This is a genomic window from Acinetobacter sp. MB5, assembly GCF_003261585.1.
Lineage (GTDB): Bacteria > Pseudomonadota > Gammaproteobacteria > Pseudomonadales > Moraxellaceae > Acinetobacter.
Genome location: NZ_POVU01000005.1, coordinates 115,344 through 173,014, shown reverse-complemented (window position 1 = coordinate 173,014; position 57,671 = coordinate 115,344). Strand labels below are relative to the sequence as shown.

Here is a 57,671-nt window from a genome sequence, read left to right as displayed (position 1 = left end):
ATCAAATCTTGCAGAGAGCGCATTGGAATTAATTTTAAATGAGTTGATTCCACTCGGCGTATTGCCATGTGAATCGGTAACTTTGTCCGCAGAGTAATTTTGATAGATCAACATCCCTGTTAATCCCTTTGGAAACATTACACCGCTATAAATTGCATCAATACCGAGTGGATAACCGATGGTTCCGCCTTCCGTGGCGTAAATCGAACCAGAAATTACAGACGTGAGTAGGCCTAAAACCAATCCATGTTTCATTTTATTCATCCTTTAATTTTTTGTTTTTTACTTAAATCATTTAAGTTATTGGCTTAAATTTTTCCTGAGAAAATTTAAAACGGGCTGGCTAACGCTGGTGTCTTCTAATCCGAAACTATAGCCTTGTGAAAAATGATTATGGTCTGGAACAATCAACAGCTCTGGCTGATATCCATGCTGACAGACCAGCTTGGTAAACAGCTCACTGGCTTGAACCTGCATTTGTGGAAGGTCTAATTCCGTAAATGAAACCAGCAATGGAAAGGGTTTCGCATCTATCAAATCAATGGTTGCTGCCCGATCCCATGCCTGTCGATCTGTCCCAAAATAAGATTCATTACGAACATCAGGTTGCAAAATGGACAATTGTCGCGCGGCCAAATGCTCTAGTTTTGGGTTGTATGGCCCTGAGAGCAAAATTGCGCCCGAAATCTGCCAGTCTTTCGGTTGTAAGCGCGTATTTAAAGCAATCGATGCCACATGGGCAGCGCCCGCAGATTCACCCATCAAGAAGATATTTTGGGTATCAAAATGGGTCGCCAATGCTGTTGAGTTCGCATTCGACATCACCCATTGCCAGACCTGAGCAACATCTTCTGCACCGCTTGGCCATTGAACCTCAGGGGCTAAACGGTAATTTGCCAAAATCGTGGCAAATCCCTGTTCAGCCAAAAAACAACCAATATTTTGGCGATGTTTTTTATCTCCTCGAATAAATCCACCACCATGAAAGAAGATCACAACAGGTACAGCTTGATCAGGCTTGATATCGACAGGTAAATAGACATCCAGTACATGTCGCTCATGTGAACCATAGGTAAGTTCAGTCATGATCCGAACGCGATCAGACAGAGACTCACTTGCTTCTTGCTGATATAACACCGCAATTTCAGGCAAGTTGTTCCCAATCTCTCTGATTTTTTCTGCTGTTGCCCGACTCATTTTCTGCATTTTTATTCTCCGAGTTGCTTATAAAAATGCCCATTTTGCATAATCGTGTGAATATTGTTTTTGTTTTGCAGCAAGGTGATGTCTGCCAATGGATCGCCATCAATCACCAGCAAGTCCGCAATATAGCCTGGTTTAATACAACCCAACTCACCCTCATGCCCCATCAACATACCGCCCAACTCAGTTGCAGCATTCAATGCTTCTGCTGGGCTATAACCAAAATGACGAACCCAGAGTTCTAAATCCCATGCATTTTTGCCATTCGGATTAAATGGAAAACCGTAATCTCCTCCTGGAAGCAAACGAAGTCCACGCTGTCTGAGTTTTGGTACAAGTTCTTTGAGCTTATCCAGTACAATTTGCGATTCATTTTTCATATGTGACATGTCCATATGCGGCGGCGGTGTTGCATCTAATGTCGCTTGTACAATGCCAATGGTCGGTGCAATAAAAATCTCGTCTTTCTTCGCTTCCAACAAATCAAGGCATTCATCATCCGCATAAGTACAATGATACAAAATACGAAAACCGCTTTTTACGCCAAGCTTCACCGCTTCGGCTGCATGTGCATGTCCAGTCAGCCAGACATTGTGCTTTTTCGCTTCTTCACCGGCAGCCATCAGTTCTTCTTCGGAATACAACAACTCCAATGAAGCCCCCGGTTTTAAAGCACTTTCTCCAGAAATTAGAAATTTAATCGCCTTCGCGCCCAGTTCAGCACAATCTTGTACAAAATCACGTATCGCATCTGCGCCTTTACCATGTTCTTCAATATGACCTGGGTCTAATTCTGATTCATTTGGTGGTTCACGTTCTACAGAAGATGGAATAAAACGAGGGCCAGGTAATCCACCTGATTTGAAAAACTCATTGAGTGTAATTTCCAGAGTTTTACTCAATGAACCTGCCGAATAAGCACTGGTGAATCCATGATCCAGTAAAATACGCGCATTTCTTGCTGCGGTGAGTGCCAGTTCTTCTGTTGGTAAGTGCATCCCTGGAACAAATTTTTCAACCGAAGTTGGCCAAGTCAGATGTGCATGTGCTTCCACCATGCCTGGCATTAAGGTTTTATTTTCACAATCAATCACGCGAGAAACATCGTTACGGCTAACCTGTGCGGGTGCTGCTGCAACTTCAACAATTCGATCGCCTTCAACACGCACTTCACCTTGAAATGATGTAGATCCTGTTCCATCAAAAATACGGGTATTCGTAAAAACAATACTCATCACTTACTCCTTTTAAATACCATTCATCCTTTGGTTTACTTTTTATTCTTCAATCATGCTGACATGTATGAGGAATGAAACACCTTAAAATTTAAGATGCTTCAGACAAACGAGTGGTTAAACCTAAATCCCGAACGAGCTGCTCAAACTGTGTATATAAGTCTTCAGAATTTTTTGCTGTGGCGTAGACATAATGGTCAGGTCGTACAATCGCAGCATGTACAGCAAACTCTTTAAACCAGTTCGCAACAAGTGGATCTTTTTCTTGCAAATTCTTTTCAATCTGGATCAGTTGAATCGGCAAAATAAAATGATCCAGCACGTCTTCCTTAATTTGTATTTTCGCATCCACAAAGACTTTCCAGCCATTTTGCAAAATACGATCCATCAGGATTTCTTGCTCATTCTGAGCAACTACAGGCTGTGGGAAAATTCGACCACGCCCTTCAGTTTCCGTGACTAATCCTTTTGACAAATACGGTAAAATATCTTGTCTGGCAACGGGTTTAACGACCCCATTATTGTCATCCAAGAGTGTTTTGTCTCTTAGTTTTGCTTGATTGACATCACGTTCGCATATTACTTCGCCAATTTTTTTAATGGTGGTGGTCAGCTGGCAAACGTGTTCTTTACGCTCAAGTCCATAGCTATTTAAAAGTGCCTCACTCGCATTCTGATTCAACTGCTGGGTCAGGACTGTTTTTAATTTCCAAGACAAATTCACGACATCACGGACACCCTGACACATGCCTTGTCCCAAAAAAGGCGGTTGTTGGTGTGCTGCATCACCCGCTAAGAACACACGTCCATCCCGCCACTTTTCAGCAACCAGTGCGTGGAAGTTATAGCTGGCTTGACGCCACAAAGTGGCATCTTCAGGTGTAATCCAACGCTGCAATAGCTTCCATGTGCCTTCAGGCGTTGCCTGATAAACAGGGTCTTCTTCTGGCTTTAGGCTAATTTCCCAACGACGATGGTTCCCTGGCCCAATCACAAAAGTTGCAGGGCGTTCTGGCTCACAGTACTGCACGCTGGTTTTTGGCAGTTTGGCCAAACCTTTTTCATTAACCTGTACATCGACAACCAACCAAGGTTCGTTAAAACCCAAATCTTCGAGTTTAATATCGAGCAATTTTCGAATGGTACTTGAAGCACCATCACAACCAATGACATAACGCGCACGGATCGTTGAATGTTCTCCAGTCGCATGTTCTACAGTCAAATCGGCTGTGTCTGCTTTCTGTTTTAAATCAACTAATCTCGTTTCCAACTGGACGGTAATATTTTTTAAATGACCGACCTTTTCACGAATCACACGCTCTACAGCAGGTTGGGTAAAAACAATCGAAGGAACATAACCTAAAGGGTATGGTTTATCGACCATGGTCAACTGACGAATGAGTTGTCCTTCTGCACCGAAATAACAGGAATCTGTAAATGGCTCACAAAATGGTAAAATATCATCAATAATATCAATATTTTGAAAAACCCTTAAAATTTCATGATCCAGTGCAATCGCTCTTGGCTTGTCATAAACATCTCGATCTTTATCGCAGACATATACCTGAAGACCTGCCTGCCCTAAGATACATGCTGCGATTGCACCAGATGGGCCATAGCCAACAATTGCAACATCATAAATCTGATGATCAGCCATAGGCTTAACCCTCTGCCTGAATTGGATTGGTTAATGTGCCAATTTTCTCAATCACAATTTCAACAGTATCGCCATGTTTCATCCAGACTGGTGGTTGACGAGACTGTCCCACGCCCGCAGGTGTTCCCATCACAATCACATCACCCGCTTCTAAAGTTAAACATTCAGAAAGCAGACTGATCGTTTCAGCAACAGACCAAATCATGTCTGTCGTGGTTGCAGACTGCATGACTTGACCATTCAAAATACATTGAATTTTCAAATCCTTAGCGCCGTGTGGTAACTCATCCGCGGTGACAAGATAAGGCCCAAAACCACCTGTTAAGTCAAAGTTTTTACCAATCGTCCATTGCGGTGTACGTTTCTGATAATCACGCACAGACATATCATTGAAACAGCTATATCCAAAAACATAATCCAACGCATCTTTTTGGCTTACATGTCGTGGTACAGCTTGACCTATCACAACCGCCAGTTCAGCTTCATAATCAAATCGTTCAGAGACTTTCGGTAAAATGGCAGGCTCGTTAGCTGCAACCAATGAGGTTTTACCGCGAAAGAAAAACCATGGATAATCTGGTTTTTCACGCCCACCTTCTTTGGCATGGTCAAAATAGTTCAGACCTAAACAAATCACTTTGCTTGGCGCAGGAATTAATGGCGCAAATTTCAGTTCATTGACAGGAACTCGAATGGTATTTGCCTGTACTGCTTTTTCTGCGGCGGCTGCCAAATCCACCCCGTCCGCGAGCGCACTTAAAAGATCACTTGGAACTTGTGGTTGTGCATCATTAAAATCAATCAGGTTATTTTCAACAACAAGACCAAGACGTGCTTCGTTATTACGGATATAAGTGGCTAATTTCATTCATTCTCTCCCTGAACTGGTATAAAAAAAGTTTTTTTCTGTGCTTCTTTAAGATTTGCTGATGGCTGCTGAGTCATACCCCATTGATCTGTTCGGCCTTTAGGCCATGTCCAGTTTTCTGGATATCCCGTCACATAGGTATCATCAATTTGTTCAACTTCTGCTGTATATTCAATGACTTCACCAAATGGGCCGATAAAGTAGTTAAAAACATTATCGCCTGGACCATGTCGACCAGGCCCCCATTCAACAGCATGGTTTGCATCCTTCATACGTCCTGCACCACGCATTACCGAATCAACATCCTTCATTAAAAAAGCAATATGATTCAATGCATTATTATCTGTATCACCAAAAGCAATACTATGATGGTCACGGTTACAGTTCATGAACGCCATAATTTTGGTACGGTCTGATAATTTAAAATCCAGAACATCTGTAATGAATTGCTGGGCCAAATCCACCTCAGCACTATTTAAAACAACATGCGCTAAACGAATTGGCTGATCAGCAACAGGTTCAGTGATTGGCTTTAACTGATCACCATAAACCAAGCGGTAAATTCGCCCTTGAGGATCTGCAATCACAAGCTGGCTTCCGCCTGCGGGATCTGTCGATTTTTCAACGTCTGTGAGCACCCGACCTTGTGCTTTTTCTGCTAAAACCTGAATCGTTTTAAACGCATCCTGATTTTTTACACGGAGTGTAACGTCCCGAATGGCCAGCTTTTCAGCTTGATACAAGGCCAGTAAATGGTGATCTTGCCCTGAGCCTGTCAGAAATATGGCATGCTCATTTTCATCAATGACATTAAGATTCCAAACCTGTGTATAGAACGTTTTGGCTTTCGCAATATCAGGAACATCGAGCGAAACACTTCGCACACTTTCAATTAATTTTGAACTCACAATCATTCTTCCTAAATTAAATAAAAGCTTTCTTTTAAAAAAAAGATATTTTTATTCAATATCTTATTGAGCATTATTAAATTGCTTTTCTTTCCATTTTTTTTAATTTAGGATGTTTCATGCTATAAAACTAATTTATTTTAATAATTCAATGGATTGATTTTATGAATATCTATAGAGTGGATTTAAATCTCTTTGGTGCATTTCAGGCAATTTTAAAAACTCGGAGTGTTTCTGCTGCGGCAGATCTATATGGTATTACCCAACCTGCAATGAGCAATGCCTTGAGACGCTTAAGAGATTTGTTGGGAGATCCGTTATTTGTTCAGACCAAAACAGGAATGGAGCCAACGCCTTTTGCACTTTCGATTGCTCAAAACATTGACAATATTTTATCTTTATCTAAAGAAGTTATTGAATACAAATCCATTTTTGATCCATTAGAGTCAGATCAAACCTTTAGAATCCACATGTCAGACTTGGGACAATTTACGTTTTTACCCAAATTATTTGAACAGTTAAAAACACAGGGGCCGCATATCAAAATTGAGGCGGTTACATTAAGTTTTGATCAAATTTATTCACAGCTCTCTGATGGACAGCTTGATTTTGCGATAGGAAATCTAAACAAATTAAATGGACAAGGCATTCGTTCAACAAAATTAATCACTGAAAAATTCGCAATCTTGTTAAGAAAAGACCATCCGATTTTAAATGCTGATATAGATCTAAAAACATACTTGCAAGCAGACCATGTTGTGATCTCAACATCTAGCCAAAGCCATAAAACCATTGAAGATTATTTAGAAAAAAATAACGCCAATATTTTACTTAAAACATCAAACATTATTGCATTGCCACATATTCTGGCAAACACCAATATGATTATGACAACACATTTACAAGTCGCTAAGCAGTTGATTCAAAGTCATAATTTGACAACCGCAACTCTGCCAATCCAAGTTCCCGAGGTGGATGTCTCTATTTTTTGGCAGGAAAAAATACATTATGACCCAGCACATATCTGGCTCGCATCTCTGATCAAAAATTTATTTACAGATCTATAAACTTATGTTGATGCAATACTCACGATTGCATCTTTATATTGAATGCTGGTTTTTGTCTGAATCAAAAAATTGTATTCATTTAATCAATGCTTTAAATTATTTAAATAAATTTTATTTATGCAGATGCAAATCATATCTTATGCCGAGAATAGTAAGTGTTTTTTTAAAGCTCGGTGGACTTATGATATTCCATACCCTAATTAAATTTTTCCCAAAGATTCATGTCAGGCATATTTCTTGGATTCTGCCTTTGATCCTATCTGGTCTCATGAGTGGAACACTTTCTTTTTTCAACTTGGCAAGAAGCCAAGGTATACATAATGGCTTCTTACTTAAGTGGCTTTCAAACTGGCCATTATCATGGATGATTGCGTTTCCATTGATTTTGATTTTTGCTCCAATCGTCAGAAAATTTCTATGCTATGTAACTTATGAGTAATCGTTATTATTTCTAATGATTAGATGTATCTTCAGTGTTTTGATTTTATGTTTACTATTAGCAACTAACTTTGTAGTAATTTAGGTGTGTAGCTTTCATCTTTCTAAATTTTCGACCACACACCTGTAATTAGTTAAACAATTTCTAGCTGATTTGCATCTTGAGTGACTTTAATTTTGATATTCTTATACTTACGTTTATTGGGATTCATTGCAGATCCAACCACTTCTTGCATAAATTGACGATCATTCATAAGCTCCGCATACATTTTATATCCAATTAAAATTTTCTCAGGCTTTTTTTGTTTAGTTATACATTCTTCGATTAATTTATTTAAATTTTGAATGTCAGATTTACTATCCATGACGGTTCTCTTTAAAAATGATCGGTATTATGGACTTTGCTATATGAAAGAAAGATGAAACCAAAGTCAATTTCCCCGATATTTCTAAGTGTTAGCATAGATTTTATTCATGAAAACAAGAAATCCCACCTTTTTTTATGGTTATAAAATATGCTAGCCTAAAGCTATGTGCTCTTAGATTAAAAATTCTAGTTTTATAGGACTTAGATATCAAACATAACTAGAAATTCGTACAGATAAGACACTTTGACTTAACAACGAGCAAAATTTAACAAAAGTATCCAGTGTCTAAGGACAGCTTAGGAGTAATTTAAAATGGCTTACCAACATATTTTAGTGCCAGTTGATGGTTCAGAAACTTCGTTAGCAGCAGTTAAACAAGCAGCTTCAATTGCGAAAGCATTCAATAGTAAAGTCACAGCAGTCTGCGTTTTAGCCGTAGATCCTTTCGTGGCTGTTGAGTTTGTGAACACAGATCAATTTATTAATGATTATGTGGTTAAAGCAAAAGAAGAAATTCAGGAAATTCTTGAACAGGCAAAATCACTGTTTGCTCAAGAAGGTGTTACTGCCGATACTCAAATTCTTGAAGGGCAAGCTGTACATAAAGTAATTGTAGAAGCAGTTGGTGAACTTGGTGCAGATCTGATTGTTATTGGTTCACATGGCCGTAAAGGAATTAAAAAACTATTCTTAGGTAGCGTGACTCAAGCAATTTTAAGTGAAGGTACTGTACCTGTACTTGTTGTACACAAGTAAAATTTTCAAAAAAAACCTACGATTTGTATCGTAGGTTTTTTTATGAATTAATGAATCACTTTACAACTGTTATCGCCTTCATCAATCCCACAAATACTTGCAAAACCCGCTGTCTGATTCTGACTACTCGCAACCAGTACTGGCTTGGTTGAAGAATGGGAGTCAACCTGTTTGGTCATTGAAACTTTAGATCCAGCAGATGCGAGGGCTAAAATGTCATTGGCAAGCCTATCCCCCAATTTGGTATAGCCAGAAGCTGAGAAATGCACACCATCTCGTGCCGCATCCCCACGAGCCATCCAGCCTTTCATGCTACAGTTTCCACCCATTGCCTCTTGCCAATCCCAAAATAAAGTATGCGCTTGACTGGCAACTTCACGTTGCATGGCTTGAAAAGCTGTAAGTTGCGATGGACGAACACCGCATTCTCCAGATTTGTCTTTCAAACTTTCAGGTGCTGAAACAATTAAAATTGCACTCGAAGGTGACACTTCCCGAATATCATGAATTCGGCTCAGTAAAATCTGTTTTTCTTGTTCTAGATCATGATAGCTATAAGCTTCATTTGTTCCATAAGCCAAAATGATCAAGTCAAATTTAAGCTTGCCAAGTTGCTTTTTCCAAACAGGATTCCAGTTACTCCAAGACTGTAACTGTGCACCATTAATTCCCAGTGCAGAAACTACCGCACCTGAACCTGTTGCATTTTTTGCCCACCATCCTCCCAGGGCTGATTGAGGATTATGTGGTGCTGTAATGGTAAAAGGTAAACGTGCTTTGAAGGTTTGTAATTGCCAAGTGTTGTCTTTAACAGGCGCACTTAAATGAAAATGCTCTCCGCGACTATCCACACCTTGAAAATCACTATCTTCAGCACCTTGCCGAATGCTCACCGTAATTTCTTGCAGTTGCTCTTGTTGTTTCGCCTTAATGGTTAATGTTGCACCATCCGATTCTGGCCGAGCAATGAGCCCACCCAAAGTGTAATTTTCATTGGCTTGCGTACGAATAGAAATCGGCTGCCAGTTGGTATTGTCATAACCAAAACGTGTTAGGCGCTGACCTGAAAAGTACATCGGCATTCCCCAGCCCATGCCACCATTTCCCAGATTATTTTGTAGTGTCGTTCTGAGCGCATTACTCATATAGTCTGCTGCGGTATGTGAGTCGCCGAATTGAACGACATTAAGCCGATGTTGTTCAATACTTTTGACCAATTGAGATGTATTTGGTTCTTGGAAATTGGAGAGATTGCCTGCAAATGCAGAAATACTGATCATCGATGCAGCCCAAAACAGGCTGCATCGTTTTAATTCTTTCATTTTCATTTAAAAGTCGCTTAATTTGCTAAATGTAAGTACTGCAAAATATTGTGAGCAATGATTTTCTGTCCTTCAACTGTAAAATGTATACCATCTGCACTACGTACCTTCATATTTCCATCGGGGGTATTCATCGTTTCAGCAAAATGATTGTCTTTTCCACCAATCACAGGACGTGAATCCACCACAAATTGATGTGCTTTTTCCACTTCACTACGAATGACTTCATTTAGATAAATCATTTGCTGATTAAGCTGATCTTTATGCATATTCGGAGGAGTCAACCACATCACATTGACATTGTGTTTTTTCGCTTCATTTAAAATGCTATCAATACGCGCACGGTATTCAGCTTCCCATGCAGGCGATTTAAACGTTAACCAATGATGTTTGGTTGAATCGAAAATGTCCCACGGGTCATTTGGCCCTAAAAATACAATCATGACTTTAATATGATGATTACTATTTAAAGTCTCACGAATGGTTTTTGGCCAGTCAAAAAATTTCGGATAGGTCAAACCCGTACTTTGTTTACTCAGATTGACCGTTTGAATGCCTTTATCTTCTAAGTATTTTTGTACATGTGGTGCAACACCCTGCATTAAAGAGTCACCAGCAAAAAAGACCTGATCTTGCCCAGTGAGCATAAAACGCTGATCAAGCTCCTGTTTGCTTCTTTGTTTTTCAAGCAGTGCCAGTTTTGCTTTTTCTTGTTGTATACGACGTGCTTCGACTGCTTTATATTCAGGTGTGTAAGCATAATTCTGGTTAAATTCATCAACCATCTTGTTATTTACAGCATTAACATTTTCATCATATTGTTCATTTTGACCATATAAATAATCACCAATCTCTCCACCGATATGCCAGACTTTAAACTGATCTAGCACCGCAAATGGACTGTCCCGATGATAAGTCTGTTGAAAGTAAGCATTCACAGAATTTTGCATGATCCAAATGGATGTTAATGCAAATGCCACCAATACAAACATGACATATAAAAAGTTATGGCGCTGTTCCAGATGATCCTGTACAAACTCTGGCTGTTGTGGTTGTTCTAATGATGTACTTATAATATCCGTATCAGAAGTTTGCATAGATAAATCCTGGAATACCTGATGGTGCACAAATCAACACAAGTAAGAAGACAATAAATAAAGGGACCGAAACAGCATATTTTGGAATTCGAGTAAAGATTCCAGCCAATTTCTGCGCGTTTTGACGCACAAGTGGATAAACCACCCATGAAATAAGCAATATTCCTAACAGATACAGTGGGTTATTAGACCAAGAGACATTGACTGTATTTTGGAATAAGGCATGAAATACTTGTAAAGCTTCATCCATACTTTTGGCGCGGAAAAAGACGAAACAGAAGCAAACAAAATGAATCGTGATTAATATTCCAATCGCTTTTCCAAACCAGCCTGTTTTAGCTAAGACATCACGAGACTCTTTTGCGTTAACACCACGGACTTTTTCGTAAATCTTATCGCCAATGTTGAGCAAGACAAGACCCAAGCCATTGAGGAATCCCCACACAAAAAAATTCCAGCCTGAACCATGCCATACGCCCGAAAGAACCATCGCAACCAGTAAGTTAACTTGTGTCCGTGTAAACCCGCCTCGACTCCCCCCCAATGGAATGTAAATATAGTCACGAATCCATGTAGAAAGGCTGATATGCCATTTATCCCAAAAGTCACGGATATTATGTGCTAACAATGGCGCACGAAAATTGACAGGTAAACGGAAACCCAGCAATAAACCAAATGCAATCATCATTTCACTGTAACCTGAGAAATCGAGGAACAACTGCAAGGTATAACCGTAAATTGCACAGAGCACTTCTAAAGAGTGATATTGCATTGGATTTTCAAAAACTGGATTGACCCAGTGATCAGCTAACCAGCCTGCAATCCACCACTTTTTAATTAGCGCAAGTAAAATCAAACCAAAAGCCAGACTTGGGTACAAAATCTTACGGGGTTCAGTTTGGCAAATTTGCGCACTCATACCACAGGGCTGATTTTGAATATCTGTTAAACCTTTAGCACTCTTTGCACGTGCAATTGGGCCTGCCGTAATTGTTGCAAAAAATGAAAAATGCAGCAAAAGCTGTGGCAAGTTAAAACGAGGAACTTCTGTTTCATTGTGATAGCGACTGAGCAAATAACTAATCGACTGAAATGAATAATAAGAAATCCCTAAAGGCAATAATAGATTGGACACTAAAAATGAACTATCTAAATGCATTGCGCCAAGAGTTAAGCTCGCTTGTTGGCGAAAGAAATCATAGTATTTAAAAAATGCGAGTTGTATCAGTGTAAGTAGAACTGCTGTCAGAAAGATTTTTTTCTTATGTTGAGTCCAGCGATCCATCGAAACAGAAAGTAAATAAATAATACAGCTATAACTCGCAATCACAGTGACTGCGATCCAGTTAGACATTAAAAAAATGCACACATAACTGGCAATAACAAGCAGAATATTCTGCATCTGAGGCATTTTCCGTAAGCCCCAATACAGGCAAAAGAAGCCTATAAAAGAGAGTGCGAACTCAATTGATAGAAAGGAAAACATGAGTGAAATGGTTGCACATAAAATTTTCACGCATATTATACCAAGTCACTACAAAAAGTTTGATCTCATGGAAAAATCATAAAAATACAATACTGATAGTTTTTTTCTATTACTTACAATTAAATTTCATAACTATATGATATTTTAACAATTAATTTAAATTTAATTTAAAATATTTATTTTTAAACATGAGTCTACTTTTGAACATAAATTGGATTATTTCAGAAAAAATATTATTTAATTTGGTAAATGATATTGAATTTGATCATGTTTCTTATTTTCTTTAGTTACAAATATACGCAAAGAATAACAAAATCCATTTTTTGTACACATCTTTTTTGTATATTTATTAATAAATTATAGCAATCTTATATAAGGGGGAAAAATGAACGAACCACTAGATATTGATGTGATTCGTGAGTTATCCGAAGATATTGTGAGTGTACTCAAGTCACTTGGTAATAAAGATCGCTTGCTTATCCTAAGTCTACTTCTAAATGAAGAACTTAATGTGTCTGAGATTGAAGCTAAAAGTGAAATTTTACAGCCAACGCTTTCTCAGCAACTGATGATTTTGCGTAAAAACAATGTGGTCACAACTCGACGTTCTGGCAAACAAATTTTTTATTCAATTAAAGATCAAAGATTCACAAAAATATTAAATAATATTTATCGTTTCCATTCCGATCACCCAACTGCTGTAACAGCAGAATAAGTTTCATTAAGTTAAACAGTATGTTTTTGCTTGTTTTATCAACAAAGTATAAAACAATCTAAAATTTACTGTTTAACTCAAATTTATTAAAATTCAAAAACTTAATTAAAATAAATATCAATTTAACTCATAAAAAGTCTATTTTTATAGCAGTAAAAATGTAAGATTCTGTATTTTTTCTATAGAATAGCGCGCTTGTTGATTCTGAACCTCAATTGGTTTTTTTAAGGCTTTCTTATGCTTTCAGCTCTTAAACAATCTAGCTTAGTGACGCGGATTGTCATTGCAATTATTTTAGGGGTCGCTGTTGCCCTTCTTTTCCCAAATGCTGCCCCCTACCTGAGCCTTCTCGGTGATATTTTTATTAAGGCTTTAAAATCTGTTGCACCTATTCTTGTATTTGTTTTGGTGATTTCATCTATTGCCAACTTTCAGGCAGAACAAAGTGCAAAAAACTTTAAACCTATTTTGCTAATGTATGTCACAGGGATGCTATTGGCTGCATTTAGTGCTGTGATTGCAGATCGTTTATTCCCAACGACATTGGTGTTGCATCTCGCAGGTGATCAATCTTTACAACCACCAAGCAGTTTAAGTGTCGTATTGAAAAATTTGGTATTAAGTTTTGTATCAAACCCAGTTGTTGCCCTGAGTGAAGCTAACTTTATTGGGATTTTAGCTTGGGCGCTGATTTTGGGTATGGCTTTTCATCATAGCAGTAACTCAACCAAAGCATTTTTGCATGATAGTGCTGAAGCAATTGCAAAAGTCATTAAAGTGGTGATTAGCTTTGCTCCAATCGGGATTTTTGGTTTAGTTGCGGTTACATTTGCAAATTCAGGTATGAGCACCTTAATCAGTTACACGCACTTGCTGGCTGTGTTACTTGGTACAATGTTCTTTGTTGCTTTAGTCATCAACCCGATTCTGGTCGCTCTTGTCATTAAAGGCAATCCATATCCGTTAGTGTTTAAATGTTTACGCGAAAGCGGTATTACTGCATTTTTTACACGTAGCTCAGCAGCAAACATTCCAGTTAACCTAGACCTTGCTCGCCGTTGTGGTGTAGATGAATCAACATCAAACGTTGTTATTCCATTAGGTTCAACCATTAACATGTCTGGTGCAGCCGTAACCATTACCACACTTGCTTTAGCTACTGTAAATACTTTGGGTGTTCAAGCTGACTTAACCACAATGATTATTTTGTGTGTCGTCGCAACGGTATCTGCATGTGGTGCTTCTGGTGTTGCTGGTGGTTCTTTGTTACTGGTTCCTGTTGCATGTGGCTTATTTGGTATTTCTTCAGAAGTTGCCATGCAAGTCGTTGCGATTGGTATGGTGATTAGCGTACTTCAAGATTCAACCGAAACAGCACTTAACTCATCAACAGATGTGTTATTTGTAATTGCAGTCGATCAAGGGTATAAAGATAAATAAATCTTTTACTTACATGATCGTGATATGCCATTTCAAACATTACCTGTTTGGGTTCAGCTCGGTGCATTTTTTCTCGCCTTCAATGCGGGCATGGTCAATGCACTTGGGCTGTTAAGCATTTGGCATCAAACGGTTTCACATATGACAGGCAATGTCAGCATGCTTGCCATTGCCATCATGCATGGGCAATCCATGCAAGCCCTCTACGGCATTTGCGTCATTACCAGTTTTGTGCTCGGCTCTCTGTATAGTGGTTACTTACTTGGTAACAGTCATTTTCGACTTGGCCGTCGCTACGGTATTCCCTTAAGTCTGTCTGGATTATGTATTTTTCTCTGTTGGCTGTTTATTCCCTATTATCCTCGTTACGCTTTGCTTTGGGCTTGCGTTGCGATGGGAATGCAAAATGCTATGGTCAGCCACTATAAAGGTGCAATTATCCGAACCACACATTTAACAGGTTTACTCACAGATTTAGGGTTAAATTTAGGTTATCTACTACGTGGATTAGCTGTAGAAAAACGCCGCATTCTCTTACTTGTTGTCATTTTACTTGGATTTTTATGTGGTGGGATTCTTGTCGCTTGGCTGTATCCTTATTTAAACTTACATACTTTCCTAATTCCAGTGTTTATGAGTTTGGCAATGAGCCTGACATATTGGGCACTGTATATTCGTAAACAGTTACATCACTAATTTTGTTGGATTTATCTTATGGTTAAAAATGCTTTACAGGCTCAGCTTTTAAAAGCAGGTCTCGTTGATAATAAAAAAGCAAAGAAATTGAGCAAACAGGCACAGCACGAACAGCGCACAGGTGTAAGTAACGAAGCTGAGCTGAAAGCGAAAATTGCCCAAGATCAGCAACAAAAACAGGAAAAAGATCAGGCACTCAATTCTGAAAAACAGCGTCAACTTGAGGAAAAAACCTTAAAAGGCAATATTGTGCAAATGATTGGTCAGCACAAAATTAAAGACACTGATGGTGATATTAGCTACCAGTTTATAGATGAAAATAAAATCAAGAAAGTTTATATCCATCAGCAAATTTACAATGCCTTGGTTTCAGGAAGTTTGGTAATTGCCAAAGAAAATGACCGTTATGCGTTCCTACCACAAGCATTAGCAGAGCGTATTGACCAAAAAATGGAAGGTTTTATTTTATGGAAAAAAGAAGATACTAATCAACAAACCACAGATGAAGAAGACCCATACGCAGCATATGTCATTCCAGATGATCTGATGTGGTAAGTCTGTAATTCAATCATAATAAAACGTTTATTTATTTAAACTTGCCTAAGTCTATATTAAAAAAAACCGTACAATATGGGTTAGTTTTGGTATAAGGCTTAGGTATTTTGTTTAATTTTTCCCAATATATTCAGGATCTCCAGACTTGGGCAAATAAGTTCCCATGGTTAGAAATGCTCAGTGGTTTAGGCATCCTGATTTTTTCTGCATTTGTTGCTAATTTTATTGCCAAACAAATCGTTGTTCGCGGCATTCGTAAAATTTTGCTCAAGATGACATTTGCAACGAACTCCATTCTTGCCGAACACAGTGTCATTCAGCGTTTCTCGAATATTGTTCCTGCACTTATTATTATGAATGGGATAGACACTGTTCCACATCTATCTGCAAAACTGGTATATCTGGTTCAAATGCTGTGTCAGGCATTTATTTTCCTGAGTATTGCTCGCACCATTAGCGAAATTCTGAATGTCTTTAATGCGATCTACCAACGTAATCCTAACTCGCGAAACAAGCCAATTAAGGGTTATCTGCAACTCGTCAAATTAATGCTGTTTATCATTTGTGGGTTAATGATCTTAGGAACATTCCTGAAAAAAGATGTCTTTACCCTACTGGCTGGTTTCGGTGCAATGGCAACGGTACTGATGTTAGTGTTTCAAAATACCATTTTGTCTCTGGTTGCCAGTGTGCAAATTTCTTCTTATGACATGATCCGTATTGGGGACTGGATTGAAATGTCATCACTCAATGCAGATGGCGATGTCATTGATATGTCATTACATACCATTACCGTGCAAAATTTTGATAAAACCATCACCACAATTCCTACCAATAAATTGGTCACCGATACATTCCGTAACTGGCGTGGTATGACCCAATCTGGCGTACGCCGTATGAAGCGAGCGCTTTATATCGATCAAAGCAGCGTACACTTCATGACTTTTGAAGAACATCAACGGTTAAAAGACTTCTTGTTGCTCAACAATTATCTCAACTCAAAAGAAAATGAATTAGAAGAATTCAATAATCAACTCTCCAATCAGTCTGAATATAATCAGCGCCGTCTAACCAACTTGGGCACTTTCCGAGCTTATGTGAATTTCTATTTACGTCAACACGAAGGCATTGCACAAGACCAAACGCTCATTGTTCGTCAACTTCAACCAACTAGCATGGGCTTGCCTATCGAAATTTATGCTTTTATTAGCACAACAGTCTGGATTGATTATGAAAATATCCAATCCGATATTTTTGATCATCTAATCTCTATTCTGCCTGAATTTGGTTTAAGAATTTATCAGTCAGCCTCACAAATTGATTTGCAGAGTTTAGCCACAAAATAATTTTTAATTGCAGAATTTTGCATATTACATTTTCTTCAAAGGCGCTTTTCGGTTTTAATACACCTACAGCTTTGGAGAAAATGTATGTTATTAAAATGGTTTGAACGACGAGTAGATCCCTATCCTTCCGAAAACTTAAACAAACCATTGCCTAAAGATTTTTTCCCATTTGTTTGGCAATGTGCCGCTGGTCTAAAACATTATCTGATTATATTAGTGCTTCTTACTGCGGCTACAGCAAGTTTTGAAGCGCTATTCTTCTCACAAATTGGACATTTGGTAGACTGGTTAAGTCAAAGTCATCCGAACAGCTTCATTCAAGAGCATGCTCGACAGTTACTCATGCTGGTTGGCATATTGGCTGCAAATATAGTGTTTGCAACGATGCAGTCTATTATTCGCCATCAAATTTTATTTAGCTCTTTCCCAATGCGTCTCAGATGGCGTTTTCATAATTTAATGATGCAGCAAAGTCTGGATTTCTTCTCTAATGAGTTTTCAGGTCGATTAGCTGCCAAAATTATGCAAACGGCACTTGCTGTACGCGAATTTTGGGTTATTTTGGGCGATATTCTAGCGTATGTGATCATCTATTTTATTTCTGTCAGCCTGATGCTTGGAAATGTCGCACCAAGTTTATTAATTCCACTTTTTGTATGGCTAGGATTATTTGTATTGGCTGCAACATTCTTTGTGCCACGCATGATCCAAATCTCAAAAAAACAAGCCGATGCACGCGCCGTGATGACAGGCCGTATTACCGATGCATATACCAACATCCAAACCGTTAAACTTTTCGCTCATACGCAACGCGAAAGCCAATTTGCAAAGACATCCATGCAAGAATTTATGGTCACTGTCTATAAACAGATGCGTCTCGCAACCTTGTTCGAGCTGAGCCTAAAACTCCTCAGTGCAGTTCTATTTATCGGTGTATTGGGTACCGCTGTTTATTTATGGACACTTGGACAAGTTGAACTCGGGATTATTGCGGCAACAACCGCCATGATTTTAAAGCTCAATAGCCTCAGTGAGTTTGTCATGTGGCAAATCTCAATGTTGTTTGAAAATATTGGGACGATTCAAGATGGTAAAAATACCCTCGCTCAACCTGTTTCAATCGTAGATATAGAAAATGCTCAACCCCTACAATTAAAACAAGGCGGTCATATTGAGTTTAAAGATGTCTGCTTTTCTTATAACCAGAACCGTAATGTCATTGATCACTTTAATTTAAATATTCAACCTGGTGAGAAAATTGGGATTGTTGGTCGTTCAGGCGCAGGTAAATCCACGCTCATTCAATTGTTGCTGCATTTTTATGATATCCAAAAAGGGACAATTGAAATTGATGGGCAAAACATCGCTGAAGTTACCCAAGACAGTCTAAGACAGCACATTGCATTAGTTACTCAAGATACTTCTTTATTACACCGCACCGTCTCTGACAATATTCGTTATGGACGTAATGATGCGACGAATGAAGAATTTGACTATGCAATTGAAAAAGCCAAAGTTAAAGAATTTATTGAAAACTTGTCCGATGTACGCGGCAACAAAGGTCTCGATGCTTATGTTGGTGAACGAGGTGTTAAGCTTTCCGGTGGACAACGCCAACGTATTGCCATCGCCCGCGTCTTTTTAAAAGATGCTCCTATTTTGATTTTAGATGAAGCAACAAGTGCACTAGACTCAGAAGTTGAAGCTGCAATCCAATCCAGTCTAAATGACTTAATGGCAGGTAAAACGGTAATTGCAATTGCCCATCGATTATCTACAATTGCAAAAATGGATCGAATTGTGGTGCTGGATCAAGGTAAAATCGTTGAGCAAGGCTCTCACACCGAGCTGCTTGAGCTACATGGAATCTACGCTCAGTTATGGCAAAGACAAACTGGTGGTTTCTTAGTAGATTGAATATTTTTAACTTTTGTTTTTGAATAAAAACAGGTATAAATCACTGCAATTACTGATTTTAATTATGGAGTTGTTATGAACCATCCAAATGATTTGAAATACGCAGCAACACATGAATGGGCGCGCATTGAAGGTGATTTTGTGGTTACAGGAATCACTGACCATGCTCAAGATGCTCTAGGTGACTTGGTTTATATTGAAGTTCCTGAACTTGATCGTCATTTAGATGCTGCTGAACAATCTGGTGTTGTTGAATCTGTTAAAACAGCTTCAGACATTTATTCTCCGATTGCAGGCATCGTTGTTGAAGTTAATGCTGCTTTAGAAGACGAACCTGAGCTTGTGAATAATGATCCATATGGCGCTGGCTGGATGTATAAAATCAAACCAGACAATATGGCAGATGTAGAAAAACTACTTTCTGCTGAAGAGTACGAAGCAACTATGTAATTTGCTTCTCTCTTTTTATAAAAGGCACAGAAAAATCTGTGCTTTTTTTTATTTTACGGATTTTTGTTTGTGATTATTTTAATTAGATTTACTTAGGCTATTTTACAAGAATATTATTTATTAATTAGGCTATTTCCTAGTTAAAGTAAAATTTTAAATGAGATGATTTTTTAAAAATTGCAACTGTGTTTGAATGGCTTGCTCAAATATGTCGCTTTGTTTATGCACAACATCGAAATGTGTCATTTCCCATTCAAAATACTGAATATTTTTGATTTTTTTTGCTGCTTTTTGAGTTGCAGCAATTGGAATAAGCTGATCATCATGTGCCGCAATCAATAAAGTTGGACAAGCGATTTTTTTAGCAATACGTGTAGGTCGATACGTATTAATTTCTAATAAAATTCTCGCAGGAATATGGCCTACCCATGTTGAGTTTTCAGGCACACTTTCCATGAAAGCATCGTAACACCCCTCGCATGCCAAGCAACTAATTCCCTGCTTCGCAACAACAGGAACGCTGACCGTTTGCCCAGTGCGCGCTGCCCACAAATCCTGAATTGCTAATTTAAATGCTTGAGGTAAAAATTTTTTCGGGTATCGCAAGGCACTTGCTAAACCATCAACATGTGGAACAAGTGCAATTATAGCTTTAATGTCATGAACCTCAGATGCAAGTGTCATCACATGACCACCACTAAATGAGACACCCCACAGGAACAGTTGTTTCTGATTTACATGAGACCAAGTTTTAACTTGATCAATCACGTTTTTCCAGTCTTGCAAATGGTGCTTAGCTGAAACTAATTCTCTTGGCCGCCCTGTGCTTTCACCAAACCCTCGATAATCAAACAATATAACCACAAAACCTTGTTCTGCAAAACGCTCTGCAACATCAGGCAAGCTGAATTTCCGTTCACAAGCGAAACCATTTGCCATCACAATGACAGGTGGTAAAGTCACCTGTGTTGGCCAATAAAGATCAGCTGCAAGCTGCTCACCACAACTTAAAAAAGAAGCAGGCTTAACTTCGTATTGCATTACTTGATCTCACAAATTAAATGGCAGGATAAGTGCCTGTACCTTCTGGCCATGGTGTTAACAGTTCAAAACCATCATCTGTAACCGCAATCATATGTTCCCATTGGGCAGATAATGAATGATCTTTGGTAATCACTGTCCAACCATCCGAGAGTTCTTTCACTTGTGGTTTACCCATGTTGACCATCGGCTCAATGGTGAACACCATGCCTTTTTTCAACTTCATGCCCTGCCCACGTTGGCCATAATGCAAAACATTCGGCTGCTCGTGGTAAACACGGCCAATACCATGTCCGCAGTATTCCCGAACAATGCTATACCCTTCTTTTTCAGCCACAGCTTGAATTGCATGTCCAATATCACCCAATGTTGCATCTGGATGCACAGCATGGATTCCTGCAACCATTGCAGCATATGTAGTTTCAACGAGTTTTTTAGCTTGAGGTACAACCTCACCAACATAGTACATTCGGCTGGTATCACCATAAAAACCATCTTTGATGATCGCAACGTCAATATTGATGATATCCCCTTCTTTTAAAGTAATATTTTTAGAAGGTATACCATGACAGACAACTTCATTTGGAGAGATACAAGTTGTTTTGGTGTAGCCATAATAGCCAATATTTGCAGGAACCACTTTTAATGTGTTCACAATAAAGTCATGACATAAATCATCCAAATATTCAGTTGTTACGCCTGGTTTTACATGTTCAGCAATCATGGCTAAAACTTCTGCTGCCAGCCGCCCAGAAACTTTGAGTTTTTCGATTTCTTGTTCAGTTTTTATCACGACTTTGTTGGCACGCATGAATGCTTATCCTTATTTCGTTGGAAATATTAAAATAAAATGTAGATTTACTTAGGCTATTTCTACAGAGGCAATATAAGAAAAATAATCCTGATTGTTAAAAACTTCAAGCATTTAAATAGAAAATATACTTTTTGATATTTTTAAATATATGATAAATATATTTAATTTTTAATATTTTTCAAAAAAAATAATCTTTCAAATTTTCTAGACTTCAATTCAATTGAATATTCACATTTCTATCATAGAATTTATAAAAAATAATCATGCCTTAATTAGATGCAAAAGGATGTTAAAAAGATTTATTTTGCACTAGAATCTACCGCTTTGTTTCAACACTCTCCCTGTTTTTATGAATAAGCTCAATATACGAGATATTATTGCTTTAGGTTTTATGACCTTTGCGCTCTTTATTGGTGCAGGCAATATTATTTTTCCTCCTATTGTTGCACAGCAAGCTGGTGAACATGTCTGGCTTGCCGCAGCAGGCTTTTTGATTACTGCAGTAGGGTTACCTGTTTTAACTATTATGGCGCTTTCTCGTGTAGAAGGATCTATTGAAACGCTTAGTGCTCCTTTAGGTCGTTTTGCAAGTTTATTGCTTACCATTGTTTGTTATTTGGCAGTAGGCCCGCTGTTTGCAACGCCACGTACCGCAACTGTTTCTTATGAAATCGGTTTTTCGCCTTACTTCGGTGATTCTTCAAGCCATCTATTTATTTATAGTTGTGTTTATTTCACCATTGTTGGCATTATCTCTTTGTATCCAAACAAGTTGCTCGACACGATTGGTCATGTATTAGCACCTCTCAAAATCGTGGCTTTAGCAATTTTGTGTATTGCTACGGTAGTTTTCCCAATTTTGGTTACACCTCCAGCCGTCCATAATTATATTCAACAACCTGTTTCCGAAGGTCTGGTGAATGGCTATCTCACCATGGATACTCTGGGTGCACTGGTATTTGGTATTGTAATTGTACAAGCAATTCACTCTCGCGGCGTTTCTGACAAGAAACTCATCATGCGTTATGCAATCATTGCAAGCCTAATGGCGGGTGTTGGATTAACCATCTTGTATCTCTGCTTATTCCGTCTTGGATTGCAAAGTTATGCATTTATGACAACAGCAACTAACGGCGCAGAAATCCTACATGCTTATGTACAACATACTTTTGGTGATTTAGGCTCTTTATTCCTGACTGTGCTGATTTTCCTTGCATGTACAGTCACAGCGATTGGTCTAACTTGTTCATGTGCTGAATATTTCCATGAATTAACTAAAATTTCATACAAACTTTTAGTTTTTATCTTGGTTATTTTTGCCTTGATCATTTCAAACCTTGGTTTAACCAAACTGATTGCATTCTCAGTCCCTGTTTTAACCGCAATTTACCCGCCAGCAATTGTGGTCATTGTGCTCAGCTTCTTATGGAAGTTCTTTAATCGACCATCTTTGATTGTGATTCCAGTCACTACGATTGCATTGGTATTTGGTATTTTTGAAGGTCTAAAAGCCTCAAGCTTAAGCAATCTGGTTCCAAGCTTTTTGTCACAATTACCATTAGATGCACAAAATCTAGCATGGCTCATTCCATCTGTTGTGATTTTTGTATTCTTTTTTGTGATTGATAAATTCCTTGGTCTTGCCCAAAGCACAGCGGTTAAAGATAATTAAATTTCATATATTTAATTATTCAATTCAAATGCCTGACTCGTTCAGGCATTTTTTTTGCTTATTAAATTACTGTGGTTTACATAGTTGCTCTTTAGCTTCACAAATTATGACTAAGCATTAACTTTGCACCACCATTGTCATAATAGTTTAACAAAAAAATGGTAGCAGCTATTGAACTCAGATTAAATTCAAAGTAAAACAGTAAGAATTGACTAAAACAATGTAATCGTCGTGAACGACAAGAGGAGTGGAGATGATTTCGATGAAAATGAACAAACTGATCTTCATTAACAACGCTGCAAAACATAGTCAGGAAATTATGACCTATTGTTTTACAACGCTAGCACTCATGTTGACACTAGCTTTTGAAGGAGTCATCACAGGCAACCTAAAACCTGAATACTTTATCTATGCCCTTGTCGTTTCACTGGCATTTGCATTGTGGGCTGTCATCGATCATAAATTCCGTAAGGAATGACCAACTAAAAACTGGATATGATCCAGTTTTTTTACATCCCCAAAAAATATAAACACTAAAAATAATTTAATTTTTGAACAGAAAACCCCACAATTAACCAAATTAAATAAAAATCCACATTCAATACATTATTTAACCCATGAAATTAAGTATTATTAATGTTAGGTGATATTACCTAGCTTGATCATGAAAAGGCTTAATGATGAAAAAAATTCTAACTTCTGCTGTTGCTTTAACTTTCGCTGTTTTAAGTGCAAGCGCTATGGCTTGCCCTAAGGGTACAACTTTACAAGGTGGTACAGGTCCTAAACATAAAGGTGGTAAATGTGTATTAGTGCATAAAGCGCCTGCTAAAAAAGTAGTTCATAAAGCGACTGAAAAGAAAATGCAAGAACATAAAGCTGCGCCTGTTGCAAACAAACCTAAAGCCTAATTTAGGATTTAAAAAAAGCGGTTTAAACCGCTTTTTTTATTTTCAGATTTTTTAATTTGCTGGTGTATTACCTAAATTTGGATGATCAATTGCATTTTTACATAATGCTTTATCACGACTGTATTCTGCATGAGCATCTTGAATACCAGAATCCTGATTCAGTGTAGCTGTTGCCCAAGAATCTAAACTCGTTAACGCTTTTCGGCACAATGCATACTGACCTTCAGTGACAGAATCTGTCATTTTTACATTGACTCGCCACTGAATACCTAATTCACGTAGTGGTTTACGAACATCAGGTTCAATTTTCGCAAGTTGTTTTTCTGCAACAATCGGTTCAACCTGATTGATTAATACCCATGCTTTCTGTGCATAAGCAGTTGCATCATTGGTTAGTTTTGGTGCAGGTTTAATGACGACTTTCTTTTCTGAAGAAGATTTATCACAACCTTGCAGGCCTAAACATAAACATGCCGCTAACAGATAAACGACTTGATGTTTTTTCAACAACATAAGGTTGCCTCACTCAAATTATTTCAGCACTGTACTGCGTGATTTCATTTACAATAACGTTTTGCGAATTCTAGTAGATATTTTGGTGCATTGCACCCCAGATTAAAAATATGTCCCAATCTCATGCAAGTTTTTGGCACGGCGTCAAAGACAGCCAAGCCATTATGCTAACTTATTTGCCTGTATCCTTTGCCTTTGGTGTTTCAGCAACTAAATTTGGATTTTCGGCTTTTGAAGCCTTATTTCTGTCTTGCACCATGTATGCAGGTGCCAGCCAGTTTCTGGTTGTTGCACTATTGGCAAGTGGCTCTTCTATTTGGCTTGCAGCCATTACAGTCATAGCTTTAGATATTCGCCACGTATTATACGGACCTGCATTACATCATCTCATTCAACAAAAGCTCAATCTGAAGAAAACTGCAATTTGGGGCTGGGGACTGACCGATGAAGTTTTTGCACGCGGCATGATTCAACTTTCCCAACGTCGCCAAGACTGGAGTGAGTCATGGATGCTGGGTCTAAGTTTATCAAGCTGGTTTTCTTGGGCACTCGGAAGCTTCTTAGGCGGCTTGTTTGCCAATCAAATGCACCTGCTTCCAAAGTTTATTCAAGCCTCTCTCGATTTCTTACTTCCTGCCCTATTTTTAAGCTTCTTACTCGCAGCTTTCGAAAAACGTCACAGCTTAGTTGTTGGCGTCACTTTGGTTGTTGCAGGGTTAGCATGCTATTTCATTAATCTTTCAGCAGCAATTTTCTTAGGCATTTTAGCAGGCATTGGGGCTGGACTATTTAAACACTATATTTTAAAACAGCAGGATGAACATCATTTATGAATTTATCCATTCTTCTCATCGGCATTATTGTCGGAATTGCCAATTTTAGTTCGCGCTTTCTACCATTGTGGTTTATTCAAAAGCGCCATCAAAATCAGCAAAAGCGTGGAGCAATCTGGCTACGAATCGCGCTGAGCTGTATTGGTATTTCTGCAATCAGTGCAATGTTGATGGTTGCCACATTACCACCACTGATTGCAGCACCCAATAAAATCCTTGCCATGAGTTTGGGATTTTTCACACTCACAGTTTTATATTTAAAAACTCGACGTATGGTGCTTTCAACCTTGCTCGCTGCACTGATTTATGGCGTAATTTACACATATTTCCCTGTTATATTGTAAATAAATAGTTTCCATTTACTTATTTTTTAATAAAATTTGATTTTTACTTTAATACAGGCATGACAGTTATTCTAGTTCTGTTATGCTAAAAGTCCACCTGAACAAGGATGAATTGCATGCGCGTTTCTATTGGTACTCCCCTTCAATCTTCAGCATTTAAAGTATTACTTTTAGGCTCTGGTGAACTTGGAAAAGAAGTCGTCATTTCTTTACAGCGCCTTGGTGTCGAAGTTCATGCTGCTGACCGATATGATCATGCACCAGCCATGCAAGTTGCCCATTACGCATACACACTCAATATGGCAGATGCCAACGAATTAAACCGTTTAATTGACCAAGTTCAACCCCATTTAATCGTTCCTGAAATTGAAGCAATTGCGACTGAAGTTTTGGTTGCTATTGAACAAAAACAACAAACCACAATTATTCCTTCTGCGAAAGCCGTCAATTTAACCATGAACCGCGAAGGAATTCGTCGTTTAGCGGCTGAAGAACTCGGCTTACCAACATCGACGTACCGTTTTGCTGACTCATTAGACAGTTTCCGCTCAGCTTGTGATGATATTGGTTACCCAAATTTCGTAAAACCTGTCATGTCTTCTTCAGGAAAGGGACAGTCTCGTGTAAAAAGCTTTGCTGAAGTCGATGCTGCATGGGAATATGCCATGCAGGCAGGTCGTGTCAACCAAGGTAAAGTGATTGTTGAATCACAAATTGATTTTGATTTTGAAATCACCTTATTAACCGTTCGTGCAAAAAATCCTGAAACTGGCGCGATTGAAACGCATTTCTGTGATCCGATTGGCCACCGTCAAGACGCTGGTGACTATGTGGAAAGCTGGCAGCCACAACCGATGTCTGCTATTGCCTTAGAAACATCTCAACAAATTGCAGATAAAGTCACAACAGCTTTAGGTGGCTGTGGTATTTTTGGTGTCGAACTCTTTGTTAAAGGTGACCAAGTTTGGTTTAGCGAAGTCTCTCCTCGTCCACATGACACTGGCTTAGTTACTTTAGCTTCTCAGTTCCAAAGTGAATTCGAACTTCATGCACGTGCAATTTTAGGGCTGCCAGTCAACACGGCACGCCATAGTGTGGCAGCAAGTGCTGTGATTTATGCTGGTGTTGATGACACCAATCTCTCATTCGGCAACTTAGAAGAAGTCTTAGCACAACCAAATACAGATTTACGTCTATTTGGCAAACCAGAAGGTTTTAAACGCCGTCGCATGGGTGTAGTGACTGCACGTGCAGTGACAACAAATGAAGCTCGTGATATTGCTCAGCGTGCTGCGCAAAGTGTCACTATCGAACAAAACCACTAAGATAAACTTGACACATAGGCCAAAAAACCATGATTGAAACCTTGCCCCTGTTGGATTATGTGAAAGATGATCAAGACATTCGTGCTATTAATCAATGGCGCAATGAGGTTGAACAGCAACTCGAACAATATCTTGAAGATGACCATAGTATTCGCCAGATTGTGCTTGCCCGTTCAAATATGATTGATGAAGCGCTCACCTTTTTATGGAAACATGCAGGTTTAGAACAGAGTGAGATCAGTCTGTTTGCTGTAGGTGGTTATGGTCGCCGTGAAATGCTGCCATATTCTGATGTTGACATCATGATTCTGTCAGAGCATGACTTGACTGAAGATCTTGAAAAACAGGTGTCTAGTTTTATCGCATCACTTTGGGATGTCGGTAATTTCAAACCAGGGGTAAGTGTCCGCTCGATTGCCAGTTGTATTGATCAGGCACGTCAAGATTTAACAATTGCAACAACCTTAATTGAAGCTCGCATGCTGATTGGTAATGTGCAACTCAGCAAATGGCCACGTCGTATCGTTGCTGAAACTTGGACAGACCAAACTTTTTTTGATGCAAAAATGCAGGAGCAAGCCAAACGCTATGCTCAGCACAACAACACTGAAAGTAATTTAGAACCCGATATTAAAAATGCACCCGGTGGCATTCGCGACATGAACCAGATTGGCTGGATTGCAAAACGCCACTTTCGGGTCAATCGTGTCTATGACTTGGTACATTTAGGCTTTATTTCAGAGTTTGAACTAAAAGTTTTAGAAGAAGCTGAAAGTTTTTACTGGGAAATCCGCCATCATTTACACCGCCTGACCAAGCGTGATGAAAACCGTTTGCTTTTTGACTATCAACGCGAAATTGCAGCTAAATTTGGCTATGAGCGTGAAGAAGGAAAATCGCCAAACTATCCAATTGAACAATTCATGAAGCGTTATTATCGAACTGCTCAGCAAGTTTCAACGCTCAATGAAATTCTATTGGCATACTTCAACGAGTCCGTAATTACACCTAGATTGCCAAACTATGAACGTGAAATTTTACAAATTAATGCCAATTTCAAATTAGTCGATCATAAAATTGCGGTACAACACCATAAAGTTTTCGCAGAAAACCCAAGTGCCATTTTAGAAATTTTCTATCTACTGGCTACTCGTCCTGAAATTGAAGGTATTCGTGCCCGTACACTCCGTTTATTAACGCTTGCGGCAAAAGGGATTGATCAAAATTTCCGTGAGAAACCTGAACATCAGGCACTTTTTATGGAAATTATTCGTACCTCAGGGCGTTTGTACGAAACACTTTCTGCAATGAAACGCTATGGCATTTTAGGAAACTATTTGCCCGCGTTTGGGCAAATTATGGGACTCATGCAGTATGACTTGTTCCATATCTATACAGTCGATCAACACACTTTATTGCTCTTACGTAATCTAAATCGCTTTAAAGAACCCGAATTTGCTAAACAGTTCCCTGTAGTGAGTTCAGTCTATCAGCGCTTACAGCGCCGTGATATCGTGATGATTGCCGCATTATTCCATGATATTGCTAAAGGTCGTGGTGGTGATCATAGTGAATTGGGTGCCGAAGATGCCATTGAGTTCTGCCGTATGCATGGTTTTACTGAACGCGAAGGCAAGCTAATTTCTTGGCTCATCCAAAATCACCTACTCATGTCGCTTACAGCACAGAAAAAAGATATTTCTGATCCAACAGTCATCAAAGATTTTGCTGAAAAACTCGGTGACATGGAACATCTGGATTATCTTTATACACTGACCGTTGCCGACATTAATGCAACCAATCCAAATTTATGGAATACATGGCGCTCATCACTGATGCGTCAATTGTATACACAAGCACGTGACGTGATTCGCTTAGGACTAGATCGTCCTGTAGACTATCAAATGCTGATTGAAGACACCAAATTTGCGGCAAGCGAACTCTTAGTCCATGAGTTTTCTTTGGCAGATGTAGAACAAGTGTGGCAAGAACTCGGTGATGATTACTTCTTGAAAGAGTCTGCTGAAGATATTGCATGGCATACCCGCGCAATTTTAGAGCATGGAGATAATCCTGCACCACTCGTGAAATTACGAGCACACCGTAAATCTGCACCCGATGCGATTCAAATCTTTATCTACACTCAAGACAAGCCAAATCTATTTGCGACAACGGTAGCCATTCTCGACCGAATGAATCTTGACGTTCAGGACGCACGAATTATTACTGCGACCAAAGCCTTTAGCTTAGATACGTATATTGTACTTGATCGTTTTGGAACACTCCTGACTGACCCTGAACGTGAACATACCGTAAAAGATGCGTTGGTGCAGGCACTCAGTCATTCAGACAAATACCCTGGACTCATGCAACGACGTATTCCACGTCAATTGCGTCACTTTGATATTGAAAATACCGTTGCAATTAGCCTCAACCCTGTGCTCAATCAAAATATGGTCGAAATTTCAACACTTGACCAACCAGGTCTACTCGCACGGGTCGGTGGTTTATTTATGATGCAGGGCTTGGACATTCACTCCGCGAAAATTGCCACGTTAGGTGAACGTGCCGAGGATATTTTCTTTGTCACAAAGAAAAATAATATCCCGATGTCAGATACAGAAGCTTCAACCTTAGCACAACAACTCAAAGCGGCTTTAGATGAAGCCTCTAGTCAAGTGATTGTGCAACATTAATTTTGGTAGTTAATCCAATGAATTCGAGTTTATCTCTTTTACATCCTTACCCTTTTGAAAAACTGAATCGTCTTTTCCAAGACGTTCAGCCTGCTGATTTACCACTGATTCCACTTTCAATTGGTGAACCAAAGCACCCTGCTCCTGAGTTTGTCAAACAAGCGATTATTGACAACTTTGGGCATTTGTCGACTTATCCAAACAGTAAAGGTGTTCCTGAATTACGTCACAGCATTGCAAATTGGTTAACTCAACGTTTTAATCTTCAGCAAATCAGTCCTGAACATGAGATTTTACCTGTTTCAGGAACCCGTGAAGCACTGTTCAGTTTTGTGCAAGCTTTGGTTTGCCGTGAAGATGCACCTTATGTGGTGATGCCAAACCCGTTCTATCAGATCTATGAAGGTGCAGCCATCCTTGCAGGTGCAAAACCATACTTCATTAACTGCACTGAAGAAAATGGCTATTTAGGCGATTTCGATACTGTTCCTGCTGAAGTTTGGGAAAAAACCGCTTTACTGTTTGTATGTACACCAGGCAATCCAACAGGTGCGGTACTTTCTAAAGAGAAATTTAAGCAGCTGATTGCACTTTCAGATCAATATGGTTTTGTCATTGCTTCTGACGAATGCTATTCAGAGTTATGGTTTGATCAAGCGCCAACGGGTTTACTCGAAGTTTGTGCTGAAATCGGTCGTCATGACTATAAAAACTGTGTCGTTTTCCATTCATTGTCTAAACGCTCGAACTTACCAGGCATGCGCTCAGGATTTGTCGCTGGCGATGCAAACTTGCTCAAGCCATATTTGCAATACCGTACTTATCATGGTGCGGCAATGCCTGTACAACATCAAATCGCGTCGATCTCTGCTTGGAATGATGAACAGCACGTTGAAGAAAACCGTAGACTTTATCGTGCCAAATTTGAATTATTCCAATCTGAGCTTGGACATCTATTACCATTACAAAAACCTGATGCAGGTTTTTATTACTGGTTAAAAGTCGATAATGACGAAAAATTCGCACGTATGCTCATGGAAAAAGCACATATTAAAGTTTTACCAGGTCGCTATTTATCTCGTGAAACAGAACAAGGTAATCCTGGTGAAAACCATGTGCGTATGGCACTCGTTGCAGATATTGCACAATGTGAACAAGTAATTGAACGTTTAAAGCGTATTCTTTAAACTTTAAACCATTAAAAAAAGGTGCTGATTGTGAATTTATCAGCACCTTTTCTATTAGAATTCTTTCATAAGTTCCCTTTTATTTTCTTTCGCTTTGTATATATTTTTACTTTACACAAGGAGAAAATAAATCGAGTGAAATTAATCTATGAATGAAATCTATTTTATTTCTTGAGATGTTTAAAATGTTCAAAAACAAATTGGGTTAATGGATTATTATTGAGTTTACTTTTATAAATAAAAATGCTTTGATTTACTGCATATTTTGAGGCAGATAGTTCAACCAGTTTATTTTGTGCCAACTCATCCATAATTGTAATTCTAGGTAACCAAGCCACCCCGACACCCTGCAATACCAATTGCTTTAAATTTTCTGCATTATCAGTCTCATACAAAATATGACAATCTAAATTATTGGTTTGAATCACTTGATCAACCAAGTTTCTTAAATAGGCATTTTTACTATAAGTTAATAATGGAAAATGTTGGTTCAAATCATATTTTTTATTCTTAGCCGCATTTTGTGCATAAACAGGGATAATCTCTGTTTCACCAATACGAACTGAAGATAAACTATCAGCTTTTCCCTGATTCATTTCATGCTTAGATGCATAAGAAACTAAAAAGTCGATTTTCCCTTCTTTTAAAAGTTTTAATCCTTCGCCTGTATTAATCGCCATAATTTCAAATTTAATGGCTTGGTCATCTACAGGAATAGAACCTAAATAATCTGCAAAGAAACTGTTCACGAGAGAATGAACAACTGCAAATCTTAAGGTATTATCTTTGGTGTTTTTTATCTCATAAATGAGCTGCATACTTTCATTTAATTGCGCTTGTAGCGTATTTGCCGTAGATAATAAAACCTGTCCTAATTCTGTAAAGCTTACTTCCTTGCTATTTCGATCAATAATCGAAAAACCCACTGTTTCTTCGAGATGCTGTAGCCTTCGACTAAACGCAGATTGTGAAATATATCTTTTTTGTGCAGCTTTTGAAATTGAACGTTCTTGATCGAGGGTAATCAGATCAAGAGCCCAACGAATTTCAAGATTCATAGATCACTTTGATTGGTGGTTTGATTAAAGCGCTGAATTATACGCATACCTTATGAGGAAAATACATATCCATTTTTCTATCTTTTACATGCAAAAAATGCATATCTCAAGAATTTTATGCATTATCAATTTGGCTTTTTTGTTCTTATGATTTGGTTATCTCCTCTTGATTGTTACCAAATATGAATACTAATGTTTCAGTTCGCTCAGAAAAAGATCTTTTAGGTTATCGTGATATTCCTAATCAATTTTACTTTGGTGTTCAGACACTTAGAGCTATTGAAAACTTTAACCTAACTCATAGCAAAATTAGTAATCATCCAAATTTCATCATCGCACTTGCGATGGTTAAACAAGCTTGTGCTGAAGCAAACCACAAACTTGGCAAACTCAGCGAAGAAAAATATCAAGCGATTGAGTTTGCATGCAAACAGTTGATCAACGGCCAATACCACGACCAATTCCCAATCGACATGCTTCAAGGCGGTGCTGGTACTTCAACCAACATGAACGCAAATGAAGTGATTGCAAATGTTGCGTTAGAGCACATGGGCTTTGCAAAAGGTGAATACAAAAATCTTCACCCGAATAACGATGTCAACATGTCTCAATCAACCAATGACGTTTACCCAACAGCGATTCGTGTTGGTCTGTTGTTAAGTTTGAAAGGCTTACAAACTGCATTTGCAACTTTGATTCAAGCATTTTCAAACAAAGCTGTTGAATTTAAAGATGTCTTGAAAATGGGTCGTACTCAGCTACAAGATGCTGTACCAATGACTTTGGGTCAAGAGTTTGCTGCATTTGCAACAACTTTGCAAAAAGACCTCGACAAAATCAACGCAATTGCACCAGAGATGTTGGGTTATGTGAACCTTGGTGGTACAGCAATTGGTACAGGTATTAACACTGAAGCGGCTTATGCACCTTATGCAATTTCTGCATTGGCTGAAATTACCAAAGAAAATATCCAAGCTGCGCCTGACTTTGTTGAAGCAACTTCAGACATGGGTGATTTCGTTTTATTCTCTGGCTTGCTTAAACGTACTGCGACTAAATTGTCAAAGATTTCAAATGACTTACGTTTACTTTCAAGTGGCCCACGTACTGGTTTAGGCGAAATCAACCTTGAACCACGCCAACCAGGCAGCTCAATCATGCCAGGTAAAGTGAACCCAGTAATTCCTGAAGCTGTTAACTTGGCTTCTTTCCAAGTGATGGCAAACGATTTGGCAGTGACTTTGGCGGCAGATGCGGGTCAGCTTCAACTTAACGCAATGGAACCATTAATTGCATTCAAATTGTTTGAATCAATCGATCTACTTGCTAAAGCAATGTTGATGTTTACTGATAAATGTATCAACACAGTGACTGCAAACCCTGAGCATTGCAAAAACTTGGTAGAAAATTCAATCGGTATCGTGACTGCATTGAACCCGTACTTAGGTTATGAAAATACAACACGTATTGCAAAAACTGCAAACGTTGAAAACCGCAATGTCTTGGATTTGATTCGCGCAGAAAACTTGTTATCTGAAGAACAACTTTCTGAAATCCTTGCAATTGAAAACATGATTAAACCTAAAGCTTCAGCGTAACTCTCCCGCGCTTTTACAGGTCAATCACCTTAGTGTGATTGGCCTTTTTTTTATTTTAAATCGGCACATTTCTCTCAAACACATTTTAGTACAGGCTTTTCTTTGGCTTTTTTTATAGACTATTCCATAAAACATCGAAACTAAAAAATGGAATTCTCATGCCAAATCAACTTCAACATATTTATGTGATTGGCTTAGGCGCTATGGGCGCACTTTATGCGTCTAAACTCTATGACTTTGACCCTTCACGCATTCATATCATTTTGGATGAACAGCGTAAACAACGTTATGAACATGATGGTTTTTGGGTGAATCATAAAAAGTATGACTTTAATTACATAACCCCAGAACAATGCAGCGATGCACCTAAAGCAGACTTGATTATTATTGGAGTTAAAGCAACTCAACTCCATGAAGCGATTGAATTGTCTCGCACTATTCTTCAACCTCAAACCCGTATTATTTCACTACTCAATGGTATTAGTAGCGAAACTTTAATTGCTGAACGTCTTGGCGAATATCACCCATTTTACGCTTATGGTGTTGCGATGGATGCAACTCGGCAAGGGACTCAAGTAAATTACAGCAAAGCAGGTTTTTTGGTCTTTGGCGAACAAAATAACGCAACACTAAGTGATGATGTCATACAGGTACAGCAGTTGTTTGAACAGGCACAGATTCCCTATCAAACGCCTGTTGATATGCGCCTTGCACTTTGGAAGAAATTTATGCTAAATGTCGCTGCCAATCAGGTCACCGCGATTTTAAAAATTCCGTATGGTGAAGTGAAACATAATCCTGATGTTCAAGCCCTGTTATTTTCAGCAGCGCGTGAGGTGTTAAATCTTTCAGAAGCAGCAGAGATTGGCCTAACTGAACAAGATCTACAAGGCATTATTAGCCCCATGCTGCAACTCAATGATCAAGCCTACACCTCAATGTGTCAGGATATTTTAGCCAAGCGTAAAACCGAAGTGGCAATTTTTGGGGAAACGGTGATTGAGCTTGGCAAGCAATACCATGTCGCAACCCCTGTGAATCAAGTTTTAGTCAATATGATTCACGCGATTGAAGCAGGTTTCTAATTTAGATTCATCAAGCGAATGTTGAGCCTCAAATACGGCTCAACATATTATAGCAATTAAAAACATCATATTTTTTAATCACAAAGCTCGAATGCAGCGCGACCACATTCTCAATGTTGGCAATACGGCGTAGCAAAATTTCACTGTAGTCTTCCATATTTTTAGCGACTAATTCCACAATAAAATCAGCGCTTTGCCCTGTCACCAGATAAGCGTTAATCACTTCTGGAATTTCTTCAATTTTTTCAAGGAAGCTGTCAAATGTTGCACGGTCATGCTTGTTTAAAGACACTTGCAGCAAAATATGCAAGGTAAAGCCCAATTTGGCGTAATTAATTTCACGCTTCAAATTGGTCATGATATTAGATTCAATCAGGTGCTTGATACGGCGATGTACTGAACTGACAGAAAGATTAATACGCTCAGATAACTCATTGAGGTTTAAATCTTCATGCGTCAAAATTTCTAAAATCTGTTTGTCGTAACGGTCTAATTGCATGGTGTTTTTCCCATATTTAAAACTTGGAAAAACAATAAGAAAGGGGTTTTAGTATAGTGAAATAGAATTTTTAAGGGTCAAGGGAAAACTGCTGTTTACTTTTGACAACTTAATGATGATAACATTAAGCACTTGCAAGCAACTTTTGGTTGTTGTGTCTAAAAGCCGAGTCGATACTTTTTGAGCAAGGTTAGCGCTTATCTCCCAATGTTGACTAACCAATCTTCTCGATCCCCATCACACCCTGATTCATACTATAGCAACGGCCATTTCGAATTATTTTCCTGAATAACGTTAATTTAACATCATTTTGGTATTTTTTTTCACATTATCACCATAGAAACTAATTTTTTTCTTTCATGTGTTTTTTAAACCATTTTTATTGTCTTATTTATGAGATTTAAGAGAATTTTTTATAACTAAACTTCATCCTTTATCTTTCATATATAGCCATAGTACTTCACTCAAACTCGATGAAATAAAAAACCTCAGCGATTGCTGAGGTCTTCTTTTGATATCGGACTTATGCTTTCAAAGCATCATCGACTCAAAATCTTATTTCTTTTCAGGCTTAAAGCTGTCTTTTAAGTCCAAAATACGGTTAAACACTGGTTTTTCAGCATGATGATCATAACGATCCGCCACAAAATAACCTTCACGTTCGAACTGGAAGCGATCTTCTGGGTTTGCTTGTGCCAAAGCAGGTTCAATCACCGCTTGAACGACCGTCAATGAATTTGGATTTAAGTTATCCAAAAAGTCTTCACCTTGTTCAGGATCAGCCACACTGAATAAACGGTCATAGATACGTACTTCAGCAGGAATACCTTGAGTTGCAGATACCCAGTGAATCACGCCTTTTACTTTACGACCTTCAGGGTTTTTACCTAAAGTTTCAGGGTCAATCGAACACTTCAGCTCAATCACTTCACCATTTTCATCTTTAATCACTTCATCACACTTGATTACGTAAGCATGACGTAAACGCACTTCACCTTCAGGCACTAAACGTTTAAAGCCTTTTGGTGGCATTTCTTCAAAGTCTTTACGATCAATGTAAATTTCTTTGCTCAGTGGAATGATACGCTCACCCATATCGACGTTTGGATGACGTGCATGCGTTAAATCCAAATCTTCAGGCAAGTTGGTTAAAGTTACTTTAAGAGGGTTCAATACCGCCATACCACGCGCTGCGCTATTTTCAAGCGACTGACGGATACAGAATTCCAGCATCGCTACATCAACGATACCATCAGTTTTTGATACACCAACGCGTTTACAGAAATCACGTAAGCCCTCAGCCGTAAAACCACGGCGGCGCATACCGACAACGGTTGGCATACGTGGATCGTCCCAACCATTAACAAAGTTACCTTCTACTAAACGGCGTAGTTTACGTTTAGAAGTAATGGTGTAATCAATGTTTAAACGAGAAGATTCATACTGACGTGGTACAGCGACTGAGTGAACTTTCTCAATGACCCAGTCATAGAATGCACGGTGGTCTTGGAATTCTAAAGTACAGAGTGAATGCGTAACGGCTTCAATGGCATCTGACAATGGATGTGCATAGTCATACATTGGATAGATTTTCCAAGTATCGCCCGTTTGGTGATGCTCAGAATGTAAAATGCGGTACAAAATCGGATCACGCATGTGAACATTTGGGCTTGCCATATCAATTTTAGCACGTAATACCGCCTGACCTTCGGCAAAAGTACCATCTTTCATTTTTTCAAAGCGTTCAAGATTTTCTTGTACAGTTGCATCACGGTAAGGTGAATTTTTACCAAGTTCAACAAAGTTACCACGATTCAGTTTAATTTCTTCAGGGCTTTGCAAATCAACATAAGCATCGCCTTGTTCAATCAGTTGAACAGCCCATGCATATAACTGATCAAAATAACTTGATGCATAGCATGGCTCGCCTTTCCAGTTAAATCCGAGCCATTTCACATCATTGGCAATACCATCAACATATTCTTGTTCTTCTGCATCTGGATTCGTATCATCGAAACGCAAGTTGCAGTAACCACCAAATTCTTCAGCAACACCAAAGTTTAAGCAAATGGCTTTCACGTGACCAATATGCAAATAACCATTTGGTTCTGGTGGGAAACGAGTGACAACAGTTTGAGTGCGTCCTGCTGCAACATCTTCTGTAATGACTTGACGGATAAAGTCTAAGCCGGGCTGTTGTTCTTGCTGCGCAGCATCGACAGTGGCTTGGGTATTCGGTGTCGGTATATTTGGCAGATTTGAAACAGCATCATTCGGCTTCATAATGGGTAAATCACTTCTTGGTTAAAAAATTAGGATAATTTAAACGCTATCAGGCTCTTTTCTCAAACAAAATAACGTTTATACTTGCTAACTAGTTTACAGTTTGCTTATGCTTCTCTCAACAAAAAAACCCATGGCTTTTTGTGCCATGCTCAGGAGATTATGTAATGAGTTTTCCTCAAGTCGAATTAAACACCAATAAAGGTCGTATTGTTCTTGAGCTTAACAGCGAAAAAGCGCCTAAAACAGTGGCAAACTTTTTAGAATATGTGCGTGATGGTTTCTATGATGGTGTAATTTTCCACCGTGTAATCGATGGTTTCATGATCCAAGGTGGCGGTTTCGACGAAAACTTCAAAGAAAAATCAACTCGTGATTCAATTGAAAACGAAGCTGACAACGGTTTAAGCAACGATGCTGGTACTATCGCAATGGCACGTACTCAAGCACCTCACTCTGCTTCTGCACAGTTCTTCATCAACGTAAAAAGCAACTCTTTCTTGAACCACTCTGGCAAAACAACTCAAGGTTGGGGTTATGCCGTGTTTGGTAAAGTGGTTGAAGGTATGGACGTTGTTGAACAAATCAAAGGTGTTCGTACAGGCAACCGTGGTTACCATGCTGACGTTCCTCTTGAAAATGTTGTGATCGAAACTGCGAAAATTATCGCTGAATAATCAATCTCCCTAAATCCCTCTTTACGAAAGAGGGACTTCCTCCCTTTTCAAAGGGAGGCTAGGAGGGATTATTAAAAAAGGATACCTTGTGACCTACCTGTTTATCTCTGATTTACATTTGTCACCTAATCACCCTCGACTCGTTCGGGGGTTTTTAGCTTTATTACACGACTATCAACAAAAACAGACCCAACTTTATATTCTGGGTGACTGGTTCAATGCATGGATTGGGGATGACAACCGATCTGCATGGCTCGATGAAATCATAGCAGCGCTTCAGAAATTTACTTCACAAGGCAATCAGGTTTATTTCCAAGTTGGAAATCGTGATTTTGCGTTAAGCCAAAAGTTTCTCAATCTATTTTCAGGTCGACTCTTGCCTGATATAACGACATTGAACATTCATGGTCGTACTTACCGCCTTGAACATGGCGATGCGCTATGTACCGATGATGTCGCCTATCAACGCTTTAAAAAGATTATTCGTAATCCTGTACTTGTGTTTATTTTGCGACGAACACCACTCAGTTTCCGTAAAAAACTGGCTGAGGGCTTTCGACAAAAAAGTCATGAATCCAAACAAGAAAAGCATTACGAAATTATGGATGTCAATCAACAAGCCGTTGATGCTGCGCTCAAAGATGTTGATGTTCTCATTCATGGACACACCCACCGCCCGATGATTCATCACGAAATCAATGATAAACAACGTATTGTGCTCGGTGACTGGCGTGAAAAAACGGGTGAAGCCATGATTTTAGAGATTGATGCTCAAGGCCAGCAACAATTTAAACATTATACTTTTTAATCGATCTCTCATTCTGAAAGACTAAAACGATGCAAGTTTTCCAAACTCAAACAGGCTTTCACCGTACTTTTTAAATCGCTTGATCAAAAAGCAAGTCAACTTGTGCTTTATCTGCCAAATCTTGCATATAGTTATTTACTTTATTGCCAAATTGCAAACCTTTGACAATAGAAAGTGAACGCAACAATGGGAAAAGTTTAAAGTCGATTAAATACACTTCTTCACGTGTATCCACTAAGTCTTCAAGCTCTAAAAGTTTTTGATTAATCTTTGAGACATATTCATCACTATTAGCAATCAAGCTATCTAAATCACCAAAAACCTTGGTTTCGCGTGCTACAAATGCAGCACGTGCTTTATCGGTTTCAACTTCTTTAAACTGTCCTTTGGTGAAGCGCGGTACAGCCAATTTGTAAATCGCATCAGCGCTGTCTTTACACCATTGTTCAAGCTTAGGAGCATCTACTTCCTGCACATAAGAAGGCTCCGCCAATTGGTCTAGGTGCCGAACGATATCCAGACTTTCTGTCATATGGGTACCATCTTGCTTTTGTAAAATTGGAACAACTTTTTTGCCAACCAAACGTGTTGGCGTTTCTGCATCCCCTTCCATAATCACTTCATACTGCATATCAAGTTGCTTTAAACCGCTAATCATGCGGGTTCTCAAGCAAAATGGGCAGTGTTCGTAAATATAAAGTTTCATGCGATTCCCTCTCATTGTTATTCAACATTGATGTACTGAATATGGTTATTTTTCACTAAAAATACAATTTTAAATAAGAAGTTTATCGTTAAAAAATGCTGTCAAATTACCCGAAAAGTCTTATAAAGCATAACAAAATCTATCTTCTTATAATTTATGGCTTCATCAATGACCCTCGTTACATTACAATGCTGGAGCAACTTGTAAGCTTTCGAGCAAACAGTGCAACTGACAAAGCAATAAGACACTGCATATGACTCAGCATGACCCACAAGGGCTGGATTCCCATCTAAAATCTTGGCTATATGCCTCAGGCTCACTCACTCAACAGCTCACCCAACTTGCAGGTGGCTCATTTCGAGTTGAACCACTTCAAGAATCTTTTCAACGTATGCAACGCCAAGACAGTTTATGGTTAGGCATGCCTCAGCAACATACTTCATGGGTTCGAGAAGTCTATTTATATGGCTGTGAAGCTGAACCTTGGGTACGAGCTAAAAGCATTTTTCCAATTTTAAGTTTGCAAGGTAAAGCTCGCTGCTTTCGGCATTTGGGACAACGTCCAATTGGGTATTATTTATTTCAACGTACCACGCCCAAATGCGAACGGCGTGTGCTGCATTTGAGTGAAGGTTGGACTCGGCAAAGTTGTTATACTTGGCATGGTTGTAAATTCATTGTCCAAGAAACTTTTTTACCTGCATTTGAACGCTTTATACAAACATTGTAATAAGGACTGCTATGGCAACGGTACAACACACCAGCTGGCAACAGCGCTTACAAGCCTATTATTATCTGTGTCGTTTTGACAAACCAATTGGCACTGAACTGGTTTTATGGCCAACCATGTGGGCGCTTTGGGTTGCAGCAAAAGGGATTCCTGACTTTAAAACCCTGTTTGTGATGTTTCTTGGTGTGGTCTTTATGCGCGCAGCAGGTTGTGCCATCAATGACTTTGCTGACCGTAAGGTCGATGGGCATGTAGCGCGTACCAAGCAACGCCCTTTGGCAACAGGCGTGATTCAACCGATTGAAGCCGTGATGGTTTTCTTGGCTCTGGTTGCTGCCAGTGCTTGTCTGCTGTTCTTTCTACCAATTGCCACATTTTACTGCTCTTTTGGAGCATTAATTCTGGCGTTCATTTATCCGTTCATGAAACGCTATACCCATTTGCCACAAGTATTTTTGGGTGCTGCATTTTCTTGGGCGATTCCCATGGCATTTACCGCAATGGGACGTCCACTGGATTTAACCTGTTGGTTGCTTTACTTCGGCAATTTGGCTTGGACGGTTGCTTACGACACTCAGTATGCAATTACTGACCGTGAATATGATTTAAAAATTGGTGTGAAATCTACCGCGATTTTATTTGGTCGTTACGATATTCCGATTATTAACCTGTTACAGGCAGCCAGTGTCATTCTGATTGGTGCAGCTTTATATCGTGAAGATATCCTGCATCCTTATGGAACAATTGCTTTGTGTATCGTGATTGCAGACTATATTTATCAATGGACACAAACCCATAAGCGTGAACCTCAACGTTGTTTTAAAACTTTTTTGCATAACCGTTGGGTGGGTATGATTATTTTTGCAGGAATTTTTATCGCACTACTTTAAAAAATTTCATGTCACTCAGAAACAAAAAGCCCAATCTACTGACTGGGCTTTTTTATTGCTCTGTTGAGATGCCGAAACATCTCAAACCAAGCCAACTAGAACTTAAAGCTGTACCAATTCTTGAATGAATTGAACCGCAGCATCAAAATCAGTTTGAGTCACTCTTGAGTCTGCTTGTTCAGCATCATCAACAATCACAACCACACCTGTTTCACGAAGTAAGCTGATTTGTTCAGCAGTGAAACCTGATTTCGCAACGGCAACCACACCAGTTTCAAGTAACGCGCGTTCAAGCTGTTGCGCTTGAGCAAACACTTCCGCAGTCACCGCCAATACCGCAGGTTTTTGACCTAAACGTGCAGCACGTTCTTCAGCAGTCACTGGGCTTGTATGCGCAGTCCATTCTACAGACTCTTCAACCATACCCGCGCCAACAGTCACGTTGTTTAAACGGTCGATGAAGATAAATGAACCTGTGTAACGGCTGTCTTGATAACGGTCAAAGACCACTGGTGCATCAAATTCGATGGTCACATTGGCAATTGCATTTAACTCAAGTGCTTCAACCTGAACATGCTCAAGCGTATTCACATTGGTACGGAAGTTAATTGCTGTAACTTTTGCAGGAACAGTTTGCGTACCCACTTTCAAGTTATACAACTTACCAACCACCAATGGATGATCTGCCATCCACACCACAGTTGCTTTTACAGAACGTGAAATGGTTGGAGCATCTTGATCGGCACGAACCAACATGTTGCCACGTGATACGTCAATCTCATCATTCAAGGTCAATGTTACCGCTTGACCTGCAAATGCATACTCAAGATTGCCATCAAATGTCACGATTTCTTTGACAGTTGAAGACTTACCTGATGGTAAAGCCACAACTTTATCGCCTACATGGATTTCACCCAGTGCAATCGTCCCTGCAAAACCACGGAAGTCAAGGTTAGGGCGGTTGACGTACTGTACAGGGAAACGGAAATCATGTTTCGCAGTATTACGACTGATTTCAACAGATTCCAAAGTACCCATCAACGTTTCGCCTGTGTACCATGGAGTATTTGGTGATTTGTTGACAACGTTATCGCCATTCAATGCTGAAATCGGTGTAAATACGATGTTACTTGGCTGACGGTCACCCAACTGGCTTACGAAGTTTGCATAGTCAACTTGGATTTCATTGAAGCGTGCTTCAGAGAATTCCACCAAGTCCATTTTGTTGATCGCAACAATAATGTTCTTGATACCCAATAGGCTCGCAATATAGGTGTGACGACGAGTCTGAGTTTGCACACCATAACGCGCATCAATCAAGATGATCGCTAGGTCACAGGTCGATGCACCTGTTGCCATGTTACGTGTGTACTGCTCATGCCCTGGAGTATCAGCAATAATGAACTTACGTTTTTCAGTTGAGAAATAACGATAAGCTACATCAATGGTAATCCCCTGCTCACGTTCTGCTTGCAGACCATCAACAAGGAGCGCCAAGTCAGGTGCATCACCTGTTGTACCCACTTTCTTACTGTCACGGGTGACTGCTTGTAATTGATCTTCATAGATCAATTTTGAATCATACAGTAAACGACCAATTAAGGTACTTTTACCATCATCGACGTTACCGCAAGTTAAAAAACGCAGTAAGTCTTTATTTTCATGTTGTTTTAAATACGCCAAAATATCTTGGCTAATTAAATCTGATTGATGCGACATCGCTCAAACTCCACAAATTCGTTGAAATCAGTTGCTAATCTTTAAATCCTCCTAAATCCTCCTTTGATAAAGGAGGACTTTCCTCCATTTTTTTCGGGAGTTCTCCCCTCTTTCTCAAAGAGGGGTTAGGGGGAGATTTTAGAAATAGCCTTCTTGCTTTTTCTTTTCCATCGAGCCTGCTTCATCATGGTCAATCATACGACCTTGACGTTCAGAACTTGTGGCTAAAAGCATTTCTTGGATAATTTCCGGCAAAGTATCGGCAGTTGATTCAACCGCACCAGTTAACGGATAACAGCCAAGGGTACGGAAACGTACCGATTTCATTTGTGGAACTTCGCCTTCACGTAATGGGAAACGTTCGTCATCGATCATGATCAATGTACCATCACGTTCAACGACAGGGCGCTCAGCCGCCAAATACAACGGAACCAATGGAATACTTTCCAAATAGATGTATTGCCAGATGTCTAGCTCAGTCCAGTTCGACAATGGGAAAACACGAATGCTCTCGCCTTTGTTCACTTTACCGTTGTAGATATTCCAAAGCTCAGGGCGTTGGTTTTTCGGATCCCAGCGGTGTTTGCTGTCACGGAATGAATATACACGTTCTTTGGCACGTGATTTTTCTTCGTCACGGCGCGCACCACCAAATGCTGCATCAAATTGATATTTATCCAGCGCTTGCTTTAAGGCTTGCGTTTTCATGATGTCAGTATATTTTGAGCTGCCATGATCGAACGGGTTAATGTTCTGTGCCATACCCTCAAGATTTTTATGTTCGATCAATTCAAGACCAAGTCGTTTGACCATGTCATCACGGAAAGTGATCATGTCCTTGAATTTCCACCCAGTATTCACATGCAATAATGGAAATGGCAATTTTGCAGGATAAAAAGCCTTCATTGCCAAATGCAACATTACTGCTGAGTCTTTACCAATCGAGTACAGCATGACGGGATTTTCGAATTCCGCAGCGACTTCTCGAATAATATGAATACTTTCAGCTTCAAGCTGTTTAAGGTGAGTTAATCTTTCCTCAGTCATTGATATACCCAGCTACACGGAAATTTTGCGCTTTATGTTAGCATGTCTAGCGCACAATAGTGTGACTCTAAATCATTATGATTTCTGAATACCTAAATCATTTTTTCTGCTTTAGAAGTTTTATTTTTCAAAGGTTTGCTGATTAAGCATTTCGCTCATTTGCAGTTTTATTCATAAGCTATGCATTATATTTTATATAGACCAACCACACTAAAACACCATCTATTTTTACATCAAAGAATCTTCTTCTACCGCATGGATTAAACTTTAATTTAAAACTGTCACTAAGCTAACTGATCGTTACTTCTAAAAGGAATTTAAAAATATTGGAATGGTTAAAATATCTCATTAAAATTTGGTGAGATTTTGGATATTTGACAGATTACAACTTTTCTCCCTATGATCAGAACAAATCATCATAAAAATGAATCCAATAAACAATGCCGATCAACAATAAATATCTACCCCTCTATCATTTTATAGAAACTCATTCGATAAAAATCGCAGCATCTCAAGCAGATGTGATGCATGCTGTGCTCAATTATCGGGGTGATAATGACGCTTTTTTCAAATTGGCGATTGGCTTAAGAGAGCTACCGATCCGGCTTCTTGACAAAATCACGGGGCAACAACGCATTTCTAAACAAGCCTTCGGTTTAGATAATTTCACACGATTAGAACACATCGAACAGCAAGAATTGATGATGGGCTTGACAGGAAAATTCTGGCAGCTTAATTATGGACAAGTGCCAATTCTTGACGCAGCATCTTTTTTAGCATTTTCAGAATCAGGCTCAGCCAAACTGACCTTGCATTTTGTCGCGGAAAAGATCAGTGATACGCACACACAACTCACAACTGAAACACGTGTTTTTTGTGTTGATCAAAAAGCATTGTCTAGCTTTCGACCCTATTGGTATCTGATTCGACCTGTGAGTGGTTTGATTCGCAAGCGTATGTTGTCGAGCATTCAAAAAAATATACAACTTCAGCATGCTTAAGCAATCTTTCTATACATCACTCCTATAAATTTTAAATCTGCATTTAGATTCTATTAAAAAGAGATATTTCACACAATTTCACGCATTCTCTTACGGTAAATTTGTTGTGTTTTGAGAGAATGTCCACATATTATCGAATGATGAGTTAAAACCGAATTATTACCGAATCAGGATAGCATATGGATCTTCTCAATCTCACCCAGCAACGCTACACCACGAAAGCGTATGACCCAGATAAGAAAATTCCGCAAGATCAAATCGATTTATTACTTGAAGTGTTACGCCTCGCACCATCATCCATCAATATCCAGCCATGGCATTTTATCGTTGCACAAAGCCCTGAAGCCAAACAGCGTATTGCGAAGTGCATGACGGGCAAATATGCCTATAACGCACCTAAAGTTCTCGACTCATCCCATACGATTGTGCTGTGTACCCGTACTGATGTAACGGAAGAATATTTGGAACATTTAGTCACACAGGATGATGTTGCAGGTCGTTTTAAAGATGAAGCGACCAAACAAGCACAACGCGAAACCCGTGCAGGCTATATCGACTATTATCGCAATGAAAAAGGCAATATTAAGCACTGGATGGAAACCCAGACCTTTATTGCACTGGGTGAATTACTGTTGGCTGCACCGATTTTAGGTATTGATGCTACACCGATCGGTGGTTTTGATGATGCTGCGGTCAATCAGGAGTTTGATTTGGTGAATCAAGGTTTCCATAGTTCTGTAGTGCTCACTCTAGGTTATCGCAGTGAAAAAGACTTTAATGCCAAATTGCCAAAATCACGTTTAAGTAAAGAAGAGTTGTTTACGATTCTTTAAGTCAAACGTATGACTTAGGCTATTTTTAGCTTAAGTCATACTCATGGCCAAGCAACCTACACCGATTAAACTGAGTAGTAATCCAATAATCGTCATCTTATTTGGCTTTTCTTTAAAATAAATCAAACCACTCAAAACACCTAAAGTCACAACACTAACATTCATCACCACAAAAACCACCGCTGGCGCATCTTTCAGTAATTGATGGGCTTGGACATAAAAAGCGATATTGGCAAAGTTTAGGACACCGAGTAAAACCCCCGCAGGAAAATTCTTCACTTGCCACTGCTCTAGTTTAGACAGACTGACAAAAATTGCAGATGCAACACCTGCCACCATAAACATCAAATTCAGGCTCAAAGCAAATTGTTGACCTAAGCTACTGTTGTATTTCAATAAAATATCCACCAGTGCATAACCTGCCCAAACACTTGCCAAGAACCATCCCGCCTTGCTGCTTTGTGTTTGAGTAGTCGCTTGTGTTTTGGCAACAATCAGGCTCAATACCGCACCAATACCCAGTGCTACACCCAATAATTTGAGACTCGAAAATTGTTCATGAAACACAAAATAGGCTGCAAGTAGTGACAAAACTACGGATAGGCGCTGAGCAACTTCGGTTTTAATAATACCCGCATGTTGTAAAGATTTAGCTAAACAAAAGAAAATACTAGGTAGCAACACACCGAGCACACCAATCAACCACCACGGCGTATCCTGAATACTTAAATGAGCAAAATCGGGTTTAAACCACAACCAGCACAAAATACTGGCCGTAACATAGTTCCAGACAATCATTTGCAAAGCTGAATAATCACGTTGTTTAAATTGTTTCAAAACAATCGACACTGCAACACTGCATAGTGCCGCGAAGAAAATGAGAGTCATATATCAATATCCACTTTTTCATCATGAGAGAATATGATGGAGAAAGAACAAATCCTTAAAGATCTTCTGCAAAAAACTTAAAAAGATCATCATGACTATAAAATTAAATCAATTATAAACTGTCAAATATGCAATCACAGCCAACAAATAATAAATATACGATTCAATTACTTTTCAATCAGTCTTGCAAAACTACAAATAGTTTATTCTCTGTTAATTATGTCAATCAATTTACTTTCTAAAAGTTCCTGATATTCAATTTGAGCTTGTAGAAACTCAATTCTGTCTAGCAATTGTTCATCACTCAATTTAATATTTTTCTTTTTAATAACAGCACGTAAAGACTGAATTTTATTACCTCGTTGAATAACGACTTTTCTAAGAAAATTAAGTTTTCTATCTAATAATTGGCGTTGAAAATCCTTGTCAATCACCTGATCGAATCCAGCATTCATAAATTATAATTACGTTCATATATGATTTAGCGCAGAGGATAGCACCCTCTTTTCACTTAGAATATATTCAGACAATACTTTTTTAAGCAATTATTTATCGTTCGGAAAAAAAATAAGCAATAACTACCTCTAGTTACTGCTTATAAAAACATATTATAAATAATTAAATTAATTAAATTTTTTATTTAATTCAGCGAAGATATGCCCTATAGCAATTTTTAAACCTTTCGCATTATTTAAAGTTTCCTTCCAAAAACTGTTTTAGACGCTCACTTTTCGGATGAGTCAGGACTTCTTTCGGATCACCCTGCTCTTCGATCTTCCCTTGATGCAAAAAGATCACCTGATTTGACACATGACGTGCAAAGCCCATTTCATGCGTCACCACAATCATGGTTCTCCCTTCTTCTGCCAAACCTTGCATCACTTTAAGGACTTCCCCCACCAGTTCAGGGTCTAAAGCACTGGTCGGTTCATCGAAAAGCATCACCTCTGGTTCCATCGCCAAAGCGCGGGCAATCGCAACCCGTTGTTGTTGCCCACCCGACAAGAATGCAGGATATTTATTTTCCACACTTTCGTTTAAACCCACTTTGCGTAAATATTTACGCGCACGTTCTTCTGCTTCCGCACGTTTCACGCCCAGTACATGAATCGGGCCTTCAATCACATTTTGTAAAACTGTCATATGTGACCATAAATTAAAATGCTGAAACACCATCATGAGCTGGGTACGCATTTTTTGCAGTTGTTTGGGATTGGTCGCTTTCAGGTTGCCATGCTTGTCAAAAACAGTTTGTAGCTTCTCACCATTGAGTTTGATTGAGCCATTACTCGGCTGTTCCAGAAAATTAATACAGCGTAAAAATGTACTTTTTCCCGAACCCGATGAGCCGATAATACTAATCACATCGCCTGCTTTGGCATCGAGTGAGACGCCTTTGAGTACTTCATTGTCCCCGAAGGTTTTACATAAATCTCGAATCACCAGTTTTGCTGAATCTTCCATCTGTATTCTCCTAATGATCCGATGGTTTTAAAAATGCCAACCAGCGTTTTTCCAGTTTGCGGAATATGCCAATCAAGATAAAAGCCAAGCAGGCATACAGCACTGCGGCAATCCCAAAAGCATTAAAGGTTTCATAAGTTGCCGCATTGACATCACGCGCAACTTTTAAAATATCAGGTACGGTCGCCGTAAACGCGATGGTGGTTGCATGCAACATCAAAATGACTTCATTGCCATAAAATGGCAAGGCACGACGTAACATTGAAGGAATAATAATGCGGGTATAGCGTTTCCACGGTGACATACCAAAAGCCTGCGCAGCCTCAATCTCACCGTAAGGAATAGAACGGATTGCCCCTGCAAAAATTTCAGTGGTATAAGCACCTGTGTTCAGTGCAAATGCCAAAATCGTACATTTTAAGCCACTTTGAAAAAAATCATTTAAGATTTGATGATCATGAATGAAATCAAAGCTATAAATCCCCGAATAAATAATTAGTAGCTGTACATACAATGGCGTGCCACGAAATACATAGGTAAATAGCCATACTGGGCCACGAATCAATGGATTACTCGATACCCGTGCAATCGACAGTGGAACAGACAATACAAAACCAATCGCAATTGACAGTACCAACAGCCATGAAGTCATGGCAACGCCAGTCATTTGAAAACCATCTGTCCACAGGTATTGCTGCCAATATTGTTGAATAATTTCAATCATAGTTGCCCCTTTTTGACACCAGCAGAGTAACGGCGCTCAAGCCACATCAAAACGAGATTGGAAACCGTGGTAATCGCAAGATAAATTGCCGCAGCAAGTACACTAAAATAAAACACTTGCATGGTGCTACGACCTGCATCTTGGGTAATTTTGACAATGTCTGTCAGACCAATCAACGAAACCAAAGCCGTCGCTTTAATTAAAACCTGCCAGTTATTGCCAATCCCAGGCAATGCAAAACGCATCATTTGCGGAAATAATACCCGTCGAAAGACTTGAAATGGCGTCATGCCATAAGCATAAGCGGCTTCAATTTGCCCTTTGGGTACAGACTGAAACGCCCCACGAAAAGTTTCGGTAAAATACGCCCCATAAATAAATGCCAGTGTAATGACACCAGCCGCGAATGGATCAATATCGATTTGGTCCATTTGCAAAGAGTCAGTAATTGAATTGAGTCCAAGCTGAAGGCTATAGAATAGAAGCAGCATAATGACCAAATCTGGAACACTACGAATCAGGGTGGTATACACTGTCGCGACATATCGCACCATTTTAATGCGAGATAGCTTACAAACTGCGCCAATTAAGCCAATAATCACCGAGAGTAAGAGCGATAACAGTGCAAGTTTTATGGTCATCCAAGTGCCATCCCATAGCACAGAACCATAACCAGACAAAAACATACTCATCTTCTCCAAGTAAAAACAATCGATCTGATAGTGATGAGAGTAAAGCTCATAGAAAAAGTGTCGGTACTAGACCGACACTTTTCTCTGAATTAATAAATACTGAAAGGGAAATATTTTTTCTCTAATTTTTTATATGTTCCATCAGCAATAATTTGTGCTAAAGCTTTGTTAATGTCATTTTTCAGGTCTACATCTTCCTTACGTAAACCAATTGCTGCACCTACACCTAAAGTTTTGGCATCCACCACATTGCCACCTGCAAAGCCAAAGTTTTTGCCTTTCGGTGATTTCAAGAAGCCCGCATCAACCATCAGTGCATCTTGTAAAGAGGCATCTAAACGACCTGACATCATGTCTTGGTACAGAATGTCTTGGTTTGGATATGGAATAACATTCACACCTTTGGTTGCCCAGTACGCTTTTGCATAGCTTTCTTGCATCGTACCTTGTTGAACACCGACGCGTTTACCTCTTAAAGACGCTGCTGTTGGTAGCAATGGAGAACCTTTTTTCGCGATCATACGCGTTGGCGTGTTATAAATTTTATTACTAAACGCGATTTGCTTAGAACGATCAGCGGTTACTGTCATTGATGAAAGAATACCATCGAATTTTTTAGCTTTCAGCGCTGGAATCATGCCATCAAAAGAGTTTTCAACCCATACACATTTTGCTTTCAATTTAGCACAAATGGCGTTACCCAAATCGACATCGAAGCCTACCAGTTTGTTACCTGGTGCTTTATATTCGAATGGCGCATAAGAAGACTCTGTACCAAAACGAATAACTTTCCAATCCTTTGCTTGAACATTTGTACCGAATGCAGTCAACAAGAGTGTGGTTGATACCAATACTTTGTTTTTCCAGCTTTTCATCATCAAAATTTCCCCTGATAAATCAATTTACTGAAGATAATGCAAGAATTTACACACTTACCCATCTTCCCTGATGTACGAAAAAGCAATTTATATGCCAAGAAAAATCAAAATTGATGATCTTTCCGCCAAAGAACATATCCTGTTATAAGAGATATAAAATTATTTCAATATATTGATTTATATCAATATTAATAAAATTTTATCGATTCCATTCCATGTTACAGTCAATTCTAAAAATTGCTTATTCCCCAAAAACTGTATCTTATTTTTAATCAAAACTGTATCTGTTTTACAACTTTTAAATTCTCTATCTTGAACTGCAAAGTACAGTTGACTTAGCCCATCAAGCCCACCCGATGGACTCAATAGAGGATATAAACATGTTAGCGATCGTTACTGGTGCTTCATCAGGCTTTGGATATCACATTGCGAAAAAGCTGGTTGAGTCAGGTTATAAAGTGATTGGGGTTGCACGGCGTATAGAAAATCTAAATCAGCTCCATACCGAACTTGGACAATCCTTCTATCCGTTGGCCTTAGACTTGACGAACTCCGCTGAAAAATTAAAAGAAGCCTTGGCTGCTGTGCCACAAGCTTTTCAAATCAGTCAAATTGATTTACTGGTCAATAACGCAGGTTTGGCGCTCGGCTTAGAGTCCGCAGATAAAGCAGACCTAGAAGATTGGTACAGTATGGTCGATACCAATATTAAAGGACTGATCACCATGACGCACTTGGTTTTACCCTATATGGTGGAGAAAAAATCAGGCTTAGTCATCAATATCGGCTCTATTGCAGGTTCATACCCTTATCCAGGGGGCAATGTCTACGGTGCAACTAAAGCCTTTGTGAAACAATTCAGTTTAAACCTTCGTGCAGATCTCTCTGGTACAGGTGTACGCGTTTGTAATATTGAACCTGGGCTATGTGGTGGAACTGAGTTTTCTCTGGTGCGCTTCAAAGGAGATGCAGAAAAAGTCAAAGATTTATACGACCACAAAAATCCGATCTTGCCTGAAGATATTGCCAATACAGTGGCATGGGTCGCAGCTCAGCCTGTGCATATCAACATCAACCGTATTGAAATGATGCCAACCTCGCAGTCTTTTAATCCATTAAAAGTGGTTGAAATGAACTGACTTTAAATATCGAATGTTTCATTTAAATTATGGCAATAAAACCAAAAAAGTTAAGGAGCTATCACGAGCTCCTTAACTGATCTATCTAACACTAGGGTCAGATAAATTGAATTGGGTCAAAGACTCAATTAATAACGTTCAACCATTTTCTCTAAAGAAATTGGACGAATCTTGTCAGCATTACCTGAAGTACCAAATGCTTCGTAACGGTCGATACAGACTTGTTTCATTGCATCAACAGTTTTCGCGAAGTATTTACGTGGGTCAAACTCAGCAGGGTTTTCTGCCAAGAAGCGACGAATCGCACCAGTAGAAGCCAAACGTAAGTCAGTGTCGATGTTGATTTTACGAACACCGTGTTTGATTGCTTCAACCAACTGCTCAACTGGCACACCGTAAGTTTCGCCAATGTTACCACCAAATTCGTTGATCACTTTCAACCATTCTTGTGGAACAGAGCTTGAACCGTGCATTACAAGGTGAGTGTTTGGTAATGCCGCATGAATTTCTTTAATGCGGTCAATTGCCAAAATGTCGCCTGTAGGTGGACGGGTAAATTTGTATGCACCGTGTGAAGTACCTACAGCAATTGCCAAGGCATCAACATTGGTATCTGCAACGAATTGAGTTGCTTCTTCAACTGAAGTTAACAATTGAGAATGGTCAAGTACGCCTTCTGCGCCTACGCCATCTTCTTCGCCTGCCATGCCTGTTTCAAGGCTACCTAAACAACCGATTTCACCTTCGACAGAAACGCCACACGCATGTGCCATTGCAACAACACGACGTGTTACGTCAACATTGTAGTCATAGCTTGTTGGTGTTTTACCATCAGTTCCCAAAGAACCATCCATCATCACTGAGCTAAAGCCCAACTGGATTGAACGTTGACATACGTCAGGACTCGTTCCGTGGTCTTGGTGCATTACCACTGGAATATGTGGCCATTCTTCAACTGCTGCCAAAATCAGGTGACGCAAGAATGGTGCGCCTGCATATTTACGAGCACCCGCAGATGCTTGAACAATAACAGGTGAGTTAGTTGCATCTGCAGCCAACATGATTGCACGCATTTGTTCTAGATTGTTTACGTTAAATGCTGGTACGCCGTAGTTGTGTTCTGCAGCGTGATCCAAGAGCTGGCGCAACGAAATAAGAGCCATAGTATCCTCCCAGGTAGTGGGCCTTATTCTACATGCTGCTCGATTGCAATTCAGCATCAAAAAACATCATTTAAAAAAAAATCCCTGCATCGGCAGGGATTTTAATTAAAAAATCAACAAATCATTGCACTTTCACTTCAGAAGCATGAGCATTTGCTTTTTTAACATCTGTATTTTTTTCATCAAGTACAGGTTTGTCTAAAGCATCAATTTTTGCCTGCTGTTCTGGAGATGTCGGCTGGTCATCCGATGCTACTGCTGATTGCTCAGTATTAGCATCTTCTGATTTTTTTGAACACGCAGTGAATGCAAGCGGTGCAAGGCATGCCAATGCAATGATCAATTGTTTTTTCATGAAACGCTCCTAAGAAGACTTAGGCACGCTCAAGTAAAACCGCAACTGCAGGCAAAGTTTTACCTTCTACAAATTCTAAAAACGCACCGCCGCCTGTTGAAATATAGCTGATTTGAGATGCAACATCATATTTATCAATCGCAGCCAATGTGTCACCACCACCTGCAATCGAGAAACCTTCGCTTTCTGCAATCGCCAATGACAATGCTTTTGTGCCTTCGCCAAATTGATCGACTTCAAACACCCCAACTGGGCCATTCCATAGAATAGTCTTGGATTGTTTCAATAATGTTGCAAAAGTCGCTGCTGTTTCAGGACCAACATCTAGAATCATGTCGTTTTCTGCAACATCTTCAACTTTTTTCACAATTGCAGGTGTGTTGGCTAAAGAACCCAAGAAATCTTCAAAGTTGATTTGTGTTGCATCAGCAACCACAACATCTGTTGGTAAAGGAACAGATACTTTTGCTGCAATCGCTTTTGCAGTGTCGATCAGGTCAGCTTCATACAGTGATTTACCAACATTGAAGCCTGCTGCCGCCAAGAATGTATTCGCAATACCACCACCCACAATAATCTGGTCACAAATCGTTGAAAGTGAAGTTAAAACATCGAGCTTCGTTGAAACTTTAGAACCTGCAACAATCGCAACCATTGGTTTCGCTGGAGTTTGTAAGGCACGGCCTAGAGCATCAAGCTCAGCTGCAAGCAATGGGCCTGCTGCTGCAACTGGCGCAAAACGTGCCACACCTTCAGTTGATGCTTCTGCACGGTGTGCTGTACCAAAGGCATCCATCACAAATACATCACACAGTGCTGCATATTTTTGTGCAAGTTCAGAATTGTTTTTCTTTTCACCGTGATTAAAACGCACATTTTCAAGCAACACCACCTGACCTGCTTGAACTTCAACACCCTCTAAATAGTCAGTGATCAGTTGTACATTTTGCCCCAATGCTTCAGTTAAGTAAGCAGCAACAGGTGCTAAAGATTGTTCTGGTTTTGGCTCGCCTTCCACTGGTCGACCAAGGTGTGAAAACACCATAACTGCTGCGCCTTTCTCAAGAGCTGCTTTAATTGTTGGAAGTGCAGCACGCAAACGTGCATCACTGGTAATCACACCATTTTTAACAGGCACGTTCAAATCTTCACGAATAAGGACGCGTTTCCCTGTTAAATCAAGGTCTGTCATGCGCTGAAAATTCATGGAATGCTCTCTTTCTGGTTTGCTGAAATTTAAAATCGCGACATTTTAAATGATTATGCAAAAAAAAATTAGCTTCTTTAGTAGAAAAGCTGTAGAAAAATGTGGTTTTGATTATGATAAGACATCTTTTAAAAATATTATTTTGTATGTCTATTCATCCAGATCCAAAAATCAACCGCCTGAATGTGTTTGGTGAAGCGCTGGCAAGCTGTTGTTTTGACCCGATTACAGGCTACTTTCGTAATGGTTTTTGCCATACTGCAACCACAGACTTAGGCCAACATACCGTTTGCGCCAGAATGACCGCTGATTTTTTAAATTTTTCACAAAAAATTGGCAATGACCTGATTACGCCCCTACCTGAAATTGGTTTTCCTGGACTCAAACCAGGTGATTTTTGGTGTATCTGTGTTAATCGTTGGGTGGAAGCTTATGAAGCAGGTCATGCACCCAAGCTGAAACTGCATGCTTGTCACCAGTCGGTGCTGAGCTATGTACCGATGGATGTATTGATGGACTTTGCTGTCTAATGAAACAACCGCAGATTATTTTGGCATCGAGTAGTCAAACCCGAAAAGCCCTGATGGACCGTTTAGGTTTAGAGTATTTGGCGATTGCGCCTGATATCGATGAGTCAACGCAAAATGAAATCCATGCGGATGATTTGGCAAAACGTCTGGCATTTGAAAAAGCCCGCGTGATTGCTGAACAATATCCCGATGCTATTGTGATTGGCTCAGATCAGGTGGCATGGCGTGAAACTGCACCACAGGACTTTATGGGTAAACCGTTGACTGTTGAAAATGCTATTCAGCAATTACAACTCAACTCAGGAAAAACAGTTTATTTCAGCACAGGTTTAAGCGTGCAACATCTGGCTTCAGGTTTTGAGCAGACTTTGGTTGAACGCTACCAAGTCAAATTCCGTGAACTCAGCTTGACAGAAATTCAGCGCTATATTGAAAAAGATCAACCACTCCACTGCGCAGGCAGTTTTAAATGCGAAAGTCTAGGAATTAGCCTATTTGCCAGCATGACTGGACAAGATCAGACCACATTGATGGGGCTACCGATGATTCAACTGTGTACACTACTGCGCCAACTACAGATTCAAATTCCTTAATCTTTTAAAGGTACTCGCATGTCTCAACCTTTAACCATTTTAGGCGGTATCACCGCAGAACAATTCCTCAATGAATACTGGCAGAAAAAACCACTGCTGGTTCGTCGGGCACTTCCTGAAATTGCCAACATTTTAGAACCCAAAGATGTGATGGAACTGGCGCTTGAAGACAATGTCAGCGCACGTTTGATCAAGCAGAAAGATCGTGATCCAAACCAGTGGTCAGTGAAATCGTCACCTTTAGCCAAAAGTGATTTCCAGAAAATGCCAAAATTATGGACGCTTCTGGTTCAAGCTGTTGACCATTATTCAATGGATTTGGCGGAACTTTGGCAACAGTTCAGCTTTATTCCACAATGGCGCCGCGATGACATTATGGTGTCTTATGCACCAAAAGGCGGTTCAGTGGGTCAACACTTTGACTTTTATGATGTGTTCTTGGTTCAAGGCTATGGTCATCGCCGCTGGCAGCTTGGTCAAATGTGCGATGCAGACACCGCATTTGTGCCAAATCAACCACTAAAACTCTTGCCTGAAATGGACATCAATTTTGATGAAGTGCTTGCACCAGGTGACTTGTTGTATGTCCCACCAGGTTTGTCACACTACGGCGTTGCAGAAGATGACTGCTTAACGTTCTCTTTTGGTTTCCGTATGCCAAATGTAGCGAACATGATGGATCGCGTAAGTGACCAGTTTGCTGACAATGCTTTACTAAAAAATCCATTGGCAGATATTGCACGCACACTCCCTCACCGTGTCGGTCAGATTGATGCCGAAGAACTCAGCTATCTCAAACAGCAAGTTTTAGCCCAGTTACAGGATTCACCTTTGCTTGATGCTGCAATTATGTCGCTGATGAGCGAACCAAAATATCCTGACAATGTGCCAGAGCCTGATGAAATTGAAGTCGCTGATTTAGAAGCTGTGCTAGATCAAGGCTATTTACTGCAACTTGAACCTGCATCACGCTTACTCTACAAACAGCAGGATAATGAAACCCTGTTCTGGGGCAACGGCGAAGCACTGTGCATTTCACCTGAGTTTGCCGAAATGTTGGCAGCAATTGCTGATGGTCAACGTTTTGAACTTAACCAAGAATTTTCTCAAGAGGAAAGTCTGGAAGATTTAGCACACTTGCTGAACGAATCCATCTTAATGTTATTACCGCCTGACGAAGACGCGTAATATTCAAAGATTTAGCGATCTGGCGAATTCAAATGTTTTTCAGATCGCTTTTAAGTCATTCGAATAAAATCAAGAATAAGTCCTTATTCAAGAATCTTAATATCATACCATTCTGACAACGATCCTAAATACTGCATCAATAACAAATTACAACTTGCACTCTTGAATCGATATTGGCAATTTGATTGATATTATTCACTTATTTGAAAATAAAAAATGGCAAGCCCAGCACAGACAATTCGACATCGCTTACTCAATACATTTTTCTCACGTCACTCAGTTTGGTTTCTTTGCTTATTCATTTTTATTGCGCTGAGCTTTTTTGAACTGTTTGATAATCCTAAATACCCTGAATACTTCTTTAGCACGCCTGTTATTCACAGTCTTTGGCTCATCAGTTTTTTACTCAGTATGCTCGGTGTCTATGATCTTCTACAAAACCGACATTCCATTTTAAAAAACTATCCGATCATGGGACATTTCCGCTTTTTATTTGAAGAATTTCGCCCTGAATTTCGACAATATTTTATTGAAGCTGAGCAAGATGCCCTTCCATTTTCTCGTGTGCAACGCTCTTTGGTCTATCGACGGGCAAAAAATCAAAATTCAGACAAGCCTTTTGGCTCAATTATTGATGTCTATCAGGAAGACTACCGTTTTATCACGCATTCAATGCTACCCTGCAAACCTGCCGATCCCAGCACGTTTCGTATTCAAATTGGGAATGTCCAATGCAAACAGCCTTACAATGCCTCGATCATGAATATTTCAGCCATGAGTTTTGGGAGTTTGAGTGCCAATGCAATTCGTGCACTCAACTTAGGTGCAAAAATGGGTGGCTTTTATCATGACACGGGTGAAGGTAGCCTGAGTCCCTATCATTTAGAGAATGGTGGTGATGTCGTTTGGCAGATTGCCAGTGGCTACTTTGGCTGCCGTACGCTCGATGGGCATTTTGATCCTGTGAAATTTAGCGAACAAGCCAAACGCCCACAAATCAAAATGATTGAGCTTAAACTGTCACAAGGCGCTAAACCTGGACATGGCGGTATTTTG

The 57,671-nt window shown here is 39.4% G+C and carries 58 protein-coding genes and 1 pseudogene (2 of these 59 cut by a window edge); 31 read left to right on the top strand and 28 right to left on the bottom strand.

Annotation, left to right across the window (positions count from 1 at the left end):
* The 6 genes from C1A47_RS08685 to C1A47_RS08660 all read right to left on the bottom strand — a co-directional run.
* Nucleotides 1–255, bottom strand: the 5' portion of a protein-coding gene (locus tag C1A47_RS08685) for a transporter (protein ID WP_162625929.1). Its footprint begins 654 nt before the window's first position; 255 of the gene's 909 nt are visible here — the first part of the coding sequence; the start codon lies at nt 253–255; its stop codon lies beyond the left edge, outside the window.
* Nucleotides 256–300: 45 nt separating this feature from the next.
* Nucleotides 301–1,206, bottom strand: a complete 906-nt coding sequence (locus C1A47_RS08680; RefSeq protein ID WP_111894424.1) for an alpha/beta hydrolase — start codon at nt 1,204–1,206, stop codon at nt 301–303.
* 2 nt (nt 1,207–1,208) lie between these two features.
* Nucleotides 1,209–2,438 (bottom strand): amidohydrolase family protein, encoded by a 1,230-nt coding sequence (locus tag C1A47_RS08675; RefSeq protein ID WP_111894422.1) that lies wholly within the window; start codon nt 2,436–2,438, stop codon nt 1,209–1,211.
* Between the two features lie 91 nt (nt 2,439–2,529).
* Nucleotides 2,530–4,095: a bifunctional 3-(3-hydroxy-phenyl)propionate/3-hydroxycinnamic acid hydroxylase gene (locus tag C1A47_RS08670; RefSeq protein WP_171294356.1), complete on the bottom strand. Its 1,566-nt coding sequence runs from the start codon at nt 4,093–4,095 to the stop codon at nt 2,530–2,532.
* 4 nt (nt 4,096–4,099) lie between these two features.
* Nucleotides 4,100–4,963 carry a fumarylacetoacetate hydrolase family protein gene (locus tag C1A47_RS08665; protein WP_111894420.1) on the bottom strand — a complete coding sequence of 288 codons (864 nt, stop codon included), beginning with the start codon at nt 4,961–4,963 and terminating at the stop codon, nt 4,100–4,102.
* Complete coding sequence (locus C1A47_RS08660; protein ID WP_111894546.1) at nt 4,960–5,871, bottom strand: VOC family protein; 912 nt, start codon at nt 5,869–5,871, stop codon at nt 4,960–4,962. The genes C1A47_RS08665 and C1A47_RS08660 overlap by 4 nt, the downstream gene beginning before the upstream one ends.
* A gap of 164 nt (nt 5,872–6,035) precedes the next feature.
* Between C1A47_RS08660 and C1A47_RS08655 the strand changes: the two genes are divergently transcribed.
* Nucleotides 6,036–6,938, top strand: a complete 903-nt coding sequence (locus C1A47_RS08655) for a LysR family transcriptional regulator (RefSeq protein ID WP_111894418.1) — start codon at nt 6,036–6,038, stop codon at nt 6,936–6,938.
* Nucleotides 6,939–6,942: 4 nt separating this feature from the next.
* A complete protein-coding gene (locus tag C1A47_RS18020; RefSeq protein WP_413772955.1) occupies nt 6,943–7,377 on the top strand; it encodes a DUF2798 domain-containing protein in 435 nt (144 codons plus the stop codon).
* Between the two features lie 133 nt (nt 7,378–7,510).
* Here C1A47_RS18020 and C1A47_RS08645 read toward each other — a convergent pair whose 3' ends face one another.
* A complete protein-coding gene (locus C1A47_RS08645) occupies nt 7,511–7,741 on the bottom strand; it encodes a hypothetical protein (RefSeq protein ID WP_227539756.1) in 231 nt (76 codons plus the stop codon).
* A gap of 315 nt (nt 7,742–8,056) precedes the next feature.
* Here C1A47_RS08645 and C1A47_RS08640 point away from each other — a divergent pair, with 315 nt between their 5' ends.
* The gene (locus C1A47_RS08640; RefSeq protein ID WP_111894416.1) at nt 8,057–8,500 is read left to right on the top strand and encodes a universal stress protein; all 444 of its coding nucleotides are present in this window, start codon (nt 8,057–8,059) and stop codon (nt 8,498–8,500) included.
* 47 nt (nt 8,501–8,547) lie between these two features.
* On the opposite strand, the gene C1A47_RS08635 is transcribed toward C1A47_RS08640, so the two are convergent.
* From C1A47_RS08635 to C1A47_RS08625, 3 genes are read right to left on the bottom strand one after another with little or no spacing between them, the layout of a single operon-like run.
* Entirely contained in the window at nt 8,548–9,828 is a 1,281-nt protein-coding gene (locus C1A47_RS08635) for a GDSL-type esterase/lipase family protein (RefSeq protein ID WP_111894414.1), read from the bottom strand.
* Nucleotides 9,829–9,839: 11 nt separating this feature from the next.
* A complete protein-coding gene (locus C1A47_RS08630) occupies nt 9,840–10,919 on the bottom strand; it encodes a DUF459 domain-containing protein (protein ID WP_111894412.1) in 1,080 nt (359 codons plus the stop codon).
* The gene (locus C1A47_RS08625) at nt 10,906–12,321 is read right to left on the bottom strand and encodes an MBOAT family O-acyltransferase (protein WP_319921966.1); all 1,416 of its coding nucleotides are present in this window, start codon (nt 12,319–12,321) and stop codon (nt 10,906–10,908) included. The genes C1A47_RS08630 and C1A47_RS08625 overlap by 14 nt, the downstream gene beginning before the upstream one ends.
* A gap of 469 nt (nt 12,322–12,790) precedes the next feature.
* On the opposite strand from C1A47_RS08625, the gene C1A47_RS08620 reads away from it, so the two are divergent.
* The 7 genes from C1A47_RS08620 to gcvH all read left to right on the top strand — a co-directional run bounded on the left by C1A47_RS08620 (nt 12,791) and on the right by gcvH (nt 19,524).
* Nucleotides 12,791–13,120, top strand: a complete 330-nt coding sequence (locus C1A47_RS08620; protein WP_111894408.1) for a metalloregulator ArsR/SmtB family transcription factor — start codon at nt 12,791–12,793, stop codon at nt 13,118–13,120.
* Nucleotides 13,121–13,357: 237 nt separating this feature from the next.
* Nucleotides 13,358–14,560, top strand: a complete 1,203-nt coding sequence (gene sstT / locus C1A47_RS08615) for a serine/threonine transporter SstT (RefSeq protein WP_111894406.1) — start codon at nt 13,358–13,360, stop codon at nt 14,558–14,560.
* Nucleotides 14,561–14,584: 24 nt separating this feature from the next.
* Nucleotides 14,585–15,256 (top strand): YoaK family protein, encoded by a 672-nt coding sequence (locus tag C1A47_RS08610; RefSeq protein WP_111894404.1) that lies wholly within the window; start codon nt 14,585–14,587, stop codon nt 15,254–15,256.
* Between the two features lie 18 nt (nt 15,257–15,274).
* On the top strand, nt 15,275–15,811 hold the full coding sequence (locus tag C1A47_RS08605) for a DUF2058 domain-containing protein (RefSeq protein WP_111894402.1): 537 nt from the start codon (nt 15,275–15,277) through the stop codon (nt 15,809–15,811).
* 107 nt (nt 15,812–15,918) lie between these two features.
* Nucleotides 15,919–17,157, top strand: a complete 1,239-nt coding sequence (locus C1A47_RS08600) for a mechanosensitive ion channel family protein (RefSeq protein ID WP_111894400.1) — start codon at nt 15,919–15,921, stop codon at nt 17,155–17,157.
* Nucleotides 17,158–17,241: 84 nt separating this feature from the next.
* Nucleotides 17,242–19,074 carry an ABC transporter ATP-binding protein gene (locus tag C1A47_RS08595; RefSeq protein WP_111894398.1) on the top strand — a complete coding sequence of 611 codons (1,833 nt, stop codon included), beginning with the start codon at nt 17,242–17,244 and terminating at the stop codon, nt 19,072–19,074.
* A 75-nt stretch (nt 19,075–19,149) separates the two neighbouring features.
* Nucleotides 19,150–19,524 carry a glycine cleavage system protein GcvH gene (gcvH, locus tag C1A47_RS08590; RefSeq protein ID WP_111894396.1) on the top strand — a complete coding sequence of 125 codons (375 nt, stop codon included), beginning with the start codon at nt 19,150–19,152 and terminating at the stop codon, nt 19,522–19,524.
* A 153-nt stretch (nt 19,525–19,677) separates the two neighbouring features.
* Here gcvH and C1A47_RS08585 read toward each other — a convergent pair whose 3' ends face one another.
* Together C1A47_RS08585 and map are read right to left on the bottom strand one after the other, a co-directional pair.
* The gene (locus tag C1A47_RS08585) at nt 19,678–20,565 is read right to left on the bottom strand and encodes an alpha/beta hydrolase (protein ID WP_111894394.1); all 888 of its coding nucleotides are present in this window, start codon (nt 20,563–20,565) and stop codon (nt 19,678–19,680) included.
* A 16-nt stretch (nt 20,566–20,581) separates the two neighbouring features.
* Complete coding sequence (gene map, locus C1A47_RS08580; RefSeq protein ID WP_111894392.1) at nt 20,582–21,376, bottom strand: type I methionyl aminopeptidase; 795 nt, start codon at nt 21,374–21,376, stop codon at nt 20,582–20,584.
* Between the two features lie 352 nt (nt 21,377–21,728).
* On the opposite strand from map, the gene brnQ reads away from it, so the two are divergent.
* The 3 genes and pseudogenes from brnQ to C1A47_RS08565 form a co-directional block, all read left to right on the top strand.
* Nucleotides 21,729–23,051, top strand: coding sequence for a branched-chain amino acid transport system II carrier protein (gene brnQ / locus C1A47_RS08575; protein WP_111894390.1), 1,323 nt, complete (start codon nt 21,729–21,731; stop codon nt 23,049–23,051).
* Nucleotides 23,052–23,304: 253 nt separating this feature from the next.
* Nucleotides 23,305–23,529 carry a hypothetical protein gene (locus C1A47_RS08570; RefSeq protein ID WP_111894388.1) on the top strand — a complete coding sequence of 75 codons (225 nt, stop codon included), beginning with the start codon at nt 23,305–23,307 and terminating at the stop codon, nt 23,527–23,529.
* A 202-nt stretch (nt 23,530–23,731) separates the two neighbouring features.
* A pseudogene (locus C1A47_RS08565) lies at nt 23,732–23,929 on the top strand (hypothetical protein); the annotation flags it as partial.
* Between the two features lie 84 nt (nt 23,930–24,013).
* On the opposite strand, the gene C1A47_RS08560 reads toward C1A47_RS08565, so the two are convergent.
* Nucleotides 24,014–24,475 (bottom strand): hypothetical protein, encoded by a 462-nt coding sequence (locus tag C1A47_RS08560; RefSeq protein WP_111894386.1) that lies wholly within the window; start codon nt 24,473–24,475, stop codon nt 24,014–24,016.
* A 110-nt stretch (nt 24,476–24,585) separates the two neighbouring features.
* Here C1A47_RS08560 and C1A47_RS08555 point away from each other — a divergent pair, with 110 nt between their 5' ends.
* The 5 genes from C1A47_RS08555 (at nt 24,586) to dapC (ending at nt 30,860) form a co-directional block, all read left to right on the top strand.
* Nucleotides 24,586–25,308 (top strand): AzlC family ABC transporter permease, encoded by a 723-nt coding sequence (locus C1A47_RS08555; RefSeq protein ID WP_111894384.1) that lies wholly within the window; start codon nt 24,586–24,588, stop codon nt 25,306–25,308.
* Nucleotides 25,305–25,652: an L-valine transporter subunit YgaH gene (ygaH, locus tag C1A47_RS08550; RefSeq protein WP_111894382.1), complete on the top strand. Its 348-nt coding sequence runs from the start codon at nt 25,305–25,307 to the stop codon at nt 25,650–25,652. The genes C1A47_RS08555 and ygaH overlap by 4 nt, the downstream gene beginning before the upstream one ends.
* A 116-nt stretch (nt 25,653–25,768) precedes the next feature.
* Nucleotides 25,769–26,977 (top strand): formate-dependent phosphoribosylglycinamide formyltransferase, encoded by a 1,209-nt coding sequence (gene purT, locus C1A47_RS08545; RefSeq protein WP_413772954.1) that lies wholly within the window; start codon nt 25,769–25,771, stop codon nt 26,975–26,977.
* A gap of 29 nt (nt 26,978–27,006) precedes the next feature.
* Nucleotides 27,007–29,673, top strand: a complete 2,667-nt coding sequence (glnD, locus tag C1A47_RS08540) for a [protein-PII] uridylyltransferase (RefSeq protein WP_111894378.1) — start codon at nt 27,007–27,009, stop codon at nt 29,671–29,673.
* Nucleotides 29,674–29,690: 17 nt separating this feature from the next.
* Entirely contained in the window at nt 29,691–30,860 is a 1,170-nt protein-coding gene (gene dapC / locus C1A47_RS08535; protein WP_111894376.1) for a succinyldiaminopimelate transaminase, read from the top strand.
* Nucleotides 30,861–31,024: 164 nt separating this feature from the next.
* Here dapC and C1A47_RS08530 read toward each other — a convergent pair whose 3' ends face one another.
* Nucleotides 31,025–31,918 carry a LysR substrate-binding domain-containing protein gene (locus tag C1A47_RS08530; RefSeq protein ID WP_111894375.1) on the bottom strand — a complete coding sequence of 298 codons (894 nt, stop codon included), beginning with the start codon at nt 31,916–31,918 and terminating at the stop codon, nt 31,025–31,027.
* A 182-nt stretch (nt 31,919–32,100) separates the two neighbouring features.
* Here C1A47_RS08530 and C1A47_RS08525 point away from each other — a divergent pair, with 182 nt between their 5' ends.
* A complete protein-coding gene (locus C1A47_RS08525) occupies nt 32,101–33,516 on the top strand; it encodes an aspartate ammonia-lyase (RefSeq protein WP_111894374.1) in 1,416 nt (471 codons plus the stop codon).
* Nucleotides 33,517–33,674: 158 nt separating this feature from the next.
* Nucleotides 33,675–34,601: a ketopantoate reductase family protein gene (locus C1A47_RS08520; RefSeq protein ID WP_111894373.1), complete on the top strand. Its 927-nt coding sequence runs from the start codon at nt 33,675–33,677 to the stop codon at nt 34,599–34,601.
* Nucleotides 34,602–34,629: 28 nt separating this feature from the next.
* On the opposite strand, the gene C1A47_RS08515 is transcribed toward C1A47_RS08520, so the two are convergent.
* Both C1A47_RS08515 and C1A47_RS08510 read right to left on the bottom strand, forming a co-directional pair.
* On the bottom strand, nt 34,630–35,100 hold the full coding sequence (locus tag C1A47_RS08515) for an Lrp/AsnC family transcriptional regulator (protein ID WP_111894372.1): 471 nt from the start codon (nt 35,098–35,100) through the stop codon (nt 34,630–34,632).
* Between the two features lie 555 nt (nt 35,101–35,655).
* Nucleotides 35,656–37,383 (bottom strand): glutamine--tRNA ligase/YqeY domain fusion protein, encoded by a 1,728-nt coding sequence (locus C1A47_RS08510; RefSeq protein WP_111894370.1) that lies wholly within the window; start codon nt 37,381–37,383, stop codon nt 35,656–35,658.
* 167 nt (nt 37,384–37,550) lie between these two features.
* Here C1A47_RS08510 and C1A47_RS08505 point away from each other — a divergent pair, with 167 nt between their 5' ends.
* Both C1A47_RS08505 and C1A47_RS08500 read left to right on the top strand, forming a co-directional pair.
* Entirely contained in the window at nt 37,551–38,060 is a 510-nt protein-coding gene (locus C1A47_RS08505; RefSeq protein ID WP_111894368.1) for a peptidylprolyl isomerase, read from the top strand.
* 88 nt (nt 38,061–38,148) lie between these two features.
* Nucleotides 38,149–38,868 carry a UDP-2,3-diacylglucosamine diphosphatase gene (locus C1A47_RS08500; RefSeq protein ID WP_111894366.1) on the top strand — a complete coding sequence of 240 codons (720 nt, stop codon included), beginning with the start codon at nt 38,149–38,151 and terminating at the stop codon, nt 38,866–38,868.
* A gap of 70 nt (nt 38,869–38,938) precedes the next feature.
* On the opposite strand, the gene grxB is transcribed toward C1A47_RS08500, so the two are convergent.
* Nucleotides 38,939–39,574 carry a glutaredoxin 2 gene (gene grxB, locus C1A47_RS08495; protein ID WP_111894364.1) on the bottom strand — a complete coding sequence of 212 codons (636 nt, stop codon included), beginning with the start codon at nt 39,572–39,574 and terminating at the stop codon, nt 38,939–38,941.
* Nucleotides 39,575–39,827: 253 nt separating this feature from the next.
* Between grxB and C1A47_RS08490 the strand changes: the two genes are divergently transcribed.
* Entirely contained in the window at nt 39,828–40,304 is a 477-nt protein-coding gene (locus C1A47_RS08490; RefSeq protein ID WP_111894362.1) for a chorismate--pyruvate lyase family protein, read from the top strand.
* An 11-nt stretch (nt 40,305–40,315) separates the two neighbouring features.
* The gene (gene ubiA / locus C1A47_RS08485; RefSeq protein WP_111894360.1) at nt 40,316–41,194 is read left to right on the top strand and encodes a 4-hydroxybenzoate octaprenyltransferase; all 879 of its coding nucleotides are present in this window, start codon (nt 40,316–40,318) and stop codon (nt 41,192–41,194) included.
* A 102-nt stretch (nt 41,195–41,296) separates the two neighbouring features.
* Here ubiA and cysN read toward each other — a convergent pair whose 3' ends face one another.
* Nucleotides 41,297–42,913 (bottom strand): sulfate adenylyltransferase subunit CysN, encoded by a 1,617-nt coding sequence (gene cysN, locus C1A47_RS08480; protein ID WP_111894358.1) that lies wholly within the window; start codon nt 42,911–42,913, stop codon nt 41,297–41,299.
* A gap of 138 nt (nt 42,914–43,051) precedes the next feature.
* Nucleotides 43,052–43,960: a sulfate adenylyltransferase subunit CysD gene (cysD, locus tag C1A47_RS08475; RefSeq protein ID WP_111894356.1), complete on the bottom strand. Its 909-nt coding sequence runs from the start codon at nt 43,958–43,960 to the stop codon at nt 43,052–43,054.
* Nucleotides 43,961–44,484: 524 nt separating this feature from the next.
* On the opposite strand from cysD, the gene C1A47_RS08470 reads away from it, so the two are divergent.
* On the top strand, nt 44,485–44,961 hold the full coding sequence (locus C1A47_RS08470) for a hypothetical protein (RefSeq protein ID WP_227539755.1): 477 nt from the start codon (nt 44,485–44,487) through the stop codon (nt 44,959–44,961).
* Nucleotides 44,962–45,140: 179 nt separating this feature from the next.
* Nucleotides 45,141–45,794, top strand: coding sequence for an oxygen-insensitive NAD(P)H nitroreductase (nfsB, locus tag C1A47_RS08465; protein WP_111894352.1), 654 nt, complete (start codon nt 45,141–45,143; stop codon nt 45,792–45,794).
* Between the two features lie 30 nt (nt 45,795–45,824).
* On the opposite strand, the gene C1A47_RS08460 is transcribed toward nfsB, so the two are convergent.
* From C1A47_RS08460 to C1A47_RS08435, 6 genes are all read right to left on the bottom strand, one after another.
* Nucleotides 45,825–46,682, bottom strand: coding sequence for a DMT family transporter (locus C1A47_RS08460; protein WP_111894350.1), 858 nt, complete (start codon nt 46,680–46,682; stop codon nt 45,825–45,827).
* A 203-nt stretch (nt 46,683–46,885) separates the two neighbouring features.
* Nucleotides 46,886–47,137 carry a hypothetical protein gene (locus tag C1A47_RS08455; protein WP_227539754.1) on the bottom strand — a complete coding sequence of 84 codons (252 nt, stop codon included), beginning with the start codon at nt 47,135–47,137 and terminating at the stop codon, nt 46,886–46,888.
* Nucleotides 47,138–47,369: 232 nt separating this feature from the next.
* Entirely contained in the window at nt 47,370–48,146 is a 777-nt protein-coding gene (locus C1A47_RS08450; protein WP_111894348.1) for an ABC transporter ATP-binding protein, read from the bottom strand.
* A 10-nt stretch (nt 48,147–48,156) separates the two neighbouring features.
* On the bottom strand, nt 48,157–48,870 hold the full coding sequence (locus tag C1A47_RS08445) for an ABC transporter permease (protein ID WP_111894346.1): 714 nt from the start codon (nt 48,868–48,870) through the stop codon (nt 48,157–48,159).
* Nucleotides 48,867–49,556 (bottom strand): ABC transporter permease, encoded by a 690-nt coding sequence (locus C1A47_RS08440; RefSeq protein WP_111894344.1) that lies wholly within the window; start codon nt 49,554–49,556, stop codon nt 48,867–48,869. Before C1A47_RS08440 ends, C1A47_RS08445 begins: the two co-directional genes overlap by 4 nt.
* A gap of 95 nt (nt 49,557–49,651) precedes the next feature.
* Nucleotides 49,652–50,437: an ABC transporter substrate-binding protein gene (locus tag C1A47_RS08435; protein ID WP_111894536.1), complete on the bottom strand. Its 786-nt coding sequence runs from the start codon at nt 50,435–50,437 to the stop codon at nt 49,652–49,654.
* A 383-nt stretch (nt 50,438–50,820) separates the two neighbouring features.
* On the opposite strand from C1A47_RS08435, the gene C1A47_RS08430 reads away from it, so the two are divergent.
* Nucleotides 50,821–51,579 carry an SDR family NAD(P)-dependent oxidoreductase gene (locus C1A47_RS08430; protein WP_111894342.1) on the top strand — a complete coding sequence of 253 codons (759 nt, stop codon included), beginning with the start codon at nt 50,821–50,823 and terminating at the stop codon, nt 51,577–51,579.
* A 128-nt stretch (nt 51,580–51,707) separates the two neighbouring features.
* On the opposite strand, the gene fba is transcribed toward C1A47_RS08430, so the two are convergent.
* The 3 genes from fba to C1A47_RS08415 all read right to left on the bottom strand — a co-directional run bounded on the left by fba (nt 51,708) and on the right by C1A47_RS08415 (nt 54,304).
* Nucleotides 51,708–52,742, bottom strand: coding sequence for a class II fructose-bisphosphate aldolase (fba, locus tag C1A47_RS08425; protein WP_004752357.1), 1,035 nt, complete (start codon nt 52,740–52,742; stop codon nt 51,708–51,710).
* Between the two features lie 121 nt (nt 52,743–52,863).
* Complete coding sequence (locus C1A47_RS08420; RefSeq protein ID WP_111894340.1) at nt 52,864–53,097, bottom strand: hypothetical protein; 234 nt, start codon at nt 53,095–53,097, stop codon at nt 52,864–52,866.
* A gap of 19 nt (nt 53,098–53,116) precedes the next feature.
* Entirely contained in the window at nt 53,117–54,304 is a 1,188-nt protein-coding gene (locus C1A47_RS08415; RefSeq protein ID WP_111894338.1) for a phosphoglycerate kinase, read from the bottom strand.
* A 146-nt stretch (nt 54,305–54,450) separates the two neighbouring features.
* Here C1A47_RS08415 and C1A47_RS08410 point away from each other — a divergent pair, with 146 nt between their 5' ends.
* From C1A47_RS08410 to C1A47_RS08395, 4 genes are all read left to right on the top strand, one after another.
* Nucleotides 54,451–54,834 carry a DUF2237 family protein gene (locus C1A47_RS08410; RefSeq protein WP_111894336.1) on the top strand — a complete coding sequence of 128 codons (384 nt, stop codon included), beginning with the start codon at nt 54,451–54,453 and terminating at the stop codon, nt 54,832–54,834.
* Complete coding sequence (locus C1A47_RS08405; protein ID WP_111894334.1) at nt 54,834–55,427, top strand: Maf family protein; 594 nt, start codon at nt 54,834–54,836, stop codon at nt 55,425–55,427. Before C1A47_RS08410 ends, C1A47_RS08405 begins: the two co-directional genes overlap by 1 nt.
* An 18-nt stretch (nt 55,428–55,445) precedes the next feature.
* On the top strand, nt 55,446–56,615 hold the full coding sequence (locus C1A47_RS08400; protein ID WP_111894332.1) for a cupin domain-containing protein: 1,170 nt from the start codon (nt 55,446–55,448) through the stop codon (nt 56,613–56,615).
* A 216-nt stretch (nt 56,616–56,831) separates the two neighbouring features.
* A protein-coding gene (locus C1A47_RS08395) for an FMN-binding glutamate synthase family protein (protein ID WP_111894330.1) crosses the window boundary here: on the top strand, nt 56,832–57,671 show its 5' portion. The gene runs 831 nt beyond the window's last position; 840 of the gene's 1,671 nt are visible here — the first part of the coding sequence; it begins with the start codon at nt 56,832–56,834; its stop codon lies off the right edge, out of view.

Excerpts from the sequence above, each read along its gene's own strand:
- C1A47_RS08680 (WP_111894424.1), bottom strand. The coding sequence starts at position 1,206 with ATGCAGAAAATGAGTCGGGCAACAGCAGAAAAAATCAGAGAGATTGGG.
- C1A47_RS08675 (WP_111894422.1), bottom strand. The coding sequence starts at position 2,438 with ATGAGTATTGTTTTTACGAATACCCGTATTTTTGATGGAACAGGATCT.
- C1A47_RS08670 (WP_171294356.1), bottom strand. The coding sequence starts at position 4,095 with ATGGCTGATCATCAGATTTATGATGTTGCAATTGTTGGCTATGGCCCA.
- C1A47_RS08665 (WP_111894420.1), bottom strand. The coding sequence starts at position 4,963 with ATGAAATTAGCCACTTATATCCGTAATAACGAAGCACGTCTTGGTCTT.
- C1A47_RS08655 (WP_111894418.1), top strand. The coding sequence starts at position 6,036 with ATGAATATCTATAGAGTGGATTTAAATCTCTTTGGTGCATTTCAGGCA.
- C1A47_RS18020 (WP_413772955.1), top strand. The coding sequence starts at position 6,943 with ATGTTGATGCAATACTCACGATTGCATCTTTATATTGAATGCTGGTTT.
- C1A47_RS08645 (WP_227539756.1), bottom strand. The coding sequence starts at position 7,741 with ATGGATAGTAAATCTGACATTCAAAATTTAAATAAATTAATCGAAGAA.
- C1A47_RS08640 (WP_111894416.1), top strand. The coding sequence starts at position 8,057 with ATGGCTTACCAACATATTTTAGTGCCAGTTGATGGTTCAGAAACTTCG.
- C1A47_RS08635 (WP_111894414.1), bottom strand. The coding sequence starts at position 9,828 with ATGAAAATGAAAGAATTAAAACGATGCAGCCTGTTTTGGGCTGCATCG.
- C1A47_RS08630 (WP_111894412.1), bottom strand. The coding sequence starts at position 10,919 with ATGCAAACTTCTGATACGGATATTATAAGTACATCATTAGAACAACCA.
- C1A47_RS08625 (WP_319921966.1), bottom strand. The coding sequence starts at position 12,321 with ATGCAGAATATTCTGCTTGTTATTGCCAGTTATGTGTGCATTTTTTTA.
- C1A47_RS08620 (WP_111894408.1), top strand. The coding sequence starts at position 12,791 with ATGAACGAACCACTAGATATTGATGTGATTCGTGAGTTATCCGAAGAT.
- sstT (WP_111894406.1), top strand. The coding sequence starts at position 13,358 with ATGCTTTCAGCTCTTAAACAATCTAGCTTAGTGACGCGGATTGTCATT.
- C1A47_RS08610 (WP_111894404.1), top strand. The coding sequence starts at position 14,585 with ATGCCATTTCAAACATTACCTGTTTGGGTTCAGCTCGGTGCATTTTTT.
- C1A47_RS08605 (WP_111894402.1), top strand. The coding sequence starts at position 15,275 with ATGGTTAAAAATGCTTTACAGGCTCAGCTTTTAAAAGCAGGTCTCGTT.
- C1A47_RS08595 (WP_111894398.1), top strand. The coding sequence starts at position 17,242 with ATGTTATTAAAATGGTTTGAACGACGAGTAGATCCCTATCCTTCCGAA.
- gcvH (WP_111894396.1), top strand. The coding sequence starts at position 19,150 with ATGAACCATCCAAATGATTTGAAATACGCAGCAACACATGAATGGGCG.
- C1A47_RS08585 (WP_111894394.1), bottom strand. The coding sequence starts at position 20,565 with ATGCAATACGAAGTTAAGCCTGCTTCTTTTTTAAGTTGTGGTGAGCAG.
- map (WP_111894392.1), bottom strand. The coding sequence starts at position 21,376 with ATGCGTGCCAACAAAGTCGTGATAAAAACTGAACAAGAAATCGAAAAA.
- brnQ (WP_111894390.1), top strand. The coding sequence starts at position 21,729 with ATGAATAAGCTCAATATACGAGATATTATTGCTTTAGGTTTTATGACC.
- C1A47_RS08570 (WP_111894388.1), top strand. The coding sequence starts at position 23,305 with ATGATTTCGATGAAAATGAACAAACTGATCTTCATTAACAACGCTGCA.
- C1A47_RS08560 (WP_111894386.1), bottom strand. The coding sequence starts at position 24,475 with ATGTTGTTGAAAAAACATCAAGTCGTTTATCTGTTAGCGGCATGTTTA.
- C1A47_RS08555 (WP_111894384.1), top strand. The coding sequence starts at position 24,586 with ATGTCCCAATCTCATGCAAGTTTTTGGCACGGCGTCAAAGACAGCCAA.
- ygaH (WP_111894382.1), top strand. The coding sequence starts at position 25,305 with ATGAATTTATCCATTCTTCTCATCGGCATTATTGTCGGAATTGCCAAT.
- purT (WP_413772954.1), top strand. The coding sequence starts at position 25,769 with ATGCGCGTTTCTATTGGTACTCCCCTTCAATCTTCAGCATTTAAAGTA.
- glnD (WP_111894378.1), top strand. The coding sequence starts at position 27,007 with ATGATTGAAACCTTGCCCCTGTTGGATTATGTGAAAGATGATCAAGAC.
- dapC (WP_111894376.1), top strand. The coding sequence starts at position 29,691 with ATGAATTCGAGTTTATCTCTTTTACATCCTTACCCTTTTGAAAAACTG.
- C1A47_RS08530 (WP_111894375.1), bottom strand. The coding sequence starts at position 31,918 with ATGAATCTTGAAATTCGTTGGGCTCTTGATCTGATTACCCTCGATCAA.
- C1A47_RS08525 (WP_111894374.1), top strand. The coding sequence starts at position 32,101 with ATGAATACTAATGTTTCAGTTCGCTCAGAAAAAGATCTTTTAGGTTAT.
- C1A47_RS08520 (WP_111894373.1), top strand. The coding sequence starts at position 33,675 with ATGCCAAATCAACTTCAACATATTTATGTGATTGGCTTAGGCGCTATG.
- C1A47_RS08515 (WP_111894372.1), bottom strand. The coding sequence starts at position 35,100 with ATGCAATTAGACCGTTACGACAAACAGATTTTAGAAATTTTGACGCAT.
- C1A47_RS08510 (WP_111894370.1), bottom strand. The coding sequence starts at position 37,383 with ATGAAGCCGAATGATGCTGTTTCAAATCTGCCAAATATACCGACACCG.
- C1A47_RS08505 (WP_111894368.1), top strand. The coding sequence starts at position 37,551 with ATGAGTTTTCCTCAAGTCGAATTAAACACCAATAAAGGTCGTATTGTT.
- grxB (WP_111894364.1), bottom strand. The coding sequence starts at position 39,574 with ATGAAACTTTATATTTACGAACACTGCCCATTTTGCTTGAGAACCCGC.
- C1A47_RS08490 (WP_111894362.1), top strand. The coding sequence starts at position 39,828 with ATGACTCAGCATGACCCACAAGGGCTGGATTCCCATCTAAAATCTTGG.
- ubiA (WP_111894360.1), top strand. The coding sequence starts at position 40,316 with ATGGCAACGGTACAACACACCAGCTGGCAACAGCGCTTACAAGCCTAT.
- cysN (WP_111894358.1), bottom strand. The coding sequence starts at position 42,913 with ATGTCGCATCAATCAGATTTAATTAGCCAAGATATTTTGGCGTATTTA.
- cysD (WP_111894356.1), bottom strand. The coding sequence starts at position 43,960 with ATGACTGAGGAAAGATTAACTCACCTTAAACAGCTTGAAGCTGAAAGT.
- C1A47_RS08470 (WP_227539755.1), top strand. The coding sequence starts at position 44,485 with ATGCATGCTGTGCTCAATTATCGGGGTGATAATGACGCTTTTTTCAAA.
- nfsB (WP_111894352.1), top strand. The coding sequence starts at position 45,141 with ATGGATCTTCTCAATCTCACCCAGCAACGCTACACCACGAAAGCGTAT.
- C1A47_RS08460 (WP_111894350.1), bottom strand. The coding sequence starts at position 46,682 with ATGACTCTCATTTTCTTCGCGGCACTATGCAGTGTTGCAGTGTCGATT.
- C1A47_RS08455 (WP_227539754.1), bottom strand. The coding sequence starts at position 47,137 with ATGAATGCTGGATTCGATCAGGTGATTGACAAGGATTTTCAACGCCAA.
- C1A47_RS08450 (WP_111894348.1), bottom strand. The coding sequence starts at position 48,146 with ATGGAAGATTCAGCAAAACTGGTGATTCGAGATTTATGTAAAACCTTC.
- C1A47_RS08445 (WP_111894346.1), bottom strand. The coding sequence starts at position 48,870 with ATGATTGAAATTATTCAACAATATTGGCAGCAATACCTGTGGACAGAT.
- C1A47_RS08440 (WP_111894344.1), bottom strand. The coding sequence starts at position 49,556 with ATGTTTTTGTCTGGTTATGGTTCTGTGCTATGGGATGGCACTTGGATG.
- C1A47_RS08435 (WP_111894536.1), bottom strand. The coding sequence starts at position 50,437 with ATGAAAAGCTGGAAAAACAAAGTATTGGTATCAACCACACTCTTGTTG.
- C1A47_RS08430 (WP_111894342.1), top strand. The coding sequence starts at position 50,821 with ATGTTAGCGATCGTTACTGGTGCTTCATCAGGCTTTGGATATCACATT.
- fba (WP_004752357.1), bottom strand. The coding sequence starts at position 52,742 with ATGGCTCTTATTTCGTTGCGCCAGCTCTTGGATCACGCTGCAGAACAC.
- C1A47_RS08420 (WP_111894340.1), bottom strand. The coding sequence starts at position 53,097 with ATGAAAAAACAATTGATCATTGCATTGGCATGCCTTGCACCGCTTGCA.
- C1A47_RS08415 (WP_111894338.1), bottom strand. The coding sequence starts at position 54,304 with ATGAATTTTCAGCGCATGACAGACCTTGATTTAACAGGGAAACGCGTC.
- C1A47_RS08410 (WP_111894336.1), top strand. The coding sequence starts at position 54,451 with ATGTCTATTCATCCAGATCCAAAAATCAACCGCCTGAATGTGTTTGGT.
- C1A47_RS08405 (WP_111894334.1), top strand. The coding sequence starts at position 54,834 with ATGAAACAACCGCAGATTATTTTGGCATCGAGTAGTCAAACCCGAAAA.
- C1A47_RS08400 (WP_111894332.1), top strand. The coding sequence starts at position 55,446 with ATGTCTCAACCTTTAACCATTTTAGGCGGTATCACCGCAGAACAATTC.